The 57,671-nt window shown below is 70.7% G+C and carries 51 protein-coding genes, 1 tRNA gene and 1 riboswitch (2 of these 53 only partly in view); of the genes, 46 read left to right on the forward strand and 6 right to left on the reverse strand.

The window, feature by feature from the left end; all coding sequences use genetic code 11:
• The 16 genes from ACYVNR_RS18285 to ACYVNR_RS18360 all read left to right on the forward strand — a co-directional run.
• Positions 1 to 188 carry the 3' portion of an HGxxPAAW family protein gene (locus tag ACYVNR_RS18285; RefSeq protein ID WP_045192303.1) on the forward strand. 82 nt of this gene lie to the left of the window's left edge, so only the last 188 of its 270 coding nucleotides appear in the window; its start codon lies off the left edge, out of view; the stop codon is at positions 186 to 188.
• Positions 189 to 193: 5 nt separating this feature from the next.
• Positions 194 to 1,009 carry an indole-3-glycerol phosphate synthase TrpC gene (gene trpC, locus ACYVNR_RS18290; RefSeq protein ID WP_461049974.1) on the forward strand — a complete coding sequence of 272 codons (816 nt, stop codon included), beginning with the start codon at positions 194 to 196 and terminating at the stop codon, positions 1,007 to 1,009.
• A 2-nt stretch (positions 1,010 to 1,011) separates the two neighbouring features.
• The gene (gene trpB, locus ACYVNR_RS18295) at positions 1,012 to 2,268 is read left to right on the forward strand and encodes a tryptophan synthase subunit beta (protein ID WP_461049976.1); all 1,257 of its coding nucleotides are present in this window, start codon (positions 1,012 to 1,014) and stop codon (positions 2,266 to 2,268) included.
• Positions 2,265 to 3,065: a tryptophan synthase subunit alpha gene (gene trpA, locus ACYVNR_RS18300; protein ID WP_045192306.1), complete on the forward strand. Its 801-nt coding sequence runs from the start codon at positions 2,265 to 2,267 to the stop codon at positions 3,063 to 3,065. Before trpB ends, trpA begins: the two co-directional genes overlap by 4 nt.
• Positions 3,062 to 4,096, forward strand: coding sequence for a prolipoprotein diacylglyceryl transferase (gene lgt, locus ACYVNR_RS18305; protein ID WP_461049978.1), 1,035 nt, complete (start codon positions 3,062 to 3,064; stop codon positions 4,094 to 4,096). The genes trpA and lgt overlap by 4 nt, the downstream gene beginning before the upstream one ends.
• 199 nt (positions 4,097 to 4,295) lie before the next feature.
• Positions 4,296 to 8,861: a glutamate synthase large subunit gene (gene gltB, locus ACYVNR_RS18310; protein ID WP_461049980.1), complete on the forward strand. Its 4,566-nt coding sequence runs from the start codon at positions 4,296 to 4,298 to the stop codon at positions 8,859 to 8,861.
• Positions 8,854 to 10,311: a glutamate synthase subunit beta gene (locus ACYVNR_RS18315; protein ID WP_461049982.1), complete on the forward strand. Its 1,458-nt coding sequence runs from the start codon at positions 8,854 to 8,856 to the stop codon at positions 10,309 to 10,311. The genes gltB and ACYVNR_RS18315 overlap by 8 nt, the downstream gene beginning before the upstream one ends.
• Before the next feature lie 165 nt (positions 10,312 to 10,476).
• Complete coding sequence (gene pyk, locus ACYVNR_RS18320; RefSeq protein WP_461049984.1) at positions 10,477 to 11,934, forward strand: pyruvate kinase; 1,458 nt, start codon at positions 10,477 to 10,479, stop codon at positions 11,932 to 11,934.
• A gap of 89 nt (positions 11,935 to 12,023) precedes the next feature.
• A tRNA-Leu gene (locus ACYVNR_RS18325) sits at positions 12,024 to 12,109 on the forward strand.
• Positions 12,110 to 12,202: 93 nt separating this feature from the next.
• Positions 12,203 to 12,889 carry an ANTAR domain-containing response regulator gene (locus ACYVNR_RS18330; protein WP_082081059.1) on the forward strand — a complete coding sequence of 229 codons (687 nt, stop codon included), beginning with the start codon at positions 12,203 to 12,205 and terminating at the stop codon, positions 12,887 to 12,889.
• Between the two features lie 152 nt (positions 12,890 to 13,041).
• A complete protein-coding gene (locus tag ACYVNR_RS18335) occupies positions 13,042 to 14,184 on the forward strand; it encodes a branched-chain amino acid ABC transporter substrate-binding protein (protein WP_458799744.1) in 1,143 nt (380 codons plus the stop codon).
• A gap of 110 nt (positions 14,185 to 14,294) precedes the next feature.
• Positions 14,295 to 15,284 (forward strand): branched-chain amino acid ABC transporter permease, encoded by a 990-nt coding sequence (locus tag ACYVNR_RS18340; protein ID WP_461049986.1) that lies wholly within the window; start codon positions 14,295 to 14,297, stop codon positions 15,282 to 15,284.
• Entirely contained in the window at positions 15,281 to 16,429 is a 1,149-nt protein-coding gene (locus tag ACYVNR_RS18345) for a branched-chain amino acid ABC transporter permease (RefSeq protein ID WP_045192312.1), read from the forward strand. Before ACYVNR_RS18340 ends, ACYVNR_RS18345 begins: the two co-directional genes overlap by 4 nt.
• A 178-nt stretch (positions 16,430 to 16,607) precedes the next feature.
• Positions 16,608 to 17,441 carry an ABC transporter ATP-binding protein gene (locus ACYVNR_RS18350; protein ID WP_458800029.1) on the forward strand — a complete coding sequence of 278 codons (834 nt, stop codon included), beginning with the start codon at positions 16,608 to 16,610 and terminating at the stop codon, positions 17,439 to 17,441.
• Positions 17,431 to 18,150, forward strand: a complete 720-nt coding sequence (locus tag ACYVNR_RS18355) for an ABC transporter ATP-binding protein (protein ID WP_045192314.1) — start codon at positions 17,431 to 17,433, stop codon at positions 18,148 to 18,150. Before ACYVNR_RS18350 ends, ACYVNR_RS18355 begins: the two co-directional genes overlap by 11 nt.
• Positions 18,151 to 18,304: 154 nt before the next feature.
• Complete coding sequence (locus tag ACYVNR_RS18360; protein ID WP_461049989.1) at positions 18,305 to 18,898, forward strand: GNAT family N-acetyltransferase; 594 nt, start codon at positions 18,305 to 18,307, stop codon at positions 18,896 to 18,898.
• A gap of 57 nt (positions 18,899 to 18,955) precedes the next feature.
• Here the strand turns inward: ACYVNR_RS18360 and ACYVNR_RS18365 are convergent, their stop codons facing one another.
• Positions 18,956 to 19,348, reverse strand: coding sequence for a PaaI family thioesterase (locus tag ACYVNR_RS18365; RefSeq protein WP_458800032.1), 393 nt, complete (start codon positions 19,346 to 19,348; stop codon positions 18,956 to 18,958).
• 135 nt (positions 19,349 to 19,483) lie between these two features.
• Between ACYVNR_RS18365 and polA the strand changes: the two genes are divergently transcribed.
• From polA to ACYVNR_RS18380, 3 genes are all read left to right on the forward strand, one after another.
• The gene (polA, locus tag ACYVNR_RS18370; protein ID WP_461049992.1) at positions 19,484 to 22,159 is read left to right on the forward strand and encodes a DNA polymerase I; all 2,676 of its coding nucleotides are present in this window, start codon (positions 19,484 to 19,486) and stop codon (positions 22,157 to 22,159) included.
• Positions 22,160 to 22,331: 172 nt separating this feature from the next.
• Positions 22,332 to 22,928, forward strand: a complete 597-nt coding sequence (locus tag ACYVNR_RS18375; RefSeq protein WP_052677427.1) for a hypothetical protein — start codon at positions 22,332 to 22,334, stop codon at positions 22,926 to 22,928.
• Positions 22,925 to 25,591, forward strand: a complete 2,667-nt coding sequence (locus ACYVNR_RS18380; protein ID WP_461049994.1) for a hypothetical protein — start codon at positions 22,925 to 22,927, stop codon at positions 25,589 to 25,591. Before ACYVNR_RS18375 ends, ACYVNR_RS18380 begins: the two co-directional genes overlap by 4 nt.
• Before the next feature lie 92 nt (positions 25,592 to 25,683).
• On the opposite strand, the gene ACYVNR_RS18385 is transcribed toward ACYVNR_RS18380, so the two are convergent.
• Positions 25,684 to 26,502, reverse strand: coding sequence for a class I SAM-dependent methyltransferase (locus ACYVNR_RS18385; protein ID WP_045192318.1), 819 nt, complete (start codon positions 26,500 to 26,502; stop codon positions 25,684 to 25,686).
• 164 nt (positions 26,503 to 26,666) lie between these two features.
• Here ACYVNR_RS18385 and rpsA point away from each other — a divergent pair, with 164 nt between their 5' ends.
• From rpsA to ACYVNR_RS18510, 25 genes are all read left to right on the forward strand, one after another.
• Positions 26,667 to 28,178, forward strand: coding sequence for a 30S ribosomal protein S1 (gene rpsA / locus ACYVNR_RS18390; protein WP_458799755.1), 1,512 nt, complete (start codon positions 26,667 to 26,669; stop codon positions 28,176 to 28,178).
• 128 nt (positions 28,179 to 28,306) lie between these two features.
• Complete coding sequence (locus ACYVNR_RS18395) at positions 28,307 to 28,675, forward strand: VOC family protein (RefSeq protein ID WP_461049997.1); 369 nt, start codon at positions 28,307 to 28,309, stop codon at positions 28,673 to 28,675.
• A 225-nt stretch (positions 28,676 to 28,900) separates the two neighbouring features.
• A riboswitch (SAM riboswitch) is annotated at positions 28,901 to 29,014 on the forward strand.
• A gap of 34 nt (positions 29,015 to 29,048) precedes the next feature.
• On the forward strand, positions 29,049 to 29,132 hold the full coding sequence (locus ACYVNR_RS18400; RefSeq protein WP_461050172.1) for a putative leader peptide: 84 nt from the start codon (positions 29,049 to 29,051) through the stop codon (positions 29,130 to 29,132).
• A 161-nt stretch (positions 29,133 to 29,293) separates the two neighbouring features.
• On the forward strand, positions 29,294 to 30,307 hold the full coding sequence (locus tag ACYVNR_RS18405; protein WP_461049999.1) for an amino acid ABC transporter permease: 1,014 nt from the start codon (positions 29,294 to 29,296) through the stop codon (positions 30,305 to 30,307).
• On the forward strand, positions 30,304 to 31,065 hold the full coding sequence (locus ACYVNR_RS18410; protein WP_461050001.1) for an amino acid ABC transporter ATP-binding protein: 762 nt from the start codon (positions 30,304 to 30,306) through the stop codon (positions 31,063 to 31,065). The genes ACYVNR_RS18405 and ACYVNR_RS18410 overlap by 4 nt, the downstream gene beginning before the upstream one ends.
• Positions 31,066 to 31,147: 82 nt before the next feature.
• Entirely contained in the window at positions 31,148 to 32,158 is a 1,011-nt protein-coding gene (locus ACYVNR_RS18415; protein WP_461050003.1) for an ABC transporter substrate-binding protein, read from the forward strand.
• Between the two features lie 47 nt (positions 32,159 to 32,205).
• A complete protein-coding gene (locus tag ACYVNR_RS18420) occupies positions 32,206 to 33,231 on the forward strand; it encodes an ABC transporter substrate-binding protein (protein WP_461050005.1) in 1,026 nt (341 codons plus the stop codon).
• Positions 33,232 to 33,240: 9 nt separating this feature from the next.
• Positions 33,241 to 34,383, forward strand: a complete 1,143-nt coding sequence (ssuE, locus tag ACYVNR_RS18425; protein ID WP_461050007.1) for an NADPH-dependent FMN reductase — start codon at positions 33,241 to 33,243, stop codon at positions 34,381 to 34,383.
• Positions 34,380 to 36,389: an FAD/NAD(P)-binding protein gene (locus ACYVNR_RS18430; RefSeq protein ID WP_461050009.1), complete on the forward strand. Its 2,010-nt coding sequence runs from the start codon at positions 34,380 to 34,382 to the stop codon at positions 36,387 to 36,389. The genes ssuE and ACYVNR_RS18430 overlap by 4 nt, the downstream gene beginning before the upstream one ends.
• Positions 36,379 to 37,518 carry an LLM class flavin-dependent oxidoreductase gene (locus tag ACYVNR_RS18435; protein ID WP_461050011.1) on the forward strand — a complete coding sequence of 380 codons (1,140 nt, stop codon included), beginning with the start codon at positions 36,379 to 36,381 and terminating at the stop codon, positions 37,516 to 37,518. Before ACYVNR_RS18430 ends, ACYVNR_RS18435 begins: the two co-directional genes overlap by 11 nt.
• Positions 37,515 to 38,318 (forward strand): DUF1684 domain-containing protein, encoded by an 804-nt coding sequence (locus ACYVNR_RS18440; RefSeq protein ID WP_461050013.1) that lies wholly within the window; start codon positions 37,515 to 37,517, stop codon positions 38,316 to 38,318. Before ACYVNR_RS18435 ends, ACYVNR_RS18440 begins: the two co-directional genes overlap by 4 nt.
• The gene (locus ACYVNR_RS18445; RefSeq protein ID WP_461050015.1) at positions 38,315 to 39,373 is read left to right on the forward strand and encodes an LLM class flavin-dependent oxidoreductase; all 1,059 of its coding nucleotides are present in this window, start codon (positions 38,315 to 38,317) and stop codon (positions 39,371 to 39,373) included. Before ACYVNR_RS18440 ends, ACYVNR_RS18445 begins: the two co-directional genes overlap by 4 nt.
• An 85-nt stretch (positions 39,374 to 39,458) precedes the next feature.
• Positions 39,459 to 40,382, forward strand: a complete 924-nt coding sequence (locus tag ACYVNR_RS18450) for a carbohydrate ABC transporter permease (RefSeq protein WP_045192327.1) — start codon at positions 39,459 to 39,461, stop codon at positions 40,380 to 40,382.
• Positions 40,379 to 41,311, forward strand: a complete 933-nt coding sequence (locus ACYVNR_RS18455; RefSeq protein WP_461050017.1) for a carbohydrate ABC transporter permease — start codon at positions 40,379 to 40,381, stop codon at positions 41,309 to 41,311. The genes ACYVNR_RS18450 and ACYVNR_RS18455 overlap by 4 nt, the downstream gene beginning before the upstream one ends.
• Before the next feature lie 83 nt (positions 41,312 to 41,394).
• Positions 41,395 to 42,702 (forward strand): ABC transporter substrate-binding protein, encoded by a 1,308-nt coding sequence (locus ACYVNR_RS18460; RefSeq protein ID WP_461050019.1) that lies wholly within the window; start codon positions 41,395 to 41,397, stop codon positions 42,700 to 42,702.
• An 87-nt stretch (positions 42,703 to 42,789) separates the two neighbouring features.
• Positions 42,790 to 43,890 carry an ABC transporter ATP-binding protein gene (locus tag ACYVNR_RS18465; protein WP_461050021.1) on the forward strand — a complete coding sequence of 367 codons (1,101 nt, stop codon included), beginning with the start codon at positions 42,790 to 42,792 and terminating at the stop codon, positions 43,888 to 43,890.
• Positions 43,891 to 43,892: 2 nt separating this feature from the next.
• Positions 43,893 to 44,789: a glycerophosphodiester phosphodiesterase family protein gene (locus ACYVNR_RS18470; protein WP_461050023.1), complete on the forward strand. Its 897-nt coding sequence runs from the start codon at positions 43,893 to 43,895 to the stop codon at positions 44,787 to 44,789.
• Between the two features lie 253 nt (positions 44,790 to 45,042).
• Entirely contained in the window at positions 45,043 to 45,714 is a 672-nt protein-coding gene (locus ACYVNR_RS18475) for a helix-turn-helix domain-containing protein (RefSeq protein WP_082081062.1), read from the forward strand.
• Between the two features lies 1 nt (position 45,715).
• Positions 45,716 to 46,177 (forward strand): PPOX class F420-dependent oxidoreductase, encoded by a 462-nt coding sequence (locus tag ACYVNR_RS18480; protein ID WP_461050025.1) that lies wholly within the window; start codon positions 45,716 to 45,718, stop codon positions 46,175 to 46,177.
• A 124-nt stretch (positions 46,178 to 46,301) separates the two neighbouring features.
• Positions 46,302 to 47,510, forward strand: coding sequence for a dephospho-CoA kinase (gene coaE / locus ACYVNR_RS18485; protein WP_461050028.1), 1,209 nt, complete (start codon positions 46,302 to 46,304; stop codon positions 47,508 to 47,510).
• Between the two features lie 114 nt (positions 47,511 to 47,624).
• Positions 47,625 to 48,674 carry a lipoate--protein ligase family protein gene (locus tag ACYVNR_RS18490; RefSeq protein WP_461050030.1) on the forward strand — a complete coding sequence of 350 codons (1,050 nt, stop codon included), beginning with the start codon at positions 47,625 to 47,627 and terminating at the stop codon, positions 48,672 to 48,674.
• Between the two features lie 109 nt (positions 48,675 to 48,783).
• Positions 48,784 to 49,167 (forward strand): YciI family protein, encoded by a 384-nt coding sequence (locus ACYVNR_RS18495; RefSeq protein WP_461050032.1) that lies wholly within the window; start codon positions 48,784 to 48,786, stop codon positions 49,165 to 49,167.
• Between the two features lie 40 nt (positions 49,168 to 49,207).
• Positions 49,208 to 51,322, forward strand: coding sequence for an excinuclease ABC subunit UvrB (gene uvrB / locus ACYVNR_RS18500; RefSeq protein ID WP_045192337.1), 2,115 nt, complete (start codon positions 49,208 to 49,210; stop codon positions 51,320 to 51,322).
• A 2-nt stretch (positions 51,323 to 51,324) separates the two neighbouring features.
• Positions 51,325 to 51,714 carry an MmcQ/YjbR family DNA-binding protein gene (locus ACYVNR_RS18505; protein ID WP_461050035.1) on the forward strand — a complete coding sequence of 130 codons (390 nt, stop codon included), beginning with the start codon at positions 51,325 to 51,327 and terminating at the stop codon, positions 51,712 to 51,714.
• 247 nt (positions 51,715 to 51,961) lie between these two features.
• A complete protein-coding gene (locus ACYVNR_RS18510) occupies positions 51,962 to 52,978 on the forward strand; it encodes a TerC family protein (RefSeq protein ID WP_461050037.1) in 1,017 nt (338 codons plus the stop codon).
• A 4-nt stretch (positions 52,979 to 52,982) separates the two neighbouring features.
• On the opposite strand, the gene ACYVNR_RS18515 is transcribed toward ACYVNR_RS18510, so the two are convergent.
• The 4 genes from ACYVNR_RS18515 to ACYVNR_RS18530 all read right to left on the reverse strand — a co-directional run bounded on the left by ACYVNR_RS18515 (position 52,983) and on the right by ACYVNR_RS18530 (position 56,441).
• On the reverse strand, positions 52,983 to 53,324 hold the full coding sequence (locus ACYVNR_RS18515; protein WP_461050038.1) for a DUF2200 domain-containing protein: 342 nt from the start codon (positions 53,322 to 53,324) through the stop codon (positions 52,983 to 52,985).
• A gap of 89 nt (positions 53,325 to 53,413) precedes the next feature.
• The gene (locus ACYVNR_RS18520; RefSeq protein ID WP_461050039.1) at positions 53,414 to 54,748 is read right to left on the reverse strand and encodes an MFS transporter; all 1,335 of its coding nucleotides are present in this window, start codon (positions 54,746 to 54,748) and stop codon (positions 53,414 to 53,416) included.
• The gene (locus ACYVNR_RS18525) at positions 54,748 to 55,623 is read right to left on the reverse strand and encodes an EamA family transporter (protein ID WP_458799789.1); all 876 of its coding nucleotides are present in this window, start codon (positions 55,621 to 55,623) and stop codon (positions 54,748 to 54,750) included. The genes ACYVNR_RS18520 and ACYVNR_RS18525 overlap by 1 nt, the downstream gene beginning before the upstream one ends.
• On the reverse strand, positions 55,620 to 56,441 hold the full coding sequence (locus tag ACYVNR_RS18530; RefSeq protein WP_461050040.1) for a C40 family peptidase: 822 nt from the start codon (positions 56,439 to 56,441) through the stop codon (positions 55,620 to 55,622). Before ACYVNR_RS18530 ends, ACYVNR_RS18525 begins: the two co-directional genes overlap by 4 nt.
• A gap of 118 nt (positions 56,442 to 56,559) precedes the next feature.
• On the opposite strand from ACYVNR_RS18530, the gene ACYVNR_RS18535 reads away from it, so the two are divergent.
• Complete coding sequence (locus ACYVNR_RS18535; RefSeq protein ID WP_045192463.1) at positions 56,560 to 56,877, forward strand: hypothetical protein; 318 nt, start codon at positions 56,560 to 56,562, stop codon at positions 56,875 to 56,877.
• Positions 56,878 to 56,940: 63 nt separating this feature from the next.
• Positions 56,941 to 57,671, forward strand: the beginning of a protein-coding gene (locus ACYVNR_RS18540; RefSeq protein ID WP_461050041.1) for an FAD-dependent oxidoreductase. Its footprint extends 988 nt past the window's final position; the window shows 731 of its 1,719 coding nt (coding positions 1–731); the start codon lies at positions 56,941 to 56,943; its stop codon lies off the right edge, out of view.

The following is a 57,671-nucleotide window of genomic DNA, read 5'->3' on the forward strand; positions in this document are numbered from 1 at the left end:
CGTCGGTCGCGGTCGTCATCCCCAGCCTCGTCCTCGGCATCATCGGTGCGGTCGTCATCGTGGCCGGCATCATCGCCGGAAAGGTCCTGTCGATGGCCGGCTACGGCGCAGGCAAGCACCACGCTCAGGCCGGGTCGATCGTCGACGCCCCTGACGAGGCCGGCGCCGGGACCCTCGGCAAGAGCTGAGCGCAGTGCCGACCGTTCTCGACGAGATCATCAGCGGCGTCCGCGAGGATCTCGGGCGCCGCCGCGCCGCCCTGCCGCTCGGCGAGCTCGAGGCTCGCCTTGCCTCGGTGGGCCCTGCCGTCGACCCGATGCCGGGCATCCGGTCGGCCGAGGGGGTCGCGGTCATCGCCGAGGTCAAGCGGTCGAGCCCCAGCAAGGGGGCCCTGGCCGACATCCCCGAGCCGGGCCGCCTCGCCGCGGCGTATGCCGCCGGCGGAGCGAGCGCCATCAGCGTGCTCACCGAGGAGCGCCGGTTCTCGGGCAGCCTCGCCGACCTCGACGAGGTGCGGGCGGCAGTGCGAACGCCCCTGCTGCGCAAGGACTTCATGGTCGACCCCTACCAGGTCACCGAGGCCCGCGTGCACGGCGCAGACCTGGTGCTGCTGATCGTCGCCGGTCTCGACGACGTGCTGATGCGCGACCTGCACCAGCAGGCGGGCGAGCTGGGCATGACCGCGCTCGTCGAGGTGCACGACGCCGCAGAGCTGGACCGCGCGCTCGCGCTGGACCCCGTGCTCGTCGGCGTCAACGCCCGCAACCTCAAGACCCTCGAGGTCGACCCCCGCACCGTCACCGACCTGCTGCCGCGCGTGCCCGACGGTGTCGTCGGCGTCGCCGAGAGCGGTGTCACCGGTCCCGACGACGTCGTGACCTACGTGCGCGCCGGCGCCGGCGCCGTGCTCGTGGGCGAGGCCCTCGTGCGCGACGGCGCACCCGAGCACGCCGTGCGTGCGTTCATCGAGGCAGCGGCCGCCGCGCGCGCCGCTGCCGACCAGGAGTGAGCATGACCACGTCCCAGGCTCCGGCACACGGCCGGTTCGGCGACTTCGGCGGGCGCTACGTCCCCGAGGCCCTCATCCCCGCCCTCGAGCAGCTCGAGGAGGTGTGGCGCAAGGCCGTCGTCGACCCGGAGTTCGTCGGCGAGCTCGAGCGCCTGCAGCGCACCTACACCGGCCGGCCCAGCATCATCACCGAGGTGCCCCGGTTCGCCGAGCACTGTGGTGGCGCCCGCGTCATCCTCAAGCGCGAGGACCTCAACCACACGGGCTCGCACAAGATCAACAACGTCCTCGGCCAGGCCCTGCTGACCAAGCGCATGGGCAAGACCCGCGTCATCGCCGAGACCGGCGCGGGCCAGCACGGGGTGGCCACCGCCACCGCGGCGGCGCTGCTCGGGCTCGAGTGCGTCGTCTACATGGGCCGCAAGGACACCGAGCGCCAGGCGCTCAACGTCGCGCGGATGCGCCTGCTCGGAGCCACCGTCGTGCCGGTCGACAACGGCAGCAAGACGCTCAAGGACGCCGTCAACGAGGCGTTCCGCGACTGGGTGGCCAACGTCGCGACCACCCACTACGTCCTCGGGACCGTGACCGGGCCGCACCCGTTCCCCGAGATGGTCCGCGACTTCCACCGCGTCATCGGGGTCGAGGCGCGTCAGCAGGTGCTCGACCTCGTCGGCCGGCTGCCCGATGCCGTGCTGGCCTGCGTCGGCGGCGGCTCCAACGCCATCGGCATCTTCCACCGCTTCATCGACGACCCCTCGGTGCGGCTCATCGGCTTCGAGGCCGGCGGCGAGGGCGTCGCCACCGGCAAGCACGCCGCGCGCTTCTCCGCCGGCGTCCCCGGCGTGCTCCACGGCGCCTTCACCTACGTCATGCAGGACGAGGACGGCCAGACGGTCGAGTCGCACAGCGTGTCGGCGGGTCTCGACTACCCGAGCGTCGGTCCCGAGCATGCCCACCTGCTCGACTCGGGCCGGGCCGAGTACCGGCCCGTGTCCGACGACGAGGCGATGGAGGCCTTCTCGCTGTTGTCGCGCACCGAGGGCATCCTCCCCGCGATCGAGAGCGCGCACGCCCTCGCGGGCGCCATGAAGGTCGGGCGCGAGCTCGGTCCCGACGCCGTGCTGCTCGTCAACCTCTCGGGGCGTGGCGACAAGGACGTCCACACGGCCGCCGAGTGGTTCGGCCTCATCGCCGACGACGGCACACCGCGCCTGCCCGACGATGCCGGCGCCAAGGGCATGGGGGAGCAGCAGTGAGCGTCGCCACCATCATCGAGAAGTGCCGCGCCGACGACCGCCCGGCCCTGGTCGGCTACCTCCCGGTCGGCTTTCCCTCGGTCGAGGGGTCCATCGCCGCCATGCGGGTCCTCGTCGAGTCCGGCGTCGACATCGTCGAGATCGGCGTGCCCTACAGCGACCCGGTCATGGACGGTCCCGTCATCCAGGACGCCGCCGTGCGGGCCCTGGCCGCCGGCGTGCACCTCACCGACATCTTCACCGCGGCCCGCGAGGTCTCGGCCGCCGGCGCCGGTGCGCTCGTCATGACGTACTGGAACCCGGTCCTGCGCTACGGGGTCGAGCGCTTCGCTGCTGACCTCGCCGCCGCCGGGGGAGCCGGGCTCATCACGCCCGACCTCATCCCCGACGAGGCCGGCGCGTGGATCGCCGCTGCGGACGCCCACGACCTCGACAAGGTCTTCCTCGTGGCACCCAGCTCGACGCCCGAGCGGCTCGCCGCGGTGACCGCCCAGTGCCGTGGGTTCGTCTACGCGACGGCCGTCATGGGGGTCACCGGAGCGCGGGCGAGCGTGGGAGAGGCCGCCGACGCGCTCGTGTCGCGCACCCGCGAGCACACCGACCTGCCCGTCTGCGTCGGGCTCGGTGTCTCGACCGGCGACCAGGCGGCCGAGGTCGGGCGCTTCGCCGACGGCGTCATCGTCGGCTCGGCGCTCGTGCGCTGCCTCACGGAGGCCGACTCCGACGAGCAGGGGCTCGAAGCCCTCGGCGCCCTGGCCCGCGAGCTCGCCGACGGCGTGCGGCGGGCTCGCACATGAGTCTGCTCGCCGGCCTTCCGACGGTCATGCCCGTCGAGATCCCGTCGCCCAGCGTCGGGGTCTGGCACCTCGGCCCGCTGCCGATCCGCGGCTACGCCCTGTGCATCCTCGCGGGGATCGTCGTCGCCGTCTGGCTGACCCAGCGTCGCCTCGAGGCGCGCGGCCACCGTCAGGGCATCGCGATCGACATCTCCGCCTGGGCGGTGCCGTTCGGCATCCTCGGCGGCAGGCTCTACCACCTCATCACCACGCCGCAGCCGTACTTCGGCGAGGGCGGCGACCCGTGGAAGGCGTTCGCCATCTACGAGGGTGGCCTCGGCATCTGGGGTGCCGTGGCCCTCGGCGCCGTCGGCGCGGCGATCGGCTGCCGCAAGCACGGTGTCGCGTTCCGCGACTTCGTCGACGCCGCCGCCCCGGGACTCGCGATCGCGCAGGCCATGGGCCGTTTCGGCAACTGGTTCAACAACGAGATCTACGGAGCGCCCACCGACCTGCCGTGGAAGCTGCGCATCTACGACTGGGACACCTCTGCCGGACGGGCGATCGTCGACGCGCAGGGCAACCCCGTCGTCAAGGGCTACTTCCACCCGACGTTCCTCTACGAGGCCCTCTGGTGCCTGCTGCTCGCGGCCTTCCTCGTCTGGCTCGGCCGCGGGCACTCACCCCGGTCGGGCCAGGTCTTCGCGGCCTACGTCATGGGCTACCCGGTGGGCCGCATCGTCATCGAGAACATGCGCACCGACTCCGCCAACCTCATCCTCGGCCAGCGCGTCAACACGTGGGTCTCGATCCTCGTCTTCCTGCTCGGTGCCTCCCTGTGGCGCCGGTTCGGCCGCATGGAGCAACCGCCGGCGCTCGCACCCGAGAGTGACGAGGACCACCCTCTGCCGGCAGGTGCCGCGGAGGCCGACGGCCAGCAGCGGAGTTCCACCGCCGAAGCCGCCGAAGATCCTTCGGTCGGCGAGCGCCCCGACGCGTCAAACGGCACCGCTCCCACGGCGCCCGAGGTGGACCGTCCGGCCCAGTCCTGACCCGACCGGCACACCGCCCCAGCGCTCGGACGTGAGCACGGCGTCTCACGATTCGGAATCCGCCGTATCAACAGGTAGGACGAGCGGCCTCTCCGATATCGTCGTCCAGCAAGCCTGTGGCCAGCGCCGTCCACATGCCCTGAGTCATGTCGTGTGGCCGGTCGCGGTCGCGGCCAGGTCCCAGCAGAAGGACGGTGAAATGTCGCCGCACACCCGCACCCGCGCCCTCTTCAGCGCGCACCCGGAGAGCTCCGGCCTCTACCGACGCGAGTTCGAGCACGACGCCTGCGGCGTCGCCATGATCGCGACGATGCGGGGGACGGCGGGTCACGACATCGTCGACCACGCGCTGACGGCGCTGCGCAACCTCGACCACCGCGGCGCCACCGGCGCCGACCCGTCCGTCGGTGACGGTGCGGGCATCCTGACGCAGATCCCCGACGCCTTCTTCCGGGCCAACGTGCCGTTCACGCTGCCGAACAACGGGGCGTATGCCGCCGGCCTCGCCTTCCTGCCCCGCGACGCCGCCGAGCGCGCGGCCGCCAAGGCCCGCATCGAGGAGCTCGCCGTCGCCGAGAACCTCAAGGTGCTCGGCTGGCGGGAGGTGCCGGTCGAGGCCGACCTCGTCGGCGCGGTCGCCCGTGAGTGCATGCCCGCCTTCGAGCAGCTCTTCGTCAGCAGCGCCATCGGCCGTCAGGTCGCGCTCGGGCTCGACCGCCTCGCGTTCTGCCTGCGCAAGCGGGCCGAGCACGAGGTCGACGTCTACTTCGCCTCGCTGAGCTCGCGCACCATCGTCTACAAGGGCATGCTCACCACCGGCCAGCTCGAGCCGTTCTTCCCCGACCTGTCCGACCCGGCCTTCGCCACCGAGCTGGCCCTCGTGCACTCGCGGTTCTCGACCAACACCTTCCCGTCGTGGCCGCTCGCGCACCCCTACCGTCTCATCGCCCACAACGGCGAGATCAACACCGTCAAGGGCAACCGCAACTGGATGCACGCGCGCGAGAGCCTGCTGACCTCCGACATCATCCCCGGCGACCTCGAGCGCCTCTTCCCGATCTGCACGCCCGACGCGTCCGACTCCGCGAGCTTCGACGAGGCGCTCGAGCTGCTCCACCTCGGTGGTCGCTCGCTGCCGCACGCCGTGCTGATGATGATCCCCGAGGCGTGGGAGAACCACGCGACGATGGACCCGGCCCGCAAGGCGTTCTACGAGTTCCACTCGACGTTCATGGAGCCGTGGGACGGCCCGGCGAACGTCTGCTTCAGCGACGGCACGCTCGTCGGCGCGGTGCTCGACCGCAACGGCCTGCGTCCGGGCCGCTACACCGTGACCAAGGACGGCCTCGTGGTCCTGGCCTCCGAGTCGGGCGTGCTCGAGCTCGCGCCCGAGACCATCGTCCAGCGTGGGCGCCTGCAGCCCGGCAAGATGTTCCTCGTCGACACCGAGCACGGCCGCATCGTCAGCGACGAGGAGATCAAGAGCCAGCTCGCCGCGGCCAAGCCGTATGCCGAGTGGCTGCACGCCGGCCTCATCCACCTCGAGGACCTCCCGGAGCGCGAGCACATCGTGCACACGGCCGCCTCGGTCGCCCGCCGCCAGCAGACCTTCGGCTACACCGCCGAGGAGCTGCGCATCCTGCTCACGCCGATGGCGAAGTCCGGGGGAGAGGCGCTCGGCTCGATGGGCACCGACACGCCCATCGCCGTGCTGTCCTCGCGTCCGCGGCTGCTCTTCGACTACTTCACCCAGCTCTTCGCGCAGGTGACCAACCCGCCGCTCGACGCGATCCGCGAGGAGCTCGTCACCTCGCTCGGCACCTACATGGGCCCCGAGGGCAACGCGCTGTCGGCCTCACCGTCGCACGCGCGCCAGCTCGTCCTCGACTTCCCGGTCATCGACAACGACGAGCTCGCCAAGATCGTGCACATCAACGCCGACGGGGACCTGCCCGGCTACGCGACGCACGTGGTGCGGGGCCTCTACGACGTCACCGGCGGCGCGGCCGCCATGCGCGAGCGTCTCGACGAGATCTTCGCCGAGGTGTCGCAGGCGATCCGACGCGGCGCGCGCTTCGTCGTGCTCTCCGACCGTGACTCCGGTCGCGACCTCGCGCCGATCCCGTCGCTGCTGCTCACCGCCGCGGTGCACCACCACCTCATCCGGGAGAAGACGCGTACGCAGGTGGGCCTGCTCGTCGAGGCCGGTGACGTGCGCGAGGTGCACCACGTCGCGCTGCTCATCGGCTACGGCGCGGCCGCGGTCAACCCCTACCTCGCGATGGAGACGGTCGAGGACCTCGTCCGTGCCGGCGAGATCGAGGGCGTGACCTCCGAGAAGGCGGTGAAGAACCTCATCAAGGCGCTCGGCAAGGGCGTGCTCAAGGTCATGTCGAAGATGGGCATCTCGACGGTCGCCTCCTACCGGGGCGCCCAGGTCTTCGAGGCCATCGGCCTCTCGCAGGCGCTCGTCGACCGCTACTTCACCGGCACGGTCAGCCAGCTCGGCGGCGTCGGCCTCGACGTCATCGCCCGCGAGACCGCCGAGCGCCACGCGCGCGCCTACCCGACCGACGGCGTCCAGCAGCCGCACCGGGTCCTCGAGGTCGGCGGCGAGTACCAGTGGCGCCGCGAGGGCGAGCCGCACCTCTTCGACCCCGAGACGGTCTTCCGCCTCCAGCACTCGACGCGCCAGCGTCGCTACGACATCTTCAAGCAGTACACCGAGCGCATCGACGACCAGACCTCACGCCTGATGACGTTGCGCGGCCTGATGGGCTTCAAGCCCACCGGCGTCACCGGCCGGCTGCCCGTGCCGATCGAGGAGGTCGAGCCGGTCAGCGAGATCGTCAAGCGCTTCAACACCGGGGCGATGAGCTACGGCTCCATCTCCAAGGAGGCGCACGAGACCCTCGCGATCGCCATGAACCACCTCGGCGGCCGCTCCAACACCGGTGAGGGCGGCGAGGACATCGGCCGCCTGCTCGACCCCGAGCGCCGCTCTGCGGTCAAGCAGGTCGCCTCCGGCCGGTTCGGCGTGACGAGCCTCTACCTCACCCACTCCGACGACATCCAGATCAAGATGGCACAGGGCGCCAAGCCCGGCGAGGGTGGCCAGCTGCCCGGCCACAAGGTCTACCCGTGGGTCGCCAAGACCCGGCACTCGACGCCCGGCGTCGGGCTCATCTCGCCGCCGCCGCACCACGACATCTACTCGATCGAGGACCTGGCGCAGCTGATCCACGACCTCAAGAACGCCAACCCGGCGGCGCGCATCCACGTCAAGCTCGTCTCCGAGATCGGCGTCGGCACGGTGGCGGCGGGCGTGTCCAAGGCGCACGCCGACGTCGTGCTCATCTCGGGCCACGACGGCGGCACCGGCGCGAGCCCGCTCACGTCGCTCAAGCACGCCGGCGCGCCGTGGGAGCTCGGCCTCGCCGAGGCCCAGCAGACGCTCGTGCTCAACGGGCTGCGCGACCGCATCGTCGTGCAGGTCGACGGCCAGCTGAAGACCGGTCGCGACGTCGTCGTCGCCGCGCTGCTCGGTGCCGAGGAGTTCGGCTTCGCCACGGCGCCGCTCGTCGTCTCCGGCTGCATCATGATGCGCGTCTGCCACCTCGACACCTGTCCGGTCGGCATCGCGACGCAGAACCCCGAGCTGCGCGAGCGCTTCTCCGGCAAGCCCGAGTTCGTCGAGACGTTCTTCGAGTACATCGCCGAGGAGGTGCGCGAGAACCTCGCCGCCCTCGGGTTCCGCTCCATCGAGGAGGCCGTCGGCCAGGTCGGCAGCCTCGACCTCGACAAGGCCATCGCGCACTGGAAGGCGTCGGGCCTCGACCTCAGCCCGATCCTCGCCGTGGCCGACAACCCCAGCGGTGGCACGCTCCACCAGTCCGCCACCCAGGACCACGCCCTCGACAAGGCGCTCGACAACGAGCTGCTGAGCCGGGCCCTGCCCGCCATCGAGAGCGGCGAGCAGGTGCGCACCGAGATCGCGGTCCGCAACGTCAACCGCACCGTCGGCACGATGCTGGGCCACCACGTGACCAAGGCGCACCCGCACGGACTCGCCGACAACACGATCGAGCTGACGATGACGGGGTCCGGTGGCCAGTCCTTCGGTGCCTTCCTGCCGGCGGGCGTCACGATGCAGCTCTTCGGCGACGCCAACGACTACGTCGGCAAGGGCCTGTCCGGCGGCCGCGTCGTCGTCCGGCCGCACCGCGACGCCGCGCTCGTGGCCGAGCAGAACGTCATCGGCGGCAACGTCATCGCCTACGGCGCGACGACCGGCCAGCTGTTCCTGCGCGGCATCGTCGGCGAGCGCTTCTGCGTGCGCAACTCGGGGGCCCACGCGGTCGTCGAGGGGGTCGGCGACCACGGCTGCGAGTACATGACGGGCGGCGCAGCCGTCGTCCTGGGCCCCACGGGGCGCAACTTCGCGGCGGGCATGTCGGGCGGTGTGGCGTACGTCCTCGACCTCGACCCCGCCCTCGTCAACCCCGAGATGGTCGACCTGCTGCCCCTGCGCGACGAGGACGACGCCCCGCTCCGCGAGCTGCTCGAGGCCCACGTGCGGTGGACCGAGTCGCCCGTCGCACAGGGCCTCCTCGACGACTGGGCGGCCGCCCGCGAGCGCCTGACGCTCGTGCTGCCGCGCGACTACCAACGAGTCCTCGACGTCCGCGCCGAGGCCGAGGCCCAGGGCCTCGACCTCGACGGACCCGAGGTGTGGAACCGGATCATGGAGGCTTCCCGTGGCTGACCCCCAAGGCTTTCTCACCACCCGCGAGCGCGAGCTCCCGACCCGCCGCCCCGTCCCGGTCCGCATCCGGGACTGGAAGGAGGTCTACGAGGAGCAGGAGCTCGGGCAGCTCCAGCGCCAGGCGGGCCGCTGCATGGACTGCGGCATCCCCTTCTGCCACTCGGGCTGCCCCCTCGGCAACCTCATCCCGGAGTGGAACAACTTCGCGTGGCGCGGCGACTGGTCCGACGCGATCGAGCGCCTCCACGCGACGAACAACTTCCCCGAGTTCACGGGTCGGCTCTGCCCGGCACCGTGCGAGACGGCGTGCGTGCTCGGCATCAACCAGCCGGCCGTGACGATCAAGCAGGTCGAGGTCACGACGATCGAGCGGGCCTTCGACGAGGGTCTCGTGCAGCCGCTCCCGCCCGAGCGCCTCTCGGGCAAGACGGTCGCGGTCGTCGGCTCCGGCCCCGCCGGTCTCGCCGCGGCCCAGCAGCTGACCCGGGCCGGCCACACGGTCGCCGTCTTCGAGCGTGCCGACAAGCCTGGCGGCCTGCTCCGCTACGGCATCCCCGAGTTCAAGATGGAGAAGTCCGTCCTCGACCGTCGTCTGGCCCAGATGGAGGCCGAGGGCACGCGCTTCCGCAACGGCATGGACATCGGCGTCGACATCACCGGCCGGCAGCTGCGCGACCGCTACGACGCCGTCGTGCTGGCGCTCGGCGCCACAGTGCCCCGCGACCTCGACGTCCCGGGTCGCGGCCTCGGGGGCATCCACCAGGCGATGGACTACCTCCCGCAGGGCAACCGGGCCGCCCTCGGCGAGGAGGTCGAGAACCAGATCCTCGCCACCGGCAAGCACGTCGTCGTCATCGGCGGCGGTGACACCGGGGCCGACTGCATCGGCACCGCGCACCGCCAGGGCGCCGCGTCCGTGACGAGCCTCGAGATCATGCCGCAGCCGGGCGAGGACCGCCCGAGCGGCCAGCCGTGGCCGACCTACCCGATGCTCTACCGCGTCGCGAGCGCGCACGAGGAGGGCGGCGAGCGCGTCTACGCCGTCAGCACGACCGAGTTCGTCGGCGACGCCGACGGCAACGTCGCCTCGCTGCGCCTCACCGAGGTCGAGCTCGTCGACGGCAGGCTGACGCCGAAGCCGGGGACCGAGCGCGAGATCCCCGCGCAGCTCGTGCTCTTCGCCATGGGCTTCCTCGGCCCGGAGGGGCCGGGCGTCGTCGAGCAGCTCGGCGTCGACCTCGACGAGCGCAGCAACGTCCGCCGCGACAAGAACTTCATGAGCTCGGTCCCCGGCGTCTTCGTCGCCGGCGACGCGGGTCGCGGCCAGTCGCTCATCGTCTGGGCCATCGCCGAGGGCCGTGCCGCCGCTGCCGGCGTCGACGCCTGGCTCACCGGGTCCAGCGCCCTGCCCAGGCCGGTCGCGCCGACCGACCGCCCGCTCACCGTCTGAGCGGTCAGCAGCACCCGCCCGTATGCCGTGCCGTCACCTCGACGACACGGCATACGGGCACTGTTGTCCCACGATCCCCAACGACGACAAGGGAATCCACGAGGGCTCGTCCCACAGGTCGAACCCCCGTGGTGACCCACGTCACAGCACCCATAAGGTTGAACCATGCGTCGCGCCAAGATCGTCTGCACGATCGGACCCAAGACCTCTTCTCCCACCCAGCTGCGCGCCCTCGTCGACGCGGGCATGGACGTCGCCCGGCTCAACCTCTCGCACGGTGACCACTCGGTCCACGAGCAGGTCTACCGCGACGTGCGGGCGGCCAGCGACGCCTCCGGTCGCGCCGTCGGCATCCTCGTCGACCTTCAGGGACCCAAGATCCGCACCGGCCGGTTCGCCGACGGCCCGGTCACGCTGAGCCAGGGCCAGCGCTTCACCATCACGACCCGCGAGGTCGAGGGTGACGACACCATCGTCGGCACCACGTATGCCGGCCTCCCGGGCGACGTGAGCCCCGGCGACGTCCTGCTCATCGACGACGGCAAGGTCATGCTCCGCGCCGTGGCGGTCGACGACTCCGACGTGCTCACCGAGACCGTCGTCGGCGGAGAGGTGAGCAACAACAAGGGCATCAACCTGCCCGGCGTCGCCGTCAGCGTGCCCGCGCTGTCCGACAAGGACCGCGAGGACCTCCGCTTCGCCATGCGCCTCGGTGTCGACATGATCGCGCTGTCGTTCGTCCGCTCGGCCGACGACATCGCCGACGTCCACGCGATCATGGACGAGTTCGGCACCCGCATCCCCGTCATCGCCAAGATCGAGAAGCCGCAGGCCGTCGAGAACCTCGAGGGCATCGTCGCGGCGTTCGACGGCATCATGGTCGCCCGCGGCGACCTCGGCGTCGAGATGCCGCTCGAGGACGTCCCGCTGGTCCAGAAGCGCGCCATCGAGCTCGCCCGGCGCGAGGCCAAGCCGGTCATCGTGGCCACCCAGGTGCTCGAGTCGATGATCGAGAACCCGCGCCCCACCCGCGCCGAGGCCTCCGACGCCGCGAACGCGGTCCTCGACGGCGCCGACGCGCTGATGCTCTCGGGCGAGACGTCGGTCGGAGCGTGGCCGATCGACGCGGTGCGCACCATGGCGCGCATCATCGAGTCCACCGAGGAGCACGGCTTCGACAAGATCGTGCGGATGACGACCAACCCGAAGACCGTCGGGGGAGCGGTGAGCAAGGCTGCCGTCGAGATCGGCGACGTCGTGGGGGCGAAGTTCCTCATCACCTTCACGGAGACCGGCGGCTCGGCCACCCGGATGGCGCGGCTGCGCCCCCGGCTCCCGATGCTCGCCTTCACGTCCGAGCCGCGCGTGCGCTCGCAGCTGTCGCTGACGTGGGGCGTCGAGACCTACCTCGTGCCGCGCATGCACCACACCGACCAGTTCGCGATGCAGGTCGACCTCAAGCTCATCCCCGAGGGCCGCGTCGCCGAGGGCGACCGCGTCCTCATCGTCGCCGGCTCGCCTCCCGGCATCCCGGGGTCGACCAACGCGCTTCGCGTCCACCGCGTGGGTGACGCCGTCAACCGTGCCGCCCCGGCCTACCGGCCGGAAGAGGTCATCAGCTGACCGTTCCCGGGACCCCGCTTCAGTCGAGTGCTCAGTTCCTGACGTGGAGGAAGTGGGCACACGACTGGGTATGCTGGCGCGGCACTCCCGCCGGGGTGGTGGAATGGCAGACACGGGGCACTCAAAATGCTCTGGCCGAAAGGTCGTGCGGGTTCGAGTCCCGCCCTCGGCACCACCCCGCCGACCCCACGCACGGGGGCGGCGTCACGCTGCGGTGGTTGACGGTCCCGAAACGCGCTGGAAACCTGGCCCCGGCTAGGCTTTGCCCGTGAGCACAGACGAGAGCACGACGCCGAAGCCCGCCCCCACCCCCGCCGCGCCCGAGGCGGCTTCCGACACCACCGCGGCCGCGTCGGCCGCACCGGCATCCGCGACGAGCGGCGCCACCCGCATCCTCGTCGCCGAGGACGAGGCGCTCATCCGTCTGGACCTCGTCGAGATGCTGGGCGAGCAGGGCTACGAGGTCGTCGGCCAGGCGAGCAACGGCGAGCAGGCCGTCGAGCTGGCCAAGGAGGTCAAGCCCGACCTCGTCATCATGGACGTCAAGATGCCGGTGCTCGACGGCCTCTCCGCTGCCGAGCAGCTGCACGAGGCAAAGCTCTGCCCGGTCATCATGCTCACCGCCTTCTCGCAGACCGAGCTCGTCGAGCGGGCCCGCGACGCCGGCGTCATGGCCTACATCGTCAAGCCGTTCACGGCTGACGACCTCCGTCCGGCCATCGACATCGCAACCTCGCGCTGGCACGAGCTGAAGGCCCTCGAGGCCGAGATCGCCGACCTCGGGGAGCGCCTCGAGACCCGCAAGCTCGTCGACCGCGCCAAGGGCGTCCTGATGAGCCAGCTCAAGCTCACCGAGGCCGACGCCTTCCGCTGGATCCAGAAGACCGCGATGGACCGCCGGCTCGGGATGAAAGAGGTCGCCGAGGCCGTCATCAACGGCTTCCCGGCCTCCTGACGGGGCCATCTCCGAAAATCGTCCTGCCCTCGCCGGAGCCTAGGTCACGACACGGTCACCGATCGCGAGTTGTTGGTGACCGGGGCGCGACCTTGGAACTAGTCTCCGTCTCAGCCCTCGACCGAGGGATGTGTGACATCAGGAGGACACCCGTGCGTTCTACCCTCAAGTTCGCTGTGCCGCTCGCGGTCGCAGCTCTTGCCCTCGGTGCCTGTGGCACCAAGGGCGGCGACACCCCCGCCGCCGGCGGCAGCGGCGGCGCGGCGGCCTGCCAGAACTTCAAGATCGGCATGTTCGGTGCTCTCACCGGTCCGAACGCCAACCTTGGCATCTACATCCAGAACGGCGTGAACCTCGCCCTCGACGACTACAACAAGAAGCACGCCGACTGCAAGGTCACGCTCGAGAACTACGACTCGCAGGGTGACCCGACGCAGGCCCCGGCCCTCGCCAAGAAGGCCATCGACGACAAGAAGGTCGTCGGCATCGTCGGCCCGGCGTTCTCGGGTGAGTCCAAGGCCGCCGACCCCGCCTTCAACGAGGCCGGCCTGGTGACCATCACGCCGTCCGCGACGGCGACGAAGCTCTCCTCCAACGGCTGGAAGACGTTCTTCCGCGCCCTCGGCAACGACGACACGCAGGGCCCCGCGGCCGCCAAGTACATCAAGGACACCGTCAAGTCGACGAAGACCTTCGTCATCGACGACGCGTCCGAGTACGGCAAGGGCCTGGCCGACACCGTCCGCAAGGACCTCGGCTCTCAGGTCGTCGGCAACGACACCATCCAGCAGAAGCAGACCGACTTCAGCGCTTCCGTCACCAAGGTGACGAGCTCGGGTGCCGACGCGCTCTTCTTCGGTGGCTACTCGCCCGAGGCTGCGCCGCTCATCAAGCAGCTGCGCGACGGTGGCTGGAAGGGCACGTTCGTCGTGGCCGACGGTGTCAAGGACCAGTCCTTCATCGACAACGCCAAGGACGCCGCCGAGGGCACGATCATCACCTGCCCCTGCGTCCCCGCCGACGTCGCTCCCGACTTCCAGAAGGCGTACAAGGCGAAGTACAACGAGGACCCGAACACCTACTCGGGTGAGGGCTACGACGCCGCCACGATCCTGCTCGACGGCATCGCGGCCGGCAAGGACCGCAAGGCCATGGTCGACTTCGTGAAGTCCTACGACAAGAAGGGCGTCACGAAGCAGCTCAAGTTCGACGACAAGGGCGAGTCGGCCGACATCAAGGTCTTTGCCTACAAGGTCGAGGGCGGCAAGATCGTCGGTAGTGGCGAGATCAAGTAACGCGTTCGTCATCGAAAGGGGGCGGTCGGAGCAGTAGGCTCCGACCGCCCTCGGTCGGTTGACACGCGATCCCTGATCCTGCCCACCGCGCCCGGCCCAGGAGGTCTTGGATGCAGAACCTGATCGACAACTTCTTCTCGTACACCATCACGGGCCTCACGATCGGGGCGGTCTACGCCCTCGTGGCCCTCGGCTACACCCTCGTCTACGGCGTGCTTCGCCTCATCAACTTCGCCCACTCCGAAGTGTTCATGTACGGCACGTTCGGGGCCCTCTGGGTCGTCATGCTCCTCGGCGGCAAGCCCGGCGGCAGTGTCGGACAGGTGATCTTCTGGGTGGTCATGATGTTCGTCGCCGCCATGGCCATGTCCGGCCTCATCGCGGTGATCCTCGAGCGCGTGGCCTATCGACCGTTGCGCAAACGCAATGCACCACCGCTCATCGCCCTGATCTCCGCCATCGGTGCCTCGTTCGTGCTTGCCGAGCTCATGGGCCTGCGCAGCCGGGTCGCCGGCTGGGTGGGCCTCGACGACACGCTGCGTGAGTACGTCCGCAACTCACGCAACAACGCCGGCCTCCCGTCGATCATCTCGCCCCAGCCGATCTTCACGGTCGGCGGCTACAACGTGACGAACGTCGACCTCATCGTCATCATCGGCGCCATCGCGATCATGGTCGTCCTCGACCAGTTCGTGAAGCGGTCGCGCCTCGGCCGCGGCATCCGGGCCGTGGCCATGGACCCCGAGGCCGCGGCCCTCATGGGCGTCAACCGGGACCGCGTCATCCAGGTGACGTTTCTCGTCGGTGGTGTCATGGCCGGCGCAGCCGCGGTCTTCTACATGCTGAAGATCGGCATCACGCGCTACGACGCGGGCTTCATCCTCGGCGTCAAGGCGTTCACCGCCGCCGTGCTCGGCGGTATCGGCAACCTCCGTGGCGCCCTGCTCGGCGGCTTCATCCTCGGACTGGCCGAGAACTACGGCTCCGCCGTCGTCGGCTCGCAGTGGAAGGACGTCGTGGCGTTCGTCCTCCTCGTCCTGATCCTGCTCGTGCGACCCACCGGCCTGCTCGGTGAGTCCCTCGGAAAGGCGCGCGCATGAGCACCTCCACAGGCACCGCAGCCTCCACCAAGCAGCGCAGGCTGGGTTTCAAGGAGCGGGTCAACAACCTGCCCCGTGCGGTGAAGATCCTCCTCTGGGTCGTCTTCGCCGTGTTCCTCTTCATGCTGCCGCTGCTCAACATCCCGTTCATCACGACCGAGGGCTCGGACTTCGGCGGCGTCCTCTTCACCGTCGCCACGTACGTCCTGGTGGCTCTCGGCCTCAACATCGTCGTGGGCTACGCGGGCCTGCTCGACCTCGGCTATGTCGGGTTCTACGCCATCGGTGCCTACACCGTCGGTGTCCTGAGCGCCGAGCACGCCAAGCTGTCGTGGGTCGTCGTCGTCCCGATCGCCATCGTCGTGGCGATGGTCTCGGGCGTCGTGCTCGGCGCACCGACGCTGCGCGTCCGCGGAGACTACCTCGCCATCGTGACGCTCGGCTTCGGCGAGATCGTGCGCCTGACGCTCGTCAACAGCGAGTGGCTCGGGGCCTCCCGAGGCATCTCCGACATCCCGAAGCCGCCCGGCGTCGAGCTGTTCGAGGTGCCGAGCATCGACTGGAGCAGCGGTGCTCCGGTCGTCGACCTCGACACGACGTCGACCTTCCTCAAGTTCGGCATCACCGACTTCGTCCCCTACTACTGGCTGGCGCTCGGCGTCATCGCGCTCGTGCTCCTCTTCGACATCCTCGTCAAGAGCAGCCGGGTCGGTCGTGCCTGGGAGGCCACCCGCGAGGACGAGGACGCCGCAGAGCTGATGGGCGTGCCCACCTTCCGGTTCAAGCTGCTCGCCTTCGCGCTCGGCGCCGCCATCGGTGGCCTCTCGGGTGCGCTCTTCGCGACGAAGGCCGGCTTCATCAACCCGCAGAGCTTCGAGCTGCTGCTGTCGATCCTCTTCATCGCGGCCGTCGTCGTGGGTGGTGCCGGCAACCGCTGGGGCGTCATCGTCGGAGCGATCGTCGTGGCGTACTTCCCCGAGCGCTTCCGCGAGTTCGCGGACTTCCGCGTGCTGGTGTTCGGCTTGGCGCTGATGCTGCTCGCGATCTTCCGTCCACAGGGCCTGCTGCCACCACGGCGCACCGTCCGCGCCAAGCGCGCCGACGCCCGACAGGCCGTCCTCGAGGAAGGAGAAGCCAGTGCCTGAGTCGACCGAGCCCAACCGGCCCGACACCAGTGGGGAGTCCACGGCCCAGACCACGCCGGAGGCGACAGCGGAGCCGACGGCGGCAGCCGCTGCCGACGACGCCACGACCCGACCGGCGGTCACGCCGACCACCGACGCCACGGCGCCGCTGGCCGACCCCGCCGACGAGGTCACCGAGATCAACCCCGATGTCGACATCACCCCCGACGACATCGGCGTGCCCGAGGTCGCCGAGGGTGAGCGCCTCCTCGAGGTCGACGACGTGACCCTGCGCTTCGGCGGCGTCGTGGCCCTGAACGAGGTCAGCTTCCACATCAACAAGGGCGAGATCCTCGGCCTCATCGGGCCCAACGGTGCCGGCAAGACGACGTGCTTCAACGTCATGACCGGCGTCTACCAGCCGACCTCGGGTGGCATCCGCTACCTCGGCAAGCCGCTGGGCAAGCGCAAGAAGTTCCAGATCACCAAGCTGGGCATCGCGCGCACGTTCCAGAACATCCGTCTCTTCGCCAACATGACGGCCCTCGAGAACGTCCTCGTCGGCGTCGATGCGCACCACAGCACCGGGATCGGCGCGGCCATGTTCCGCCTGCCGAAGCACCGGCGCGAGGAGGCGCAGGGCTACGCCCGCGCCATGGAGCTGCTCACGTTCATGGGACTCGACGGCAAGGCCGACGAGCTCGCGCGCAACCTCCCGTACGGCGACCAGCGTCGTCTCGAGATCGCGCGCGCGCTGGCCACCAGCCCGCAGCTGCTCTGCCTCGACGAGCCGGCGGCCGGCTTCAACCCGGCGGAGAAGGCCAAGCTCATGGAGCTGATCCGGACCATCCGCGACCAGGGCTACACGGTCCTGCTCATCGAGCACGACATGAAGCTCGTCATGGGCGTCACCGACCGGATCGTCGTGCTGGAGTTCGGCCGCAAGATCGCCGAGGGCTCGCCCGCGGAGATCCGCGACAACCCGGCGGTCATCGCCGCCTACCTTGGAGTTGATGAAGAAGATGCTTCTTGAGGTCAACGGCCTGTGCGTCAACTACGGGCGCATCGAGGCCATCCGCGACATCAGCTTCACCGTCGACGAGGGTGAGATCGTCACCCTCATCGGCGCCAACGGTGCGGGCAAGACGACGACGATGAAGACCGTGTCGGGCCTGCGCCCGGTGCGGGCCGGCTCGATCATGTTCAACGGCAAGGACATCACGCACACGCCGTCTCACGAGCGTCCCGTGCTCGGCATCTCGCAGTCACCCGAGGGTCGCGGCTGCTTCGTCGGCATGACCGTGATGGAGAACCTCGAGATGGGCACCTACGCCCGACCCGACCGCAAGACGAAGGCCGTCAAGGACGACCTCGCCCGGGTCTTCGAGCTCTTCCCGCGGCTCAAGGAGCGCAGCAACCAGGCCGCCGGCTCGATGTCCGGAGGAGAGCAGCAGATGCTGGCGATGGGGCGGGCCCTCATGGCCAAGCCGAAGCTGCTGCTCCTCGACGAGCCGTCGATGGGTCTCGCACCGAAGCTGATCCAGCAGATCTTCGACATCGTCACCGAGATCAACAGCCAGGGCACGACGGTGCTGCTCGTCGAGCAGAACGCCGCGCAGGCGCTCAAGCGCTCGCACCGCGCCTACATCCTCGAGACGGGCGAGATCGTCCGCGAGGGCACGGGCAAGGAGCTGGCGGCCGATCCCGCGGTCAAGGCGGCATACCTCGGCGGCGACGTCTAGGTCGGCCGGACACCTGCGGAATCCGAAGGCGGGGCGTCACGAACCGGTCGTGACGCCCCGCCCTTTCGTGTCGCGACCGTGCATAACCCTTCCGCAGCGACGTCGTTGGACGTAGTGTCTGCCGGGTGACCTCGGGGCAGGAACAGGAGGGATGATGGGTCGATCGACCGTGTCTCTGCAGCGGGTGGACGAGAGCCTGCACTCGCAGTTCATCGAGCTGTGGATCACGCACCGCATCGAGGGTGGCACCACCCCCGAGGCCGCGCAGCGGCTGGCACTCGACGGCACCTTGCGAACTGCCTTGCAGCGCAACGACATCTGCGCCTTCATCGCATCGGTCGACGGCCGCCCTCGCGGCTACGTCGTGCTGGCCGACTCGACGCGCAGTCTTCTCGTCGACTCGCCCTGCGTGTCGATCGACATGCTCTACGTGCACCCCGAGTTCCGGCGCCAGGGCGTCGGGCGGGCGCTGCTCACCGCCGCCAGCAGGTATGCCGACCGGCAGGGCTGCGAGCACCTCGCGAGTGCCGTGCCCGCGGGCGACCGCGACGCGAACCGTTTCTTCGCCCGGCTGGGCTTCGCGCCCGAGACGGTGCGGCGGGTGGCTTCGGCGGCCACGCTGCAGCGCAAGCTGGCGGGGGAGACGAGGCCCGGCCCGCAGCGGGTCACGCTCGACCTGCTGCAGCGGCGGCGTGACCTGCGCTCCCGCACCCGTGCCACGCGGCACGACCCGAAGATCGCCGGCTGACCCCGTCGCGCTGAGCCCGTCGCGCTGAGCCCGTCGCGCTGAGCCCGGCCGCCCGGCTCAGGCGCCGGGGGCTGCGTCGCGCAGCAGGCAGGTGATCCGCGAGGTGCAGATGCGGCGGTCGTCCTCGTCGGTGACGACGACCTCGTAGCTGACGAGGGTGCGGCCGGCGCTGAGCAGCGTGGCCGTGCCGGTGACGAGGCCGGTGCGAGCGGCGCGGTGGTGGGTGGCGTTGATGTCGAGACCGACGGCGACCCGGCCCGGACCGGCGTGCAGCTGCGCGCCGATCGACCCCAGCGACTCGGCGAGCACGACGCTGGCACCCCCGTGGAGCAGGCCGTAGGGCTGGGTGTTTCCCAGGACCGGCATCGTCGCGACGAGCCGCTCCGGCGTCGCCTCGACGATCTCGATCTGCATGCGCTCGAGGAGCGTGCCCTCGGCCATGGAGCGCATGGCGTCGACGTGCGTGCCGGTCGTCTGGTCGGTCGTCGGTTCGGTCATGGACGGGATCGTATGCCGCCCTGCCGCCCGTCGCGTCGCAGCCGTGCCCCGGCTCACGCCGTCGGTGGCCGCCACTAGGGTTGCGGTGTGAGCCGACTTCTCCTCCTCGACGGACACTCCCTGGCCTATCGCGCGTTCTTCGCGCTCCCCGCCGAGAACTTCTCGACGGTCACCGGCCAGCACACCAACGCCGTCTACGGCTTCACCTCGATGCTCATCAACATGCTGCGCGACGAGCAGCCGACGCACGTCGTGGTCGCCTTCGACAAGTCGCGCCAGACGTTCCGCACCGAGCAGTACGCCGAGTACAAGGCGGGTCGGGCGCGCACGCCCGACGAGTTCTCCGGCCAGCTGCCCCTGGTCAAGGAGGTCCTCGACGCGCTGCGCATCACGCACGTCGAGCTGGAGGGCTTCGAGGCCGACGACATCATCGCGACGATCGCCACCGACGCCGACGCCCAGGGGGCCGAGGTGCTCATCTGCTCCGGCGACCGCGACACGTTCCAGCTCGTCTCCGACAACGTGACGATCCTCTACCCGGTGCGCGGTGTGTCCGAGGTGTGGCGCATGGGGCCGGCCCAGGTCGAGGAGAAGTACGGCGTGCCGCCGACCCGCTACAGCGACCTCGCGGCGATGGTCGGCGAGACCTCCGACAACCTCCCCGGCGTGCCCGGCGTCGGCCCCAAGACGGCCGCGAAGTGGATCACCCAGTTCGGCAGCCTCGAGGGGATCGTCGCGGGTGTCGACCAGATCAAGGGCAAGGCGGGCGACTCGCTCCGCGAGCACCTCGACCAGGTGCTGCGCAACCGGCGCCTCAACCAGCTCGTCAAGGACGCCCCGGTCGGGGTCGGCCTCGCCGACCTCGAGCGCCACCAGTGGGCCCGCGAGGAGGTGCACGAGGTCTTCGACCGCCTCGAGTTCCGGGTGCTGCGTGACCGGCTCTTCGCGGAGGTCGAGGCGAGCGAGCCCGAGGCCGAGACCGGCTTCGAGGTCGACGGGTCGGTGCTCGAGCCGGCGCAGGTGCCCGACTGGGTGGCCGAGCACCTGCCGGCGGGGGAGCGCGCGGCGCTCTCGGTCACCGGCACGTGGGCGCGGGGCACCGGCGACGCGACCGGCCTGGCCATCGCCTCGCCCGACGGTGCGGCGGCCTGGGTCGACCTGACGACACTGACGCCCGAGGGTGAGACCTCGATCGCCTCCTGGCTCGAGGACCCTGCGCGCCCCAAGGCGATGCACGACGCGAAGGGGCCGATCGAGGCCCTGACCGCACGTGGTCTCACGCTCGCCGGGCTTACCAGCGACACACAGCTGGCGGCATACCTCGTCAAGCCCGACCAGCGCACCTACCACCTCGACGACCTCGTGCTGCGCCACCTCAAGCGCGAGCTGAGCGGCACGAGCACCGCCGACGGCCAGGGGATGCTCGACTTCGGCGGCGACGCCGACGAGAAGGCCGCCCAGCAGGAGATGGTGCGGGCCACGGCCGTGCGCGACCTCGCGGTGGTGCTCGACGAGCAGGTGGCGGCCACGGGTGGCGCCGAGCTGCTCGCCGAGGTCGAGCTGCCGCTCGTCGACGTGCTCGCCCGCATGGAACGCACCGGCATCGCCGTGGACGTCACGGGGCTCGACGAGCTCGAGAAGGACTTCGCGGCCAAGGTCGCGGCAGCCCAGCAGGACGCCTGGGACGCCATCGGCGGCGACAAGATCAACCTCGGCTCGCCCAAGCAGCTGCAGGAGGTGCTCTTCGGCACCCTCGGCATGCCCAAGACGAAGAAGACGAAGACCGGCTACACGACCGACGCCGACGCTCTCAACGACCTCTTCGCCAAGACCGAGCACCCGTTCCTCGAGTCCCTGCTGCGCCACCGCGACTCGGCGCGGCTGCGCGTCACCGTCGAGGGTCTGCAGAAGTCGGTGGCCGACGACGGCCGCATCCACACCACCTACCTCCAGACGATCGCGGCCACGGGTCGCCTCAGCTCCACTGAGCCGAACCTCCAGAACGTCCCGATCCGCACCGAGGAGGGGCGCCGCATCCGCGAGCTCTTCGTCGTCGGCGACGGCTACGAGGCGCTCATGTCGGCCGACTACTCCCAGATCGAGATGCGGGTCATGGCCCACCTGTCCGGCGACGAGGGACTCATCGAGGCCTTCCGCACCGGCGAGGACCTCCACAAGTACGTCGGGTCCAAGGTCTTCGGCGTCGAGCCCGACGACGTCACCGCGGCCATGCGCTCGAAGGTCAAGGCGATGTCCTACGGCCTCGCCTACGGCCTGTCGGCGTTCGGGCTGTCGAAGCAGCTGACCATCAGCACCGAGGAGGCCCGAGGCCTCATGGACGGCTACTTCGAGCGCTTCGGCGGCGTCAGCGACTACCTCCGCGACGTCGTGGCCGAGGCACGCGGCACCGGCTACACCGCCACGATGTTCGGCCGCCGTCGCTACCTGCCCGACCTCACGTCCGACAACCGGCAGCGCCGCGAGATGGCCGAGCGGATGGCCCTCAACGCGCCGATCCAGGGCTCTGCCGCCGACATCATGAAGGTTGCCATGATCGGTGTCGACCGGGCCCTGACGACGTCGGGTGCGAGGTCGCGGGTCCTGCTCCAGGTCCACGACGAGCTCGTGCTCGAGGTGGCCGAGGGCGAGCGCGACGACCTCGAGAAGCTCGTGCGTCACGAGATGGGCAACGCTGCGCCGATGGACGTCCCGCTCGACATCAACGTCGGAGTGGGCCACTCCTGGCACGACGCCGCCCACTGACCGACGGCGGCCAACACCTCTGCATACCCGATCCCTTCGTCCGATAGGTCACGTTTCGGCAACGGCGACCCTCGCAGGCCTCCGCTGGCTCGCGCTGGGGGCCGAGTGTCTGCATACTGCTCGGTAACTTGCACCCACCAACGGAGGTGGGTGCTTTTACTGTGAGGTGGACATGGTCAGAAGCCTGGTCACAGGTCTGTGTCTCGCCGTCTTCGCGGCAGTCATCATCGGGCTGAGCAACCTGCTCAGCCTGGACCTCGAGCACGTTGCTCTTCTCGGTGCGGCCCTCGGCGGCGTCCTCGGACTCGTCCCGCACCGTCCCGCCTGGGGCAAGGTCGTCGGCTTCCTCGCCGGCTTCGTCCTGGCCTGGCTCGGCTTCGCCCTCCGCGCGGCCCTGCTGCCCGACTCCTCGGGTGGTCGCGCCGTTGCCGCCTTCGTGGTCGTCGCCCTCATCGCGGTCGTCGCCGCCGTGAGCCGTGGACGGCTGCCGCTCTGGAGCGGCCTCGTCGGCGCGGCGTCGATCGTCGGCGCCTACGAGTCGGTGTACACCAATGCGCCCTCGCAGTTCCTGACCGAGTCGCCGGCCGCCGCCACCACGGTGCTGCTCGCCGTGGGACTCGGCTTCCTTGCCACGAACCTCCTTGCCGCGCAGACGAGCCCGTCTGCGGAACCCGTCACGACAAGGCCTCGCAGGGCGACGACCGCGCGCGCCGACAAGGCGGACAGCACCACCGACATCGACGACCTCGTGACTGGAGCAGCCAAGTGAGCAAGCGCAGCATCGCCTCCGTGGTGGCCGGCCTCGCGGCCATGCCCACCATCCTCATGCTGGCCGCCGCGCCGGCGGCCGCCGCCGACAGCGGCCAGGTGCAGGTGTCGAACACCGAGACCGTCCAGGCCTACCTCGACGCGACCGGCAAGGTCGACGTCGCCCGGGTGTACGAGCAGGTCGCTATGCAGGGCCGCGGCAGCGTCGACCTCCAGAACCCCGTCGAGGCGCAGGGCCTGCGCAACCTCGACGGCTTCGGTGGGTTCGAGGTCAAGGACGGCGTCATGGTCGGCCGGTTCGACGTCGACGGCGAGCAGCGTCTGCGTACCGTCAGCGACTACACGAAGAAGCTGCCCCTGGAGGTCCAGGCCGTCTACACCCTCGACGGGCAGACGGTCGAGCCGGGCGACCTGCTCGGTCGCAGCGGGCGGCTCGAGGTCCGCTACACGGTCAAGAACGTCACCGGCACGTCGCAGCTCGTCAGCTTCGACGACGGCACCGGCAAGAGCGCGACGGCCACGCAGAGCGTCGTCATCCCGATGGTCGGCTCCCTCTCGACCACGCTTCCCGGGACGTTCACCAACGTCTCGTCGAAGGAGGCCAACGTCGCCGGCGACGGGCGCGGCGGCACGAAGCTGACGTTCACGATGACGCTCTTCGGCCCCATCGGCACCCCGACCGCCACCTTCGGGTATGCCGCCGACATCGTCGACGGCACGCTGCCGAAGGCGTCCGTCTCCGCCCTCCCGGTGAGCCCGCTCGACAGCCCCTCCTTCAAGGGCGGCGCCGAGAGCTACAAGGGCGGTGCCACGACGGGTGCCACCCTGACGGCGGGCGCCACGGAGATCGACGCGAACCTGCTCAAGCTCCGCGACGGCGCCGGCACCCTCCTCGCGGGCCTCATCCAGCTGCGCGACGGCGCCAAGCAGCTCGACGCGGGGCTGGGCGCGCAGGCGCTCCCCGGTTCGCGCGACCTCGCCACCGGCGCCGGGAAGCTGAAGGACGGCACCTCGAAGCTGCGTGCCGGGGCGGGGGCTGCCAAGGACGGCTCGTCCCAGCTGGCCGACGGTGCCGCCCAGGTCGCCGACGGCAACAGCCGCCTCAGCGCCGGCGCCGAGAAGCTCAGCGCCGGTGCGGTCAAGGTCGACGACGGAGCTGGGCAGGTCGCCGGTGGTCTGCACCTGCTCGGCGAGGGCGCACCCGCCCTCGTGGACAACCTCGCGCTCGTCGCCGACGGGCTCGACAAGGTCGACGCAGGTCTGACCGCGATGTACGACGGTGTCGGCGGTCTGCCCGACCAGGCCAAGCCGCTCCACGCGGGCATCGCGAAGCTGCGTGCCGGGCTCGGTGGCAAGGGGCAGGCGGGCACCCTCATCGACGGCGTCGACCAGGTCCGTGCCGGCCTTGCGGAGGCCACCAAGGCGGGCGGGAGTCTCGACCAGCTCAGGGGCGGAGTTGCGCAGGTCCGTGCGGGGATCGGTACCGCGAGCAATCCGCAGACCCTGGTGGGCGGCGTCACGGCGGTCCGCTCGGGGCTGGAGGCGGCCTTGGCGTCCCCCGATGGTGGTGTGACGAAGCTCGAAGAGGGAGTGGCGCTCGCGAAGTCCGTTGACTGCGGACCGACGTGCCAGCTCGTCCTGTCCCAGGTGGGGGCAGGACTCGGTGACCTGCGCACGCAGACCAAGGGTGCTGCATACGGTCTCGGCCTCGTGCTGGGCGGGCTCGGCGACGCGGACTCGGGGTTGTCCCAGGTGTCCGGTGGCCTGGACCTGCTGAAGAGCAAGCTCGGCGATGCGGCCTTCGGCCTCGCGAAGATCGAGTGCGGCCTCAGCAACACGACGCTGAACGCGTGCGACCCGAAGGTCCCGGGCCTGCTCGAGGGGGTCGGCCTCGTCGACACCGGCGTCAGCACCCTCGTCGACGGCGTCGTCACGAAGGTCCAGGGCGGCATCGGTGGCGCCAAGGACACCGCGGACGACCTGACCCTGCGCGGTGGCGTCAACGCCCTCCAGGACGGCGTCGACCTGCTTGGCCTGGGCGGGCTAGAGCTGCTCGACGTGATCGACCAGCTGACCGTCGGTGCCGACAAGGTGCACGACGGCACGTCGCAGCTGGCGAAGGGCAACGGTGAGCTCTCCTCCAAGTCGGTGCAGCTCGCGACGGGTGCAGGGAAGGTTGCGACGGGAGCGGGCAAGCTGGACGACGGTCTCGGCGAGCTTGCCGACGGAGCGGGCAAGGTCGACGACGGGGCGGGCCAGGTGTCCGACGGTGCCGGCCGACTCTCCGACGGCCTCGCCGACGCGGCGGACGGCACCAGCAAGCTCGCTGCCGGTCTGACCGACGCGGCGGCCGGCGCGCCCGCGCTCAAGGACGGCGCGCAGCGTCTCTCCGACGAGGGCACGAAGAAGCTCGTCGCCGCCGGAAAGGCGACGGCGGCCGACTACGGCGAGAAGTACGCCCTCATCGAGATGGGTGCCCGCCGCGCCAAGGTGGAGGGCATGGCCTACGGCGCTCCCCAGGGCGCGGTCGGTGCGACGGCGTACTCGTTCGAGATCGCCGGCGTCGACGGTGCCGGTTCCGCGAACCTCGGGCGCGCAGCCGCTGCTGCGGGCGTCTTCGGCCTCGCCGGTGGGTCGGTGCTGCTGCGGCGCCGCTTCCTCTGACCGACCCCGCGTCCACGAGTGCCCAGCTCCCCACCTCGGGGAGCTGGGCACTCGACGTTCCCTCGCTGTCAGGCGCTGGGCTCCCGGCGTGGTCAGGCCGGCTTGCGGCAGACGAAGACGGCCGTGCCGGGGATGATGCGACCGCGCAGCGGCGACCAGCCACCCCACGGCTCGTCGTGCCCCTCGGGCCACTCCGGCTCGACGAGGTCGACGAGCACCAGCCCGGCTGCGGTGATCTCGCGCACGCGGTCGCCGAGGGTCCGGTGGTGCTCGACGTACGTGGCGTGACCCTCTGCGTCCTGCTCGACGTACGGCTCCCGGTCGAAGTAGGAGTGTCGGGCCGTGAGGCCGCCCGGGCCCGGGTCGTCGGGGAAGGCCCACCGCACGGGGTGCGTCGTCGAGAAGACGAACCGCCCGCCGGGGCGCAGCACGCGTGCCGCCTCCGCCATCACGACGTCGGAGTCCGCGACGAACGGCACGACGCCGTATGCCGTGAAGACCGTGTCGAAGGACGCGTCGGCGAAAGGGAGGGCGCGCCCGTCGCACTGCGCGAACGGCACCCGGGCCGGCTCGTCGACCGCGTCGTTGACCGCCACGCCGGTCGCCACCATGCCGGCGGAGAGGTCGGTCGCCACGACCCTGGCGCCGTGCGCGGCGAGCCAGCGTGAGCACTGTCCGGAGCCGGCGCCGATCTCGAGGACGTCCTGGCCCGCCGGGTCGCCGAGCAGTGCGGCGTCCTCCTCGCGCAGTCGCTCGGGACCCCAGACGAAGTCGGTGTCGCCGAGGAAGGCGCCGTGCTCGACGTAGTACGACGTCGCCTCACCGTCCCACCACGTGCGGTTCGCCGTCGCAGTCTCGGCAGCCGCGACGGGGCGGCGGGTGGCCTCGGTGGGCGTGCTCACGGGATACATCGTCTCTTTTGACCGGGTGCTGACAGCGCGGATAGGATTGCCGGGCACATCCGTGTGCGCATGCTCAATGTTGCACCCGTCCACAAGACATCGGGACGCCGGGCCGTCAGGCTCGTCGCCGCGAGGTCCCCAATCTAACTGTCCACAATCGGAGTTCCTACTACATGACTGCCAACACGGTCGAGAAGACCGCGCCTGAGATTGCCATCAACGACATCGGCTCTCAGGAAGACATCCTTGCGGCGATCGACGCCACCATCAAGGACTTCAACGACGGCGACATCGTCGAGGGTCGCATCGTCAAGGTCGACCGGGACGAGGTCCTGCTCGACATCGGCTACAAGACCGAGGGCGTCATCCCCTCGCGCGAGCTGTCCATCAAGCACGACGTCGACCCGGGCGAGATCGTCCAGGTCGGTGACGAGGTCGAGGCCCTCGTCCTCCAGAAGGAGGACAAGGAAGGCCGTCTGATCCTGTCCAAGAAGCGTGCGCAGTACGAGCGCGCCTGGGGCACGATCGAGAAGGTCAAGGAGGAGGACGGCGTCGTCACCGGCACCGTCATCGAGGTCGTCAAGGGTGGCCTCATCCTCGACATCGGCCTGCGCGGCTTCCTTCCCGCCTCGCTCGTCGAGATGCGTCGTGTCCGCGACCTCCAGCCGTACGTCGGCAAGGAGATCGAGGCCAAGATCATCGAGCTCGACAAGAACCGCAACAACGTGGTCCTGTCGCGCCGTGCGTGGCTCGAGCAGACGCAGTCCGAGGTGCGCACGACGTTCCTCAAGGAGCTCCAGAAGGGCCAGGTCCGTTCGGGCGTCGTGTCCTCCATCGTCAACTTCGGTGCGTTCGTGGACCTCGGCGGTGTCGACGGTCTCGTCCACGTGTCCGAGCTGTCGTGGAAGCACATCGACCACCCGTCCGAGGTCGTCGAGGTCGGCACCGAGGTCACCGTCGAGGTGCTCGACGTCGACATGGACCGCGAGCGTGTCTCCCTGTCGCTGAAGGCGACGCAGGAGGACCCGTGGCAGCACTTCGCGCGGACCCACGCCATCGGCCAGGTCGTCCCGGGCAAGGTCACCAAGCTCGTCCCCTTCGGTGCGTTCGTGCGCGTCGAGGACGGCATCGAGGGCCTCGTGCACATCTCCGAGCTGGCCGAGCGCCACGTGGAGCTGCCCGAGCAGGTCGTCAACGTCGGCGACGAGATCTTCGTCAAGGTCATCGACATCGACCTCGAGCGTCGTCGCATCTCGCTCTCGCTCAAGCAGGCCAACGACCAGTCCGTGCCGGTGTCGGAGTTCGACCCGACCCTCTACGGCATGGCTGCGGAGTACGACGAGCAGGGCAACTACAAGTACCCCGAGGGCTTCGACCCGGAGACGAACGAGTGGCTCGAGGGCTTCGAGGCCCAGCGCGAGAAGTGGGAGCGTCAGTACGCCGAGGCCCACGCTCGCTGGGAGGCCCACAAGGCCCAGGTCGACGCCGCGACGAAGGCCGACGCCGAGGCTGCGGCCAACGCCGGCTCCGCGACGTCCTACTCGTCCGCGACCGGCGACGTCGCCGACTCGGGTGACGCCGACCGCGCCGACCGTGGCCAGCGCAACGCTCCGGCTCCGGCCGAGGGCACCCTGGCTTCCGACGAGGCGCTCGCCGCGCTTCGCGAGAAGCTGACGGGCAACTGACGCCACTCGTCGCCTGACCCGAGGGCCCCGGACCACCACGGTCCGGGGCCCTCGTGCGTCCGGCACGGCCCGTCACCCGAGAGGCACCGCAGAAGGGGGCAGCCCGGCCGATTGGTAGTCTCCGCGGCATGCAGTCGCCCATCCGCAGGCACGTCGGTCAGGTGTTCGTCCCGGTCAGCGACATGGGGCGCTCGGCCCGCTGGTATGCCGACGTCCTGGGCTTCGAAGCCCCTGCGGCCTCGCACGAGGGCACGATCCTCGACATCCCCGTCGACGACGGTCCGAGGCTGTGCCTCGATGCCAACCGACCCGACTTCACCGCGGACGGGCCACCGCGCTTCTTCTTCTGGACCGACGACATGGTCGCCACCGTCGCGCACCTGCGGCGGCTCGAGGTCAGGATCACCTCGGACGTGGAGGACATCGGCAGCGTGTTCTTCGTCCAGTTCGAGGACCCGGACGGCAACGCGCTCATGGTCTGCCAGCGTTCCGCGTAGCCGTGCGGAGAGACCGGCGTCTCAGCATGCAAGAAGTTGGCGCCCGTATTTCCGACTCATTCAATAGGAATTGATGCCCGGCGGGTCTCCCTCGACTTCGCGAATGTGACTGCGCCGCAACATGATTCGGAGAAACTGCGCGAATGGCCTCATCGGTGAGGGCTGCCCCGAGCGGTCATTTGCGCCGATTGACGGTCTTGGGGCTGGTTCGTAGTGTCATCGACAGGTCAAGAGCTCCAGTGCAAAGCCCCGGCTCGCTGGACAGCAACCCTCCTCCGCGGCGGGGTGCTCCGGGTGAGGACCAGGCCGTCGCCAAGCAGGTGACGGCAAGCGCGGACTCGAGGTGATCGGGTCCCGGACCCGAGGAGCCGTCATGGCGCGCACCACGAGCACCTGGCTGGTGCTGCGTCGCCACGTCGACCTGCTCCGCGTGTCCAGCGCGCTCTGTCGTCGCTGACGACCGACCGACGCGGCCGCCGACCACCTCGGCCGGCCTTTCCCGGCGCAGGCCCGCGCGGCAACCCCGCACGGCCGCTGCGCCGCAACTCGTCTCGCCCGTGCATCGCCGGCCCACCCGAGTGGTCGGCGGTTCCTTCGACGCACCCTTCAGGAGCCCTCGTGACCACCACCTCGGCCGTGCGCCCCGTCGCCACGGACCAGCAGCCCGCTGCGGCGCCGCCGCCAACCACCCGTCCCGACCACGCGCCGGCCCTGACCGTCGTGCCCCGGCGCAACCCCTGGACCTGGGTGGGGGTGGCCGCCGTCGCCGTGCTCGTCGCGATGTTCGTCAACGGCCTCGCCACCAACCCCGGCTGGGACTGGCCCACCTTTGCCCGCTACTTCGCGACCGAGACGGTCATCAAGGCGCTCGGCACGACGATCCAGCTCACCGTGCTCGGCACCGTCGCGGGCTTCGTGCTCGGCGTCGTGCTCGCAGCGATGCGCCTGTCGCCCAACGCTTTTCTGCGCTCCGTGGCGTGGGCCTACATCTGGGCCTTCCGGTCGATCCCGCTGATCGTCCAGCTGCTCTTCTGGTTCAACATCGCCTACCTGTACCAGAGCATCTCGTTCGGGCTGCCGTTCGGACCGTCGTTCGGCAGTGTCGCGACGAACGACCTCTTCGGGGCGCTCGGCGCGGCCGTGCTCGGGCTCGCGCTGCACCAGGCGGCGTACGCGGCGGAGATCATCCGTGGCGGCATCCTCTCGGTCGACGAGGGGCAGCGGGAAGCGGCGTCGGCCCTCGGCATCCCGCGACGGCGGCAGTTCCTCCGGATCGTGCTGCCCCAGGCGATGCGGTCGATCCTGCCCAATGCCGCCAACGAGGTCATCAGCCTCTTCAAGGGGACCTCGATCGTCTCGGTGCTCGCGATCCCCGAGCTCTTCTACCAGGTGCAGGTGATCTACGGCCGCAACTCGAGGGTCGTGCCGCTCCTGCTCGTCGCGACGGTCTGGTACATCATCCTCACGACGCTGCTGTCGGTCGGCCAGTACTACGTGGAGCGTCACTTCGCCAGAGGAAGCTCACGCACGCTACCGCCGACGCCGTTGCAGCGTCTGCGAACCCGCTGGGCGGCCTTCGGGACATCGACCTCTCGCGCTGCCGGCACGACCACCGCGGGGGTGGCGCGATGACTGCCGTCGTCGACCTGCGCGGCGTCTCGAAGTCGTTCGGCCCGCACCGGGTGCTCGACGGCGTCGACCTCGAGCTCGCCGAGGGCACCGTGACCGTCATCCTCGGGCCGTCCGGCTCCGGCAAGTCGACCCTCCTTCGCACCATCAACCATCTCGAGAAGGTGGACCGGGGGCAGGTGCGTGTCAACGGCACCCTCATCGGCTACCGGCAGGTGGGGGAGCGGCTGCACGAGCTGCCCGAGCGCGAGGTGCTGCGGCAGCGCAGCCGCATCGGCTTCGTCTTCCAGAGCTTCAACCTGTTCCCCCACCTCACCGTGCTCGACAACGTCGTGGAAGCGCCGGTCTCGTCGCAGCGTCGACGCCGCCACGAGGTGGAGCCTGAAGCCCGGGCCCTACTCGAACGGGTCGGACTGGGAGACAAGGCCGCTGCCTACCCGAGGCAGCTCTCAGGAGGCCAGCAGCAGCGCGTGGCCATCGCGCGTGCACTGGCATTGCAGCCCGACGTCATCCTCTTCGACGAGCCGACGTCGGCCCTGGACCCCGAGCTCGTCGGCGAGGTGCTCGCCGTCATCAAGGAGCTCGCTCGCGAGGGGGCCACCCTCGTCGTGGTGACGCACGAGATCGGTTTCGCCCGCGAGGTCGCCGACACCGTCGTCTTCCTCGACGAGGGACGTGTCGTCGAGCAGGGACCACCGGGTCAGGTCATCGACCACCCGCGCCACGAGCGAACCCGCGCCTTCATCGACCGCGTCCTCTGACGCCCGCAGGACCAACCACACCTCCGGCCGCCACGGCCACCCGCTGACTCGCGCCCGTCCCAGGGTGCCGAGAGGAGACCTCATGCCCGCACGTCCGCACACCCTCCGCCGTCCGACCACGTATGCCGTCACCGTCCTCGCGCTCGCCGGCGCCGTCGCACTCGCCGCCTGCTCCGGTTCCGCCGAGGCGAGCTCGTCGTCCGTGCCTGCGGCCGGGACGGCGTCCGCAGCCGCCGCCGGCATCAACACCTCGCCAGAACAGAACCGCGTCACGGCCACCAAGGACGAGAAGGCAGCGGCACTGCTGCCCAAGGCGATCCGTGACCGTGGCACGATCACGGCCGCGAACGCCGGTGCCGGCGGCGGCACGCCTCCGCTCGTCTTCACGGCCGACGACGACAAGACCGTCATCGGTGTCGAGGTCGACCTCGCCCACCTCTTCGCCGACAAGCTCGGGCTCAGGGTCGAGACGCCGGCGACGAGCTGGGAGAACGTCTTCCTCGGCATCGACTCCGGCCGGTACGACGTCGCCCTGACCAACGTCACCGTCACCGAGGAGCGCAAGGAGAAGTACGACTTCGCCACCTACCGCAAGGACGACCTGGCCTTCGAGGCGCCCAAGGGCGGCACGTGGAAGGTCAACAGCGGCAAGGACATCGCCGGCAAGACCATCGCCGTCGGCTCCGGCACGAACCAGGAGAAGATCCTTCTCGACTGGAACGAGGCCAACGTGAAGGCAGGCCTCCAGCCCGCGACCGTCAAGTACTTCCAGTCCCAGACCGACTACTACCTCGCACTCTCCTCGCACCGCATCGACGCGTACTTCGGCCCCAACCCGAGCGTCGCCTACCACATGGCGACCAGCGGGCAGACGGAGGCCATCGGGCACTTCTCCGGCGCCGGCGACAAGCTGCAGGGCCTCATCGCCGTCCTCACGAAGAAGGGCTCGGGCCTCGCAGCGCCCTACGCCGCTGCCATCAACTCGGCCATCGCCGACGGCAGCTACGCCAAGGTGCTCCAGCGCTGGAACCTCGGCACCGAGGGGCTCGAGAAGTCCGAGGTCAACCCGCCCGGCCTGCCCAAGACCAGCTGACCTGCCGGCCCGCGCACTCGAAACCACACCTCAGGAGACGAAACCCCATGAGCACCAGCCAGATCCACATGACCTCACGGCGCCGCGCCCTGCTGGCAGCGACCGCGTTCCTCACCACTGCGACGACGCTCGGCGCCTGCGCCGACCCGGGCCCGACGGGCACCGCCGAGGTCGACCCGAAGGACCTGGGCGGCTCGAAGGTCCTGCCCGTCTCGTTCGACACGTCGGCCGTCCAGAAGCGCCCCACCGGCACGCTCCACCCCGAGATCGCAGCCGAGCTCCCGGCGTCCGTCAGGGCCGGCGGCACCCTCGTCATCGGCAGCGGCGGCGCAGGGGGCGGCATACCTCCTCTCGCGTTCACGGCGGACGACAACCGCACGCCGATCGGCGTCGAGGTCGACGTCGCCCACCTCGTCGCCGACGTCCTCGGCCTGAAGCCCGAGGTGCGAACGACGAGCTGGGAGAACCTCTTCATCGGCGTCGACTCCGGCAAGTACCAGGTGGCGATCTCGAACGTCGGAGTCTCGGAGGAGCGCAAGGAGAAGTACGACTTCGCCACCTACCGGCTGGGCCTGCACGCCTTCGAGGCCAAGAAGGGCTCGGGCCTTCGAGTCACGGGGCCGGCCGACATCTCCGGCAAGAGGGTCGCCGTCGGCTCGGGCACCCTCCAGGAGGCCATCCTGCTGCGCTGGAACGAGGCGAACGCCAAGGCGGGCCGCGCCCCGGCCGAGCTCGTCTACTACCAGGGCACGACCGAGTACTACCTGGCCCTCGACTCCGGCCGCATCGACCTCTACCTCGGCCCCAACCCGACGGCGACGTACCACGTCGTCACGGCGGGCAGGACGCAGATCGTCGGCACGGTGTCGTCGAGCTACCCCATCCCGGGGAAGGTCGGGGTGCTCACGAAGAAGGGCAGCGGCCTGGCGAAGCCCGTCTCCGACGCGATCAACGCCGCCATCGCCGACGGCAGCTACGCGGAGGTGCTCGAACGCTGGGGGCTCACCGCAGAGGCGGTCCCGGCGTCCGAGGTCAACCCCTCCGGACTGCCCAAGCCCACCGAGACCAAGTGAGGCGCTGACATGGCCACCATCGTCACCCTGTCGTCAAGCCCGTCGGCGTCGTCGCGCACCGACGCGGTCCTGGGCCACGTCGAACGCCGGCTGCGGGCACGGGGCCACGACGTCGAACGGGTCACCGTGCGTGACCTCCCGGCCGAGGCCCTGCTCCGCGCCGACGCGGCCGACCCACGGATCGCGGCCGTCGTCGCCTCGATCACCGCCGCGGACGGTGTGGTCGTCACCACGCCGGTCTACAAGGCCGCCTACACGGGCCTGCTCAAGGCCCTGCTCGACCTGCTCCCGCAGTACGCCCTGCGCGGCAAGACCGTGCTGCCCGTCGCGACCGGGGGCAGCCCCGCGCACGTCCTCGCCGTCGACTACGCGCTGCGACCGGTCCTCGTGTCGTTGGGCGCCGAGCACGTGACCCAGGGCTGGTTCGTGCTCGCCTCCGAAGTCACCGTCTTCGCCGAGGACGCGGGCGTGCTCCTGGCCGAGTCCGCGGCGCGCAACCTCCATCTCGTCACCGAGTCCTTCCTCACCCACCTCGCGCGGCACCGCAGCGAGCTGGTCACCGAGACCGAGGACGACGTCGTGCTGCGCGTCTCGCCCGGTGACGACGCGGCCGCGCCGCTCCTCGAGGACCTCGTCGTCGAGTACGGCACCCGGTACGGGCTGTCGACACCGAACACGCAGCTGACGGAGGTTCCCGTCACCGACTTCGAGGCGCCGGACGGGGCCTTCCTCGTCATCCTCCGGGCCGGCCAGACCATCGCCGGTGGGGCGATCCGGCGGCACGACGACGAGACGGCCGAGGTGAAGCGGGTCTGGACGCACGCGCAGTTCCGGCGGCAGGGCCTGGCCCGAAGAGTGCTGCTCGAGCTCGAGCGCGCAGCGGCAGGACTGGGGTACAAGCGGATCCATCTCACCACGGGGCCGCGACAGCCGGAGGCGCGGGCGCTCTACCTCGCTGCCGGCTACCTGCCTGCGTTCGACCTGCATGCCGACCCCGAGTCGATCGGCCCACACGCCTTCGACAAGGAGCTGCCGGCCGGGACGCGCCACGTGGCGTTCGCGGCGGAGGCCCTCACGGCGGAGGCCCGCACGGCGGAGACGACGGTGCCCACGGAGCGAGCTGCGGCCTACCGCGACTGGGGCGCGGCGTGAGCCTGCGGACGATCGTCGTCGTCGGCGGCGGCCCGCGGTCGCTCGGCCTCGTCGAACGGCTCGGCGCCAACGCGGCCACGCTCGTCCCACCGGGGGAGAGGGTCGAGCTGCACGTCATCGACCCGCACCCTCCGGGTGGCGGCCGCATCTGGCGGACGGCGCAGTCGAGCCTGCTGTGGATGAACTCGGAGGCCCAGGACGTCACCGTGTTCACCGACGCGTCGGTGACCTGCGAAGGGCCGGTTCGCCCCGGCCCGTCGCTCGCCCAGTGGGCAGCGGGGGAGGAGGGCGGCTCAGCGGCTGCGGCCCTCGGCCCCAGGTCGTTCGCGCCCCGTGTCGTCCAGGCCGAGTACCTCGAGTGGGCCTGGCGACGTGCCGTGGACGCACTCCCGCGACACGTCACGGTCCACGTGCACGCCGACCGCGCGGTGTCCGTCGAGGACGTGGGCGAGTCCCAGCGGGTGACGCTGGCGTCCGGCCCGGCGCTCCTGGCCGACGTCGTGGTCCTCGCCCAGGGGTACCTCGAGCAGGCACCCGGCCCCGACGAGCAGCGCCTGCTCGACGAGGCGACCGCGCACGGGCTGACCTACGTGCCTCCCGGACACACGGCAGACCTCGATCTCGGTGACCTGCGCCCGGGCGAGCCCGTCGTCGTGCGCGGCATGGGACTCGCCTTCGTCGACCTCTTCGTGCTCCTCGCCGAAGGTCGCGGGGGCCGGTTCACCGACGAGGGCGGCCACCTCACCTATCACCCGAGCGGACGGGAGCCGGTCCTCCACGTGGGGTCCCGGCGCGGTGTGCCGTACCACGCGAAGCTCGGCTACGAGATCCGCTCCACGACCGACGGACCGGCGCCGCTGCGACACCTGACGCGTGAGCGGCTCGCTGCGGTCGGCGCCGGCTCGGTCACTCTCGACTACCGCACGCAGGTGTGGCCGCTCGTCGTCCTCGAGCTCGCCGTCGCCCACTACCGCAGGTTGTTCGAGGCACACCCGGAGCGGACCCGCGGCACCTTCGAGTCGCTCGAGCGCGCCCTCGTCGGCGCAGACCTCAGCGCGGACGGCCTGACGGGGGCGGCCCGCGCGCACCTCGCCGACCCCGAGGACCTCTTCGACATCGATGCGATCGACCGTCCGCTGTCGGCCGGCGTCGACGACGACACCTCGGACGCCGACCTCCAGCGGCTCGTGGTCGACCACGTCACCGCAGACCTGTGCCGACGCGCCGACCCGGAGCGCTCGGGCGATCGCGCCGTCTTCGACACGCTCCTCGGGGTGTATGCCGCCCTGGCCGAGCTCGTGGTGGCCGGACGCCTCCTCGACGAGGACCGCGTACGCCACGTCGAGGGCCGGTTCCACGGCCTCTTCTCGTTCCTGGCGAGCGGACCGCCACCGCGCCGGCTCGCCGAGCTGCTCGCGCTCCACCGCGCGGGCATCGTCCGCTTCCTCGGCCCGGACCTCGAGCTCGCCGTCGATGACGGTGCCTTCGTGGGCCGCTCGGGCCGCCGCGAGGTGCGGGCCCGGGCAGCCGTCGACGCCCGGCTGCCCCGGCCCGACAGCTCACTCGTCACCGACCCCCTCGTGGCTGGTCTGCTCTCGACCGGCCAGCTGAGGTCCCGCCCCGTCACGGCCGCCGATGGCAGCACCCTCGGCGCAGGGCAGCTCGTCGCCGACCCGCGCGCGAGGGCGGTGCGCGCCGACGGGTCGGTGCATCCCCTGCGGTTCCTCCTCGGCCCGGCGGTGTCGGGGTCGGCCGGTGCCGGAGGTTTCTCCAGGCCGGGGTTCAACGGAGCCGGGTTCCGGCAGAACGACGCCGTGGCCCGCGACCTGCTGACCGTGCAGGTCGTGACCACCGCCCTGCGTCCCGATCGGGCCACCACCTCTCGATCCGCCCCCATCCCGATCTCGCACGGAGCCGGCCACCACACCGCCGCACGAGACACCCGAACCATCACTTCATCCACCAACAGACCGACGACAGAAAAGGACCACCGCCATGCCAGTTGAGTTCCTGGGCATCGCCGCCAACCACGACGGCACCGAGACCACCCCCCGAAGCGGCGGCGCACTCGACCTCGCCTACGCCACCAAGCTCGCCCGTGCGCACGAGGACAACGGCTGGGACCGCGTGCTCTTCGCCTACCACTCGGGCTCACCCGACCCGGCGCAGGTGGCCGCTCACGTCGCCGCGAACACCGAGCGGTTGAACCTCGTCGTCGCCCACCGGCCCAACACCGCCTACCCGACCCTCACGGCCAAGACCTTCGCCACCCTCGACCACATCAGCGGCGGCAGGTTCGAGGTGCACGTCATCACCGGTGGCAGCACCGCCGACCAGGCGGCCGAGGGCGACCACCTCGACAAGGACGCCCGCTACGCCCGCACCCGGGAGTTCATCCAGATCCTCAAGCAGGCGTGGACGAGCGACGCGCCGTTCGACTTCGACGGCGACCACTACCGCTTCGAGAACTTCCTCGCCGACGTCAGGCCGCTCCAGACCCCGCGCCCAAGGATCTCGTTCGGCGGGTCGAGCCCGGCGGCATACGACGTCGGGGCGCGCGAGGCGGACGTCTTCGCGCTGTGGGGCGAGCCCCTGGCCGGCACCGCCGAGCAGATCGCCACGATCCGTGCCGCCGCCACCGCGGCGGGCAAGCCGCTCCCGACGATCCAGGTGGCCTTCCGGCCCATCATCGGCGCGACCGACGCACTCGCGTGGGAGCGCGCCGAGCGCACTCTGGGAGCGATCCGTGAGCAGCAGGAGGCTGGCCACACGACACGAGGGCGGCTGCGCCGCAACGGAACCCAGCCCGAGAACTCCGGGTCGCAGCGGCTTCTCGCCGCGGCGGAGAGCGGCGAGCGGCACGACCGTGCGCTGTGGACCGCCACCTCGGCGGCCACCGGGGGAGGTGGCAACTCGACCGCGCTCGTCGGCACGCCCGAGACCATCGCGGCCGCCCTCCTCGACTACTACGACCTCGGCGTGCGCATCTTCTCGGCACGCGGCTACGACCTCTACGACGACGCCGTCGACTTCGGCCGGCACGTCATCCCGCTCGTGCGCGCCGAGGTGGCCCGGAGAGAGGCCCGGCGAGAGGCCGCCGAGGGTGGCGCGAGCCGCGAGGAGGCCGTGGCATGAGCGCCCGTCGGGCCTGGACCCGGTGGCGGGCGACGCGTGAGGCGGAGCTCGCGGAGGAGCACGGCTGGCTCTCGCTCACCGGGTTCGCCTGGCTGTCGGTCGAGCCCGCAGGCGTGCCGGGCCTGCCCGGGCTGTGGTGGGCCGACGACGAGGGGGCGCACGTCAGGGCCGACGAGGGCGACGAACTCGCGACCAACGTCGGTCCCGTGGTCGGCACAGCGGGGGCGGACGTCGCCGAGAGTGGCTCGTTGCACTGGGTGAGGCACGGCGAGCGCGTGGTCGAGCTGCTGCGCAGGGGAGGGCGGCTGGCCGTGCGCACGCGCGACCCGCAGGCCCCTGCACGGCTCGCCTTCACCGGGGTTCCCACCTGGGAGCACGACGCCGACTGGGTGCGGCCGGCCACGTTCACCCCGACGGACGGGCCGGCGGCGGTCCAGGTGGGCACTGCCCGCGACGACCTCGTGCAGCACGCCCGGGTCGTCGGCACCGTCGACGTCGACGTCGCCGGCGTACGCCACCGGCTCAGCGCCGTCCCCGCCGGCGACGGGCTCGCCCTGCTCTTCCACGACGCGACCAACGACGTCACGTCCGCGCCGTGGCGCACGGTCGTGACCGAGGCGCCGGACCCGGAGGGCAACCTCGTCGTCGACTTCAACCGGGCCGTCAACCTGCCGTTCGCCTTCAGCGACCACGGGACGTGTCCCGCACCGGTCAGCGGCAACCGCATCGCCGTGGCCGTCACAGCCGGGGAGAAGCGCCCTGAGAGACAGCCCGAGACCCCGGCGAAGCAGCCGGCATGAGGTTCTGCACGTACACGCTCCTCGACACGAGTCGCGACCCGGTGACGGGCGTCGCGCGCTCTCAGACCGAGGCCTTCGAGCACGTTGCGCGACAGGCGGTCTGGGCCGAGGAGCTGGGGTTCGACGGCTTCGGCGTCGGGGAGCGGCACGCGCAGCGCTTCGTGTCCTCCTCGCCGCCGGTCGTCCTGGCGCACGTCGCCGCCCTCACGCGCCGCATCCGGCTGCTGACGACCGTCACCGTGCTCTCACTGCTCGACCCGGTGCGCGTGGCCGAGGACTACGCGACCCTCGACCACCTGAGCGGCGGGCGTCTCGACGTCATCATCGGGAAGGGCAACGACCCCGACCAGAACGCCCTGTACGGCTACGACCTCGACGGCCAGTGGGAGCGGAACGCCGAGAAGTACGAGCTGCTCCGACGGCTCTGGCGCGAGGAGAAGGTCACGTGGTCCGGTCGGTTCCGCCCGCCGCTCGTCGACGCGACCACCCAACCGCGACCCCTGCAGCGGCCGATCCCCGTGTGGCACGGCTCGGCCAGCTCGACGGAGTCGACCGAGCTGGCCGCGCGCTGGGGCGACCCGCTCTTCTCCGCCAACGGCTTCCACCCGATGGAGAAGTACGCCGCCCTGGTGCGCCACTACCGCGAGCGGTGGGCGGCATACGGGCACCGACCCGAGGACGCCGTCGTCGGCGCCGGCTTCCTCGGGCTGCTCGTCGCCGACACGACCCAGGAGGCGCTGCGGCTCTACCGCCCGGCGTTCGAGGCCTTCCGGGACTCGCCGGGTGCGAGGCACAACAACCTGCCGTTCACCACGGTGGAGGAGTACGCGCGTGACAGCTCGGCCCTGATCGGCTCGCCCGAGCAGGTCGTCGACAAGATCGGCCGCTACCACGAGGCGTTCGGCCACGAGCTCTCCGGCATCTCGCTCGACGTGCCGGGCCTGGCCGAGTCGGTGACACGCCGGAGCGTCGAACGCTTCTTCGGCGACGTGGCACCGGCGGTGCGTGCCATGCACCCGTCGAGACGGGAGTTCAGCTCCGCGTCGAAAGCCTGACGCATCAAAGCCGCAATCGGTATGCCAGCCCGGTTAGGTTGTGCGGGTGCAGTCATCGGTGACCGATTCGCGACGTGACACCCCGGTGTCCGCCGGACCCCCGGAGCAGGTGGGTCCGGCACCCCGACGATCGAGCGGGAAGGCCTGGGAGTGGACCCTCGCGGCGCTGCTCCTCCTGCCCAACCTCGTGCTCCTCGTCGTCTTCACCTACCGGCCGCTGCTCGACAACATCCGGCTGTCCTTCACCGACTGGAACATCAGCTCGCCCGTCGCCAACCCGGTCGGCCTCGCCAACTACGTCGAGTGGTTCGGGCGGGACGACACGCGCGTGGTGGTGCGCAACACGCTGGTCTTCACCGTCGCGACCGTCGGCATCTCGATGGCGCTCGGCCTCGGGCTCGCCCTGCTGCTCGACCAGAAGCTCAAGGGGCGCAACCTCGTCCGCTCGGTCGTCTTCGCGCCCTTCGTGATCTCCGGGGCGGCCGTCGGCATCGCGTTCCAGTTCGTCTTCGACCCCCAGTTCGGGCTCGTGAGAGACCTGCTCGCCCGGGTCGGCGCCTCCTCGCCCGACTTCTACCAGCAGCCGGGCTGGGCGCTTTTCATGGTGACGGTCACCTACATCTGGAAGAACCTCGGCTACACCTTCGTCATCTACCTCGCCGCGCTGCAGGGACGCCGCGCCGACCTCGACGAGGCCGCGGAGATCGACGGGGCGAGCGCGTGGACGCGCTTCCGCCGTGTCCTCATGCCACAGCTGCGGCCCACGACGTTCTTCCTGTCGATCACCGTGCTGCTCAGCTCGGTCCAGGTCTTCGACATCATCAACGTCATGACCCGCGGCGGGCCGCAGGGCAACGGCACCGCCACGCTCGTCTACCAGGTGTACCAGGAGACCTTCGTCAACCAGCGCGCCGGCTACGGCGCCACCGTCGCGACCATCATGTTCGTCATCCTGCTCGCCGTGACGGTCGTCCAGGTGCGCTTCATGGACCGGGGGCAGAAGTCATGAGCACGTCCACCGTCATCGGCACGCTCGACGACGAGTCGCTCCCGCCGGAGCGCACCCGCCGCCAGCGGCGCCGTGCCGCACACAACGTCGAGCCCTCCTCGCACCACCGCGGGCCGGTCTGGACCGCGCTCGGCTACGTCGGCATGGTGCTCGTCGTCCTGCTCGTCGCGGTGCCGCTCTTCTGGATCCTCATCACGTCGTTCAAGGACCGCGGCGACATCTACGTGCGCCCGGCCCAGTGGTGGCCGAACCCCGCGACGAGCGACAACTACCACGAGCTGACGACGCGCATCCCGTTCTTCGACTACGTGCGCAACTCCGTCATCATCACGTCGGCGACGGCCGTGGCGAAGATCGTGCTCGGGGTGCTCAGCGCGTACGCCTTGTCGCTGCTGCGCTTTCCGGGCCGGTCGGTCGTCTTCCTCGTCGTCATCGCGGCGCTCATGGTGCCCAACCAGATCACGGTGATCAGCAACTACGCCCTCGTCGCGCAGCTCGGCTGGCGCAACACCTTCCAGGGCATCATCATCCCGTTGGCCGGCGTCGCCTTCGGCACGTTCCTCATGCGCAACCAGTTCCTCAGCCTGCCCGGCGAGATCATCGAGGCTGCGCGTCTCGACGGCGCCGGGCCGATGAAGCTGCTCTGGCGCGTCGTCATGCCGATGTCGTGGCCGACGCTCGTGGCGTTCTCGCTCATCACCGTGGTCAACGAGTGGAACGAGTACCTCTGGCCCTACCTGATGTCCGACGACGAGACCACCGCGACCCTGCCCGTCGGCCTCACCTTCCTGCAGAACAACGACGGCGTCACGAACTGGGGCCCGGTGATGGCCGGCACGATCCTCGCGATGCTGCCGATCCTCGTGCTCTTCCTCTTCCTCCAGCGCCAGATGATCAAGGGTCTCACCGCCGGAGCCGTCAAGAGCTGACCCCGACAGTCCCCGGCGGCCGGTCACCGGTGCGCCGTCCTCCCACCCACCCGATGCACCATCCACAGGGAAAGGCACCACCCATGAACGAGTTCTCTCGCCGAGGCTTCCTCGGTCTCGCCGGGGCGGCCGGCGTCGCCGGGCTCGCGGCCTGCGCCGGCACCGGCACCGCACCGTCGTCCGGTGGCAACGGCGGCGGCGCCTCGAGCAACACCATCGAGTTCTGGAGCAACCACCCCGGCAACAGCAAGCCGGTCGAGCAGCAGATCATCAAGGCCTTCGAGGTGGCCAACCCGAACCTCAAGGTCAAGCTCGTCGACGCCGGCAAGAACTACGAGGAGGTCGCGCAGAAGTTCAACGCCTCGCTCGCCGGTGGCCAGCTGCCCGACGTCGTCGTCGTCTCGGACGTCACGTGGTTCAACTTCGCCCTCAACAAGCAGCTCGCCCCGCTCGACGACCTGCTGTCGGCCGCGAAGATCGACCCGAGCGACTACGTCGACGCGCTCTACAACGACTACAACCTCGACGACAAGCACTTCGCGCTGCCGTTCTCGCGCTCCACGCCGCTCTTCTACTACAACAAGGACCTCTGGAAGGCGGCCGGCCTCGAGGACCGCGGCCCCAAGGACTGGGACGAGTTCCTCACGTGGGCACCGAAGCTCAAGGCCGCGGCAGGCTCCGACAAGGTCGTCATGGAGCTGCCCGACGGCTCCAACTACCTCGACTGGGTCTTCCAGAACATGGTGTGGGGCTACGGCGGCGCCTACTCGAAGGAGTGGACGCCGACCTTCTCCGACCCCAACACCGTCAAGGCCGGGAAGTACCTCCAGGATCTCGCGAAGAACGGCTTCCTCAAGCTGTCGAAGGACCCGGCCCCCGACTTCACGGCCGGCATCGTCGGGTGCAGCATGATGTCGACCGGCTCGCTCGGCGGCGTCGCGAAGGACGCCAAGTTCGACGTGGGCACGGCGTTCCTGCCCGGTGACGGCAACTGCCCGACCGGTGGCGCGGGTGTCGGCATCCCGGCGAACATCACCGACGAGCGCAAGAAGAACGCGCTGAAGTTCATCGAGTTCCTCACCAACGCCCAGAACACCGTCACCTTCACGCAGGCCACCGGCTACATGCCCGTCCGCAAGTCGGCCGTGGACCTGCCCGAGGAGAAGGCGTTCCTCGAGAAGAACCCCAACGCGAAGACCGCGATCGAGCAGCTGCCCAAGACCCGATCGCAGGACAACGTCCGCGTGCTGCTGCCCGGTGGCGGCGCCCGCATCGGCAAGGCCCTCGACCAGGTCGTCCAGGGCCAGGACGTCGCGACCGTCTTCAAGGCGCTCGACGCGGAGAGCCAGCAGGTCTTCGACTCGCAGATCAAGAGCAAGCTCGGCGCCTGACACCCCGCCTGGGTATGCCGCCGGGTCCCTTCCCCGAAGGGGCCCGGCGGGTGCCGCACCCGACCAGAACGACCCGAGAGGCCTTCCATGGCAACCGTGTACTTCGACGAGGCGACTCGTAAGTTCTCCAAGGACGACGCACCCGCGGTCGACGGCATCACGCTCGACATCGCCGACGGTGAGTTCCTCGTCCTCGTCGGCCCCTCGGGCTGCGGCAAGTCGACGACGCTGCGCATGCTCGCCGGCCTCGAGCCGGTCGACGGCGGGCGCATCCTCGTCGACGGTCACGACCAGAAGGGCGTCCGGCCGCGCGACCGCGACATCGCCATGGTGTTCCAGAGCTACGCGCTCTACCCCAACATGACGGCAGCCCAGAACATGGCCTTCGCCCTCGACAACGCGAAGGTGAGCAAGTCCGAGACGAGGCAGCGCGTCGCCGAGGCCGCCAAGATCCTCGAGCTCGAGCAGCTGCTCGACCGCAAGCCGGGCCAGATGTCGGGCGGCCAGCGCCAGCGCGTGGCGATGGGGCGCGCGATCGTGCGCAACCCCAAGGTCTTCTGCATGGACGAGCCGCTGTCGAACCTCGACGCGAAGCTGCGGGTCTCGACCCGGTCGCAGATCGCCGGGCTGCAGCGCCGGCTCGGCATCACGACCGTCTACGTCACCCACGACCAGGTCGAGGCGATGACGATGGGTCACCGCGTCGCCGTGCTGCGCGACGGGAAGCTCCAGCAGGTCGACACCCCCGAGGCCCTCTACGACCGCCCGGTCAACACGTTCGTCGCGTCGTTCATCGGGTCGCCCGCCATCACGCTGGTCGAGTCGTCCGTCCGTGACGGGCGGGCCGAGGTGCACGGCGTCCCCGTGCCGCTCGACCGCGCCGTGGCCGGGCGCGCGGGGGAGAAGGTCGTCGTCGGCCTGCGCCCCGAGTCGTGGCACGTCGTCGGGTCTCCCGAGGGCAAGGGGGGCTCATCGGCCCTGGCGCTCAACGTCGAGCTGGTCGAGTCGCTCGGCTCCGAGTCGTTCGTCTACGGGCGCCCGGCGGGTGCCGGCGACGACGCCGGACGGGTGACTGTGCGCCTCGACAAGCGCACGCACCTCACGGTCGGCGACGTCGTGCACGTCGAGCCGAACCACGGCGAGGTGCACGTCTTCGACGCCTCCTCGGGCGAGCGCATCGAGGCCTGAGGGTGACTGCTCGTCCCGGGCCGTGGGCGTCGGGCCGCTTCGACGTCGAGGGCCACCGCGGCGCGAAGGGGCTCGTCGTCGAGAACACGCTCGCGAGCTTCGCGGCGGCATACGCCGTCGGCGCCACGGGCGTCGAGCTCGACGTGCGGCTCACGGCCGACGGTCACGTCGTCGTCTGGCACGACACCGAGCTGCTGCCGCACAAGTGCGTGTCGACCGGGCCCGACCTCGTCGGGGCCCGCGTCGACGACCTCACCCTGGACCAGCTGCGCACGGTCGACGTCGGCAGCCGCACCCTGCCCGAGTGTCCCGGCCAGAAGCCCGACCCGGGCGCCCGCATCTCCAAACTCTCCGAGGTGCTCGCCCACGGCGTGGAGCACGCACCGGGCGTCTGGTGGACCATCGAGATCAAGGTCGACCCGCGTGACGCGCGCGAGGTGGCCGCCCGTCGGCAGCTGCTCGAGGGGGTGCTCGCCGACCTGCACGAGCACGGGGTCGAGGGGCAGTGCTTCGTCCACTCCTTCGACTGGGCGGTGCTCGAGCTGTCGGCCGGTCTCGCTCCCGACGTGCTGCGCTCGGCCCTCGTGGAGTCGTCGGTCACCTGGCACCCCGGGAGCCCGCTCACGGGCAGCGTCGTGCCGGGGGAGACGCACCACGACGTGTGCGACGGCGCGGTCGCCGTGGGAGCGCACGTCATCTCGCCCGACCACGCGATGGTCGACGCCGCCTTCGTGGAGCGAGCGCACGACGCCGGTCTCGCGGTGCTGCCGTGGACCGTCAACGAGCCGGCGCGCATCGTCGAGGTCGTCGAGGCGGGCGTCGACGGGCTGGTGACCGACTACCCGGACCGCGCGCTCGCGATGGTGGCCTCGACGCAGCGGGCCGACGCGCCGGCGTGAGCCCCGCTTCCCCCGACGGGGAAAAGGTTGGAGGAGAACGCCAGCGAGGGGACGGACGTCGTCCGGCCCCTCGCTCCCCCTCCGGAGCCCCTGCGGGGCGACGGTCCGGATCGGCGTGGCACACTCGTGCGGTCGACAGGCGCCGCTGTGGGCACGGCCGCGAGTGCAGCGGTATGGGTGGGGACCCCTGGAACCCCACCCATTCGCTGGAACGCCGTTCCAGCGAAACCCATGATGCTTTCGAAGGGCACCGATGTCAACAGATCGGGTGTACGACAACAGCGCGCGGGCGCAGGCGGCCCGCGCCACGCGACGCCGCATCATCGACACCGCGGGCGAGATCCTGCTCCGCGAGGGCTACCACGCGATGTCGGTCAGCCAGCTCGCCTCGTCGGCCGGCGTCAGCGCACAGACGGTCTACAACGCCGTGGGCGGCAAGGCCGCCGTCGTCAAGGCCGTCTACGACGTCATGCTCGCCGGCGACGACGCACCCGTCGCGATGCAGGACCGAGCCGAGTTCCGCGCCATGTCCGAGGCCCCCGACCGCGAGTCGTTCGTGCGGGCGTACGCCGCGCTCTGCGCCACCATCTACGAGCGCGTCGGCCCGCTCCTCGGCGTGATCCTGGCGCAGGGAGCCGGTGGCGACAGCGGTCTGCAGGCCTTCGTGGCGACGATCGACGACGAGCGCCGGGCCGGCAACACGAACGCCCTGGGGGCCCTCGAGCGCGCCCACGGGCTGCCGCCCGCGCTCGACCGCGAACGCTTCATCGACATCGTCTGGGCGATCACGGGCCCCGAGATCTACGACCGCTTCGTGCGACGCAGCGGGTGGAGCCACCGGATGTATGCCGCCTGGCTCGCCGAGGCGCTCGTCGCGACCTTCGACCGCGCCAGCACCGGACTACCCGAGCTACAGGAGGACTGACATGCCGCGACAGATCGCCACCAACACCGACGTCGACCGCGACGCGCTGCTCGACTTCGTGCGGCCCCGGCACAGCATGGTGCTCGTCACGCAGCGTTCCGACGGCCGCCCGCAGATGTCGCCGGTCACCGGCGGGGTCGACGACGAGGGCCGCATCGTCATCTCGACCTACCCGGAGCGGGCGAAGACCGCCAACGCCCGCCGGCGGCCCCAGGTGAGCGTGCTCGTGCTCTCCGACGACTTCGGCGGCGAGTGGGTGCAGGTCGACGGCGACTGCGAGGTCATCGACCTGCCCGACTCGGTCGAGCCCCTCGTCGACTACTACCGCGCGATCTCCGGCGAGCACCCGGACTGGGACGAGTACCGCCAGGCCATGCACGACCAGGGCAAGTCGCTGCTCCGCGTCACGCCGACCCGCTGGGGACCCGTCGCCCGCGGCGGCTTCCCGGCGCGCCTCGCCTGACCCGCGTCCCCGGCCTCCCCCCACCGAACGCCGCGTTCGTTGCCGAACGCTCTGTCAGAACACGGCTTTCGCGACCGAACGCGGCGTTCGGTCACCACGATGGGCGGACCCGTAGGGTGGGGGCGTGCTGCGCGTCGGGGTCACCGGAGGGATCGGGTCGGGCAAGTCGACGGTGTCGCGGAGGCTCGCGGAGCTCGGCGCCCACCTCGTCGACGCCGACGCCGTCGCGCGCGAGGTCGTGGAGCCGGGGCAGCCGACGCTCGCGGCGATCCGGGAGCGCTTCGGCGCCGCCGTGATCCGGCCCGACGGCACCCTCGACCGCGCCGGGCTGGCCGCGATCGTCTTCGCCGACCCCGACGAGCTGGCGGCGCTCGACGCGATCACCGGCCCGGCCATCGCCGCGCGGGTGGCAGAGCTGCGCGCGGCCGCGCCTGCGGACGCGGTCTCCGTCTACGACATGCCGTTGCTCGTCGAGCGCGGCCTCTGGGTGCACGAGCACCTCTCCGTCGTCGTCGAGACCGACGAGGAGACCCGGGTGAGGCGGCTCGTCGAGCAGCGCGGCCTCGACGAGGGCGATGCCCGACGCCGCCTCACCGCGCAGGCGACCGACGCCCAGCGCCGCGCGGTCGCCGACGTCGTGCTGACCAACGACGGCACCCCCGAGCAGCTGAGGTGTGCCGTCGACGCACTCTGGGAGCAGCGGCTCGTCCCGTACGCCGCCAACCTCTCCAGCGGCACGCGTTCACGGCGTCCGGAACGGTCTGCGGACACCGTCGTCGAGCCGCGCGCCGACTGGGAGGCCCGCGCCGAGCGCGTCGTCGCCCGGCTCGCTGCCGCGCTCGCCGTCACCGGGGTCGCCACCGAGGTGTCGCACGTCGGATCGACCTCGGTGCCGGGCCTGCTCGCCAAGGACGTCATCGACGTGCAGGTCGGGGTCCACCACCTCGCCGACGTCGACCGTGAGGACGTCCGTCTCGCGTTCACCGGTGCCGGCTACGTCTTCAGACACGGCAACCACACGGACACCCCGCACCCGTCCGGCAGTGTGCCCGAGGCGTGGGGCAAACGCTTCCTCGGCGGGTGCGACCCCGGCAACCACGTGCACGTGCACGTGCGCGAGCACGGCTCTGCCGGTTGGCGGTTCGCCCTGCTCTTCCGCGACTGGCTGCGCCACGAGCCCGCCGAGCGCGACGCGTACGCCGCCGAGAAGCGCCGGCTGCTCCAGCAGCACGCGACGACGTCCGACTACGTCGTCGCCAAGGAGCCGTGGTTCGAGCAGGCCTGGCACCGCGCGAACGCGTGGGCCGAGCGCACCGGCTGGCAGCCCCGCTGACCCGGCAGGGTGCCCACCCGACGGTTCCGGTGACCTCACCCCGTCGAGGAGGCACTTTCCGACGGCCGCCGGGCGATCCGGCATACCCGGGCGGGGTGTGGTGTTGTGGGTGACATGCGTGGTGAGTACAAGGTCCCCGGTGGCAAGCTCGTGGCGGTCGACGTCGAGGAGGTCGACGGGCGACTCGCCGACGTGAGCGTCTCGGGCGACTTCTTCCTCGAGCCCGACGAGGCGCTCGACGACATCAACGCGGCGCTCAGCGGGATGCCGGTCGACGCCGGCGTGGACCAGCTGGCCGGGGCGGTCTCGGGCGCGCTCGCCGACGACGTCACGCTGATCGGCTTCACCGCTGAGGCCATCGGCATCGCGGTCCGTCGGGCCCTCGGAAAGGCGACCGGGTGGGACGACCACGTCTTCGACGTCATCCCGCCGCGGGTGCTCGACCCGGCGATGCACGTCGCCCTCGACGAGGTCATCGCCCGCGAGGTCGCCTCGGGCGAGCGACTGCCGACGCTGCGCTTCTGGGACTGGGACAGCCCGCTCGTCGTCATCGGCTCGTTCCAGTCGTTCCGCAACGAGGTCGACCCCGAGGGCGCCGACCGTCACGGCATCGACGTGGTGCGGCGCATCTCCGGCGGTGGCGCCATGTTCATGGAGCCCGGGAACACCATCACGTACTCACTCGTCGTGCCGACCTCCCTCGTCGAGGGCCTCAGCTTCGAGCGCTCCTACTCCTTCCTGGACGAGTGGGTGATCGGCGCGCTCGCCGACGTCGGGGTCGACGCGCACTTCGTCCCGCTCAACGACATCGCGAGCGACAAGGGCAAGATCGGCGGCGCGGCCCAGAAGCGGTTCGTCGCGGGGGCCGTGCTGCACCACGTGACGATGGCCTACGACATCGATGCCGACAAGATGCTCGAGGTGCTGCGCATCGGCCGCGAGAAGATGAGCGACAAGGGCACGAAGTCGGCGAACAAGCGCGTCGACCCGATGCGCTCGCAGACCGGGATGACGCGCGACGCGATCCTCGAGTCGTTCGCCGCGTCGTTCGCGCAGCGGCACCGCTCGAACCTGTCCGACTACACCGAGGCCGAGCTCGAGGCCGCGAGCCGGCTCGTCGAGGAGAAGTTCGCGACCCCGGAGTGGACCCACCGCGTGCCCTGACGGCGGATCCGGAAACTCTTGTGCCGTTCGTGTCGAGACGGCGTGGGCGGCTCCGACGTCACGGGTGAGGCGGCAGACTGGCCGCTCGCGACCCGAAAGGCACCGAACCATGAAGTACGTCATCCTCATCCACTCCAACCCCCAGCCTTGGGGCCACCCGACCGGCAACTTCGTGACGGAGGCGCTCGCCCGGCCGCAGGAGGAGCGTGAGCGCGGCGGCGCCGCCTTCGACGCGATGCTCGAGGAGCTGTCGAAGAGTGGCGAGCTCAAGGGCGGTGAGGCCCTCGGCGACCCCGCGTCCTCACGGATCCTGCGGTGGAGCGAGAGCGGGACCCTCGTGACGGACGGGCCGTACGCCGAGGCCAAGGAGCACCTGGCCGGCTTCTTCCTGCTCGACGTGGCGTCGCAGGAGCGTGCCGAGGAGCTCGCCGTGAACTTCGCCGGGCCGGGTGACACCGTCGAGCTGCGGCCGGCGTACGTCTGGGAGCAGTAGGCGAGTGGGCGCTGTCGGTCGTCGGACGTACGGTTGAGCCATGCGTCCCACGACCGACCTCCAGCGCACGGTTGCCCCGTTCGAGGTGATCTCCGAGTACACCCCGAGCGGCGACCAGCCGACCGCCATCGCCGAGCTGGCGCGCCGGGTCAAGGCGGGCGAGACCGACACCGTGCTGCTCGGGGCCACCGGCACCGGCAAGTCCGCGACGACCGCCTGGCTCATCGAGCAGGTGCAGCGGCCCACGCTCGTCATGGCGCCCAACAAGACGCTCGCCGCGCAGCTGGCCAACGAGTTCCGCGAGCTGCTGCCCAACAACGCCGTCGAGTACTTCGTCAGCTACTACGACTACTACCAGCCCGAGGCGTACATCCCGCAGACCGACACCTACATCGAGAAGGACAGCTCGGTCAACGACGAGGTCGAGCGGTTGCGCCACTCGGCCACCAACTCGCTGCTGACCCGCCGCGACGTCATCGTCGTGGCGTCGGTGTCGTGCATCTACGGCCTCGGCACGCCGCAGGAGTACGTCGACCGCATGGCCCGCCTCAAGGTCGGGCAGGAGATCGTGCGCGACGACCTGCTGCGGCGGTTCGTCGAGATGCAGTACACCCGCAACGACCTCGCCTTCACGCGCGGCACGTTCCGGGTGCGCGGCGACACCGTCGAGATCATCCCGGTCTACGAGGAGCTCGCGATCCGCATCGAGTTCTTCGGCGACGAGATCGAGCGCATCTACACGCTGCACCCGGTCACCGGCGAGGTCGTCAACGAGGAGCAGGAGATGTACGTCTTCCCGGCCTCCCACTACGTCGCCGGCCCCGAGCGCATGGAGCGCGCGATCCGCGGCATCGAGCTCGAGCTCGAGGACCAGCTCGCGCTCTTCGAGAAGCAGGGCAAGCTGCTCGAGGCCCAGCGACTGCGCATGCGCACCACCTACGACGTCGAGATGATGCGCCAGGTCGGTTTCTGCAACGGCATCGAGAACTACAGCCGCCACATCGACGGCCGCACCGCCGGCTCCGCGCCGAACTGCCTGCTCGACTACTTCCCCGAGGACTTCTTGCTCGTCCTCGACGAGTCGCACCAGACCGTGCCGCAGATCGGCGCGATGTACGAAGGCGACATGTCGCGCAAGCGCATGCTCGTCGAGCACGGCTTCCGGCTGCCGAGCGCCATGGACAACCGGCCCCTCAAGTGGGAGGAGTTCCTCGAGCGCATCGGCCAGACGATCTACCTCTCGGCGACGCCGGGGGAGTACGAGCTGGCCAAGTCCGGCACGCCCGTCGAGCAGATCATCCGCCCAACCGGGCTCGTCGACCCCGAGGTCGTGCTCAAGCCGACCAAGGGCCAGATCGACGACCTCATGCACGAGATCCAGGAGCGCACCGCGCGCGACGAGCGCGTCCTCGTGACCACCTTGACCAAGAAGATGGCCGAGGACCTCACCGACTACCTCCTCGACAAGGGCATCCGCGTCCGCTACCTCCACAGCGACATCGACACGCTGCGCCGCGTCGAGCTGCTCCGCGAGCTGCGCACCGGCGTCTTCGACGTCCTCGTCGGCATCAACCTGCTGCGCGAGGGCCTCGACCTGCCCGAGGTGTCCCTCGTGTCGATCCTCGACGCCGACAAGGAGGGCTTCCTGCGCTCGGCGAGGTCGCTCATCCAGACGATCGGACGCGCGGCGCGCAACGTGTCCGGCCAGGTGCACATGTACGCCGACAAGATGACGCCGTCCATGGAGCAGGCGCTCGACGAGACCAACCGGCGGCGCGAGAAGCAGATCGCCTACAACACCGAGCACGGCATCGACCCGACCCCGCTGCGCAAGAAGATCGCCGACATCACCGACCTGCTCGAGCGCGAGGACGCCGACACGCAGGAGCTGCTCGGCTCGGGACGCATGCAGTCGCGCGGCAAGAGCGGCGCCGGCCGTGGTGCCATGGCCGCAGACGTCGGGGTCTCCGCCGGCGGCAGCTCGAACCGTCCGGCCGACATGGCGGCGGCCGACCTCGCGGGCCTCATCCAGGAGCTCACCACGCAGATGCACCAGGCGGCCGCCGACCTGCACTTCGAGCTCGCGGCCCGGCTGCGTGACGAGATCGGCGAGCTCAAGAAGGAGCTGCGGCAGATGAGCGCGGCCACCCGCTGATGGTGTCCGAGGCCACGGGCCAGGGCAACGACGCGGCCGGGCCGCCGGGCGAGACGCTGGCCGCCCGGCTGCGCGCGGCCGCCCTGGCGCTGCCCGGGGCGTGGGAGGACTCCCCGTGGGACGGCGACACGGTCGCCAAGGTGGGCGACAAGATCTTCGTCTTCCTCGGCGAGCAGTCGGTGGGGGTCAAGTCCGCAAGCAGCCGGCAAGAGGCCGACGAGTGGCTCCACCGCTACCCCGACGACGCCTCGGTGCTCGCCTACATCGGCCGCCACGGGTGGAACTCCCTGCGCCTGGGCGGAGCCATCGGCGAGGACGAGCTGCTCGAGGCGATCGAGACCTCCTACGACATCGTCGTGGCAGGGCTGCCGCGGAGCAGAAGGCCCCGCTGACGAGCGCGTGACCGGCGCGCCCCCGCGTGGTGCCCAGGGGGCGGAACCCGATTTGAGGCCCGACCGCTGCGGTGAGAGGATCAGGCGTTCACACGGAGGGGAGTATCCCCGACACGACGGGCTCGTCATCACGGAGCAGGTCCCACCACCCGCTCCCGGTCCCGTCGGTCCGGCACCGACAGCTCGCTGTCCGGGCCGGGCGGGAGAGACCTCCGGTTACTGACCTGGTGACCGGAAGGTTGTGCCCATGAACGTTCCTGCTTGGGGCTGGTTCCTCACGATCGGTCTGATGACCGTCTTCCTGCTGATCGACGTGCTCGTCATCGCCCGGCGACCGCACGTCCCCTCGATGGCCGAGGCCGGCCGCCACCTGGCGTTCTACGTCGGTGCCGCCGTGCTCTTCGGGCTCTTCGTCTGGTTCGAGTGGGGAGGACAGTTCGCGGGAGAGTTCTACGCCGGCTGGCTCACCGAGTACTCGCTCTCGGTCGACAACCTCTTCGTGTTCCTGCTGATCATGGCCAGCTTCAAGGTGCCGCAGAAGCTGCAGCAGTCGGCCCTCATGATCGGCATCATCATCGCGATCATCCTGCGCGGCGTCTTCATCGCGCTGGGCGCGGTCGTCATCAACGCGTACGCCTGGGTGTTCTACATCTTCGGCGCGTTCCTCGTGTACACCGCGGTCAAGCTCGCGACCGAGGGCGAGAGCGACGACGACGAGTACCACGAGAACCGCTTCCTGCTCTGGATCGAGAAGCGCTTCCCGGCCACCAAGGAGTGGCACAGCACGCACCTGACCGTCGTCGAGAACGGCAAGCGCCTCATCACGCCGATGCTCATCGTCATCCTCGCGCTCGGCACGACCGACCTGCTCTTCGCGCTCGACTCGATCCCCGCGATCTACGGCCTCACCAAGGAGCCGTTCCTCGTGCTCACGGCGAACATCTTCGCCCTGATGGGTCTGCGCCAGCTCTACTTCCTCATCGGCGGTCTGCTCAAGAAGCTGGTCTACCTCAGCATCGGGCTCGCCGTCCTCCTCGCCTTCATCGGCGTGAAGCTGATCATGCACGCCCTGCACGAGAACAACCTGCCGTTCATCAACGGCGGCCGGCCCATCGACGGCGTGCCCGACATCCCGATCCTCGTGTCGCTCGGTGCGATCGTGCTCATCCTCGGCGTCACCACCGTGGCCAGCCTCTGGAAGTCGCGTCGCGACGCCCGCCTCGAGGCCGCGGACGACAGCTCGGTCGGGTCCGCGTCGAGGTGAGGCGTCAGGTCCTGAGGACCTTGTCCATGGCCTTGCCCTTGGCGAGCTCGTCGACGAGCTTGTCGAGGTAGCGGATCTTCTGCATCAGCGTGTCCTCGATCTCCTCGACGCGCACGCCGCACACGACGCCCTTGATCTGGTCGACCTTGGCGTTGAGGTGCGCCTCGGCGAAGAAGTCCTCGAACGTCGTCCCGGACTGCAGGTGCTGGTCCAGAGCGGCCTCGTCGAAGCCGGTGAGCCACTCGATCACCTGGTCGAGCTCGGCCTTGGTGCGACCCTTGCGCTCCACCTTGTTCACGTAGTGGGGGTACACCGAGGCGACGCTGACCGAGAAGATGCGGCTCATGCCTCCGAGCGTAGCCAGCCGGCACTCCGTCGCGGCGCTCCGAGCGGGTGGGAGGGAGTGGGCCTGCCCTTCTCGACAGGCGCGCCGGGTCAGCGGACGCGGTGCGAGACGAGCCAGCCGACCAGGGCAGGCACGGCCATGGCGGCGAAGACCGCGACGTAGGCCGACGGCACGCCCGAGCCGGCCGCGGAGAAGACGACAGCCGACAGGGCGATCGCCGTGGCGGCTCCGGCCGAGTCGCCGATCTGCAGGGCGGAGCTGACGAAGCCCTGCTCCGTCGGCGAGGCGCGCGAGAGCGCCTGCGCGGTGACGCGCGGGTAGACGGTACCGATGCCGAGACCGACCGCTGGGAAGAGGGCGATGAGCACCCAGGTCGGTGCCCCGAGAGCGACGGCGAGGGCGATGGCGGCGAGGGTGACGGTCATGGCGGCCAGCGAGAAGGCCGAGGTGCGGCCGATCTCGAAGTGCCGGTCCCAGCGTCCCTGCACCCACGACCCGAGAAACCACGTGACGCCGGTGACGGTCAGCGCGATGCCGGCGAGGCTCGGGCTGAGGCCGTCGCGCTCGGTCAGCAGGCGCGGCAGGTAGACCTCGGCACCGGAGAAGGCGGCGAAGGCGAGGGCGCGGAGGGTCACGTCGGTCGGCAGGCCGCGCCCCGCCCTCAGGGTGCCGCGGGGGGTGAGCGGCAGCAGGGTGACGGCGACGGCCACCACCGCGACGGTGGCGACGGCGAGGCCCACGGCGTCGAGGCGCTCGGCGACGGCATTGAGGGCGAGCACCGCCAGGGCCAGCACCACCGAGGCCGCGATCGCGCGGCGGCGCCACGGCACGTCGACCGCCTCCTGGCGCAGGCCGCTGACGATCCGTCCGAGCAGGACCGCCGCGACGACCAGGACGACGAGGGCCAGGCCGAAGACCCACCGCCACCCGATGGTCTGGGCGATGAGTCCCGCGACGAAGGGCCCGGCGATCGACGGCACGACCCACGCCGCCGAGAACCCGGCGAGGATCGCGGTGTGCAGCCGCTGCGGGTAGACACGGGTGACGAGGACGTAGAGCGCGGTGCTGGTCATGCCGGCGCCGAGGCCCTGCACGACCCGGGCGGCGACGAGGACGCCCATGGTGGGTGCGAGCCCGGCCCCCACCAGACCGGCCGCGAAGAGCGCGAGCCCGATGAGCAGCGGCGGTCTCGGCCCCCGCCGGTCGGCCAGGTTGCCCGACCAGACGATGCTGACGATGCCGGCCGCGAGCGTCGCCGTGAACGCCATCGCGTAGAGGGAGGCCCCGTTCAGCTCGCGGGCGATGGTCGGCATCACGGTGGTGAGGGCGAGTGCCTCGAACGCGTGCAGCGAGACGAGGGCGAGCACGCCGATCGTCGTTGCGCGCAGGGTCGGTGAGAGCAGGCCCCCGTGGTCGTCGGTCATCAGCCGGGCCCGAGAGCGGCGTCGGGCGTCTCGGGTCGGGACCGCGCGCCCAGCACGATGGCGCTCGCCAGCACGACGAGGGCCATGCCGGCGACCTGTCCCATCTCGAGCGTCTGGTGCAGCACGACGAAACCGGCGAGCGCCGCGACCACGGGCTCGAGGCTGAGCAGGATGCCGAAGACGTGCTGCGCCAGGTGCCGCAGGGCGACGAGCTCGAGCGAGTAGGGCAGTACCGAGGACAGGACGGCGATGCCGAGCCCGAGCGCGATGTCCCGAAGGGTCCAGCGGTCCACCGAGGTGAGGCCGAGGGGGGCGACCGCGACCGTCGAGACGATGAGAGCCAGGGCCAGACCGTCGAGGCCGCCGAAGGCCCGACCGGTGCGCTGGCTCAGCACGATGTAGGCGGCCCACATGACGCCGGCCAGGGCCGCGAAGCCGACACCGACGAGGTCGAGACGGTCGAGCGAGGTGTGCAGCACGCCCGAGACGAGGACGACGCCCAGGGCGGCCGCGGTCACCGCCACGACGTCGCGCAGCCGGCGGCTCAGCGCCGCCGCGAGCCCCAGCGGCCCGAGGAACTCGATGGTGACGGCGACCCCGATCGGCAGGTGCGCGAGAGAGGCGTAGAACGAGGTGTTCATCGCGGCGAGCGCGAGCCCGAAGAGCACGACGGTGCCCCAGTCGGCACGGGTGCGCCGTCGCCATGACGGGCGCGCGACGGCATACAGGATCACCATGGCGAAGAGCAGGCGCAGCAGCACGGAACCGGTGGCCCCGATGCGCGGCACCAGCGTCGCGGCGAAGGCGCCGCCGAACTGCACGGACAGGACGCCACCGAGGACGAGCAGCGGTGCGGTGCGCCGGTCGAGGCTCACGGCATCGGCAGCCGCCCGGCCGCCACGAGGGTGTCGAGCCGCGCGGCGGGCAGGTCCTCCTCGACGAGCACGCCGCCCGTCTCGGACGCGTGGACCATCCGTCCTGGCCGCACCACGATGCCGACGTGGTGGATGCGCGCCCCGGGCCGGGCGAAGAAGTAGAGGTCGCCCGGCTGCACGTCGTCGAGGGCGACGGGGGTCGCGAAGTCGGCCTGGGCGTACGCGTCGCGGGCGACGACGACGCCGAGCCGGCGCCACGTGTGCAGCACGAGGCCGGAGCAGTCGAAGCCGAGGGGGGTCAGACCCGACCACAGGTAGGGCAGACCGATGTGCGCACGCGCCTCCGTCAGGGCGGGGTGCGCCGCGTCGCCGGAACCGCCGTCGGCCACGGCAGCCGTCTCGACCGCCTCGGGGCCGACCACCTGTGAGCCCGGCGTGAGCGGGGCGAGGTGCGCCAGCGGCACCCACCCGGGGTAGCCGCGCTCGTCCTTGGGGGAGAGCTGCCACGGGGCGACGACGTGGGCCCACCGGCCACCGGCGTCGAGCTCCGTGACGGTGACGGGCTCGCCCTCGACGAGCTGCGTCTCGACGAGCCCGTGCAGGCCGAGACGGCCGGCGCGGGTGCCGTCGTCGACTGCTCCGTCCGCCGCCGCGTCGGCGTCGAGCGCCGCCAGCCACGCAGCCGCGTCGGGCTCGTCGGCGACCATCGCTGCGTCGACGGGTCGCGGGCTCTCGGGCGTCGACCACACCGTCGTGACGGGGACGTGGACCAGGTGGGTGGCGCTGACGGGGACGGTACGGCTCGCGGCGACGTTCACGCCCGCCATCCTCGCACCCGCGTGCCACCGGGACGCCCCCGGTCCGGACCGGCGACGATTCGGTGCGCACGAGCCGGAGGTACTGGTCGCCGCGCCCCGAGCGCCGTACCGTCAGAACATGGAAGAGCGAATCACCATCGAAGGATTCGATCCCCCGAAGAACCGACGCCACGGTCCCGACGGCGACCTCGTGGACGTGCAGGGCTGGCTCCACGCGCCCGTCGACTGGGCCGGCGGGCCGCAGCTCGAGCGCGCCTGGCGCGAGCGGCACGGTCGGTCGCGGCTCGGCGTCGGCCTGTGCGTCGCCAACAACCCGCGCCGTCACATCATCCTGACGAACGTGCCACCGGACCTCGACTTCCTCCGCACCGAGCTGGAGTCGCTGATCGCCGAGCTCGATCCGGACGCCACCTCGGACCTCGAGGGCGCCCAGTAGGCCCTCCCGCACGAGTCTGCGCACTCCCGCCCGCTCGGGTCGCGCCGCTCGTACGCTGGGCGCGTGGCGAGACCGGCGATCCTCACGGTGGATGACGACGCTCCCGTCTCCGCTGCGATCGCCCGGGACCTGCGGGCGCGCTACGGCGTCGACCACCGCATCCTGCGCGCGAGCTCGGGCGCCGAGGCGCTCGACCTCGTGGCCCGCCTGCTTCTCAAGGGGCAGCCGCTCGCTCTCGTCCTGGCCGACCAGCGGATGCCCGGGCTGACCGGCATCGAGGTGCTCGGCCGGGTGCGGGTCGACGTGCCCGAGGCGAAGCTGGTCCTGCTCACGGCGTACGCCGACACGGACGTCGCCATCGCCGCGATCAACGACATCGGCCTCGACCACTACCTGCTCAAGCCGTGGGACCCGCCCGACGAGAACCTCTACCCCGTCGTCGACGACCTCCTCGCCGACTGGCACCACGCCCACCCGGACCACACCGACGACGTACGCGTGGTGGGCGACCGCTGGTCGGAGGGCACCCACGCGGTCAAGACCTTCCTCGCCAACAACCACGTGCCCTACCGGTGGCTCGACGTCGAGCGCGACGCCGAGGGCGCGCGGCTGCGTGACCTCGCCGGGGCCCGGCCGGAGGACCTGCCGCTGGTGCTCGTGCCGGACGGCGAGACGCTCAGAGCCCCGTCGACCGTCGCGATCGCGAGCGCCCTGGGACTGCGGACCCGCGCGGAGCGCGACCTCTACGACCTCTGCATCGTCGGCGGCGGACCCGCCGGTCTCGCGGCGGCCGT

This window comes from Terrabacter koreensis (genome assembly GCF_054783315.1).

What these genes read in the sequence shown, in the direction of transcription:
- ACYVNR_RS18400 (WP_461050172.1), top strand. Translation starts at nt 29,049, where the DNA reads ATGGCGCGCACCACGAGCACCTGGCTGGTGCTGCGTCGCCACGTCGAC.
- ACYVNR_RS18490 (WP_461050030.1), top strand. Translation starts at nt 47,625, where the DNA reads ATGCGTGGTGAGTACAAGGTCCCCGGTGGCAAGCTCGTGGCGGTCGAC.
- ACYVNR_RS18435 (WP_461050011.1), top strand. Translation starts at nt 36,379, where the DNA reads ATGCCAGTTGAGTTCCTGGGCATCGCCGCCAACCACGACGGCACCGAG.
- ACYVNR_RS18495 (WP_461050032.1), top strand. Translation starts at nt 48,784, where the DNA reads ATGAAGTACGTCATCCTCATCCACTCCAACCCCCAGCCTTGGGGCCAC.
- uvrB (WP_045192337.1), top strand. Translation starts at nt 49,208, where the DNA reads ATGCGTCCCACGACCGACCTCCAGCGCACGGTTGCCCCGTTCGAGGTG.
- ssuE (WP_461050007.1), top strand. Translation starts at nt 33,241, where the DNA reads ATGGCCACCATCGTCACCCTGTCGTCAAGCCCGTCGGCGTCGTCGCGC.
- ACYVNR_RS18475 (WP_082081062.1), top strand. Translation starts at nt 45,043, where the DNA reads ATGTCAACAGATCGGGTGTACGACAACAGCGCGCGGGCGCAGGCGGCC.
- rpsA (WP_458799755.1), top strand. Translation starts at nt 26,667, where the DNA reads ATGACTGCCAACACGGTCGAGAAGACCGCGCCTGAGATTGCCATCAAC.
- ACYVNR_RS18355 (WP_045192314.1), top strand. Translation starts at nt 17,431, where the DNA reads ATGCTTCTTGAGGTCAACGGCCTGTGCGTCAACTACGGGCGCATCGAG.
- pyk (WP_461049984.1), top strand. Translation starts at nt 10,477, where the DNA reads ATGCGTCGCGCCAAGATCGTCTGCACGATCGGACCCAAGACCTCTTCT.
- ACYVNR_RS18365 (WP_458800032.1), bottom strand. Translation starts at nt 19,348, where the DNA reads ATGCGCTCCATGGCCGAGGGCACGCTCCTCGAGCGCATGCAGATCGAG.
- ACYVNR_RS18415 (WP_461050003.1), top strand. Translation starts at nt 31,148, where the DNA reads ATGCCCGCACGTCCGCACACCCTCCGCCGTCCGACCACGTATGCCGTC.
- ACYVNR_RS18460 (WP_461050019.1), top strand. Translation starts at nt 41,395, where the DNA reads ATGAACGAGTTCTCTCGCCGAGGCTTCCTCGGTCTCGCCGGGGCGGCC.
- ACYVNR_RS18510 (WP_461050037.1), top strand. Translation starts at nt 51,962, where the DNA reads ATGAACGTTCCTGCTTGGGGCTGGTTCCTCACGATCGGTCTGATGACC.
- ACYVNR_RS18375 (WP_052677427.1), top strand. Translation starts at nt 22,332, where the DNA reads ATGGTCAGAAGCCTGGTCACAGGTCTGTGTCTCGCCGTCTTCGCGGCA.
- ACYVNR_RS18520 (WP_461050039.1), bottom strand. Translation starts at nt 54,748, where the DNA reads ATGACCGACGACCACGGGGGCCTGCTCTCACCGACCCTGCGCGCAACG.
- ACYVNR_RS18465 (WP_461050021.1), top strand. Translation starts at nt 42,790, where the DNA reads ATGGCAACCGTGTACTTCGACGAGGCGACTCGTAAGTTCTCCAAGGAC.
- ACYVNR_RS18385 (WP_045192318.1), bottom strand. Translation starts at nt 26,502, where the DNA reads ATGTATCCCGTGAGCACGCCCACCGAGGCCACCCGCCGCCCCGTCGCG.
- ACYVNR_RS18445 (WP_461050015.1), top strand. Translation starts at nt 38,315, where the DNA reads ATGAGGTTCTGCACGTACACGCTCCTCGACACGAGTCGCGACCCGGTG.
- ACYVNR_RS18360 (WP_461049989.1), top strand. Translation starts at nt 18,305, where the DNA reads ATGGGTCGATCGACCGTGTCTCTGCAGCGGGTGGACGAGAGCCTGCAC.
- lgt (WP_461049978.1), top strand. Translation starts at nt 3,062, where the DNA reads ATGAGTCTGCTCGCCGGCCTTCCGACGGTCATGCCCGTCGAGATCCCG.
- trpB (WP_461049976.1), top strand. Translation starts at nt 1,012, where the DNA reads ATGACCACGTCCCAGGCTCCGGCACACGGCCGGTTCGGCGACTTCGGC.
- ACYVNR_RS18345 (WP_045192312.1), top strand. Translation starts at nt 15,281, where the DNA reads ATGAGCACCTCCACAGGCACCGCAGCCTCCACCAAGCAGCGCAGGCTG.
- ACYVNR_RS18410 (WP_461050001.1), top strand. Translation starts at nt 30,304, where the DNA reads ATGACTGCCGTCGTCGACCTGCGCGGCGTCTCGAAGTCGTTCGGCCCG.
- ACYVNR_RS18455 (WP_461050017.1), top strand. Translation starts at nt 40,379, where the DNA reads ATGAGCACGTCCACCGTCATCGGCACGCTCGACGACGAGTCGCTCCCG.
- ACYVNR_RS18440 (WP_461050013.1), top strand. Translation starts at nt 37,515, where the DNA reads ATGAGCGCCCGTCGGGCCTGGACCCGGTGGCGGGCGACGCGTGAGGCG.
- gltB (WP_461049980.1), top strand. Translation starts at nt 4,296, where the DNA reads ATGTCGCCGCACACCCGCACCCGCGCCCTCTTCAGCGCGCACCCGGAG.
- ACYVNR_RS18535 (WP_045192463.1), top strand. Translation starts at nt 56,560, where the DNA reads ATGGAAGAGCGAATCACCATCGAAGGATTCGATCCCCCGAAGAACCGA.
- ACYVNR_RS18480 (WP_461050025.1), top strand. Translation starts at nt 45,716, where the DNA reads ATGCCGCGACAGATCGCCACCAACACCGACGTCGACCGCGACGCGCTG.
- ACYVNR_RS18515 (WP_461050038.1), bottom strand. Translation starts at nt 53,324, where the DNA reads ATGAGCCGCATCTTCTCGGTCAGCGTCGCCTCGGTGTACCCCCACTAC.
- ACYVNR_RS18340 (WP_461049986.1), top strand. Translation starts at nt 14,295, where the DNA reads ATGCAGAACCTGATCGACAACTTCTTCTCGTACACCATCACGGGCCTC.
- ACYVNR_RS18395 (WP_461049997.1), top strand. Translation starts at nt 28,307, where the DNA reads ATGCAGTCGCCCATCCGCAGGCACGTCGGTCAGGTGTTCGTCCCGGTC.
- ACYVNR_RS18420 (WP_461050005.1), top strand. Translation starts at nt 32,206, where the DNA reads ATGAGCACCAGCCAGATCCACATGACCTCACGGCGCCGCGCCCTGCTG.